49 protein-coding genes and 3 tRNA genes (2 of these 52 cut by a window edge) are annotated in these 57,671 nt (G+C 35.4%); 36 read left to right on the top strand and 16 right to left on the bottom strand.

Translation table 11 applies throughout. The features are described from left to right. On the top strand, positions 1 to 767 hold the 3' portion of the coding sequence (locus ACMHJ2_RS03590) for a helix-turn-helix domain-containing protein (RefSeq protein WP_413511589.1). It extends 109 nt beyond the left edge of the window; the window shows 767 of its 876 coding nt (coding positions 110-876); the start codon falls outside the window, past its left edge; the stop codon is at positions 765 to 767. Between the two features lie 81 nt (positions 768 to 848). On the opposite strand, the gene ACMHJ2_RS03585 is transcribed toward ACMHJ2_RS03590, so the two are convergent. The 3 genes from ACMHJ2_RS03585 to ACMHJ2_RS03575 form a co-directional block, all read right to left on the bottom strand. Further along, positions 849 to 922, bottom strand: a tRNA-Trp gene (locus tag ACMHJ2_RS03585). Between the two features lie 44 nt (positions 923 to 966). Further along, on the bottom strand, positions 967 to 1,335 hold the full coding sequence (locus tag ACMHJ2_RS03580; RefSeq protein ID WP_413511588.1) for a DUF983 domain-containing protein: 369 nt from the start codon (positions 1,333 to 1,335) through the stop codon (positions 967 to 969). A gap of 233 nt (positions 1,336 to 1,568) precedes the next feature. Beyond that, entirely contained in the window at positions 1,569 to 2,285 is a 717-nt protein-coding gene (locus ACMHJ2_RS03575) for a hypothetical protein (RefSeq protein ID WP_413511587.1), read from the bottom strand. Positions 2,286 to 2,838: 553 nt separating this feature from the next. Here ACMHJ2_RS03575 and ACMHJ2_RS03570 point away from each other — a divergent pair. From ACMHJ2_RS03570 to ACMHJ2_RS03550, 5 genes are all read left to right on the top strand, one after another. Next, positions 2,839 to 3,219: a hypothetical protein gene (locus ACMHJ2_RS03570; protein ID WP_413511586.1), complete on the top strand. Its 381-nt coding sequence runs from the start codon at positions 2,839 to 2,841 to the stop codon at positions 3,217 to 3,219. 149 nt (positions 3,220 to 3,368) lie between these two features. Further along, the gene (locus tag ACMHJ2_RS03565) at positions 3,369 to 4,142 is read left to right on the top strand and encodes a hypothetical protein (RefSeq protein WP_413511585.1); all 774 of its coding nucleotides are present in this window, start codon (positions 3,369 to 3,371) and stop codon (positions 4,140 to 4,142) included. A gap of 534 nt (positions 4,143 to 4,676) precedes the next feature. Beyond that, positions 4,677 to 5,237: a zinc-ribbon domain-containing protein gene (locus ACMHJ2_RS03560; protein WP_413511584.1), complete on the top strand. Its 561-nt coding sequence runs from the start codon at positions 4,677 to 4,679 to the stop codon at positions 5,235 to 5,237. 149 nt (positions 5,238 to 5,386) lie between these two features. Beyond that, positions 5,387 to 5,575 (top strand): hypothetical protein, encoded by a 189-nt coding sequence (locus ACMHJ2_RS03555; protein WP_413511583.1) that lies wholly within the window; start codon positions 5,387 to 5,389, stop codon positions 5,573 to 5,575. Continuing rightward, the gene (locus tag ACMHJ2_RS03550) at positions 5,545 to 5,667 is read left to right on the top strand and encodes a hypothetical protein (RefSeq protein ID WP_413511677.1); all 123 of its coding nucleotides are present in this window, start codon (positions 5,545 to 5,547) and stop codon (positions 5,665 to 5,667) included. Before ACMHJ2_RS03555 ends, ACMHJ2_RS03550 begins: the two co-directional genes overlap by 31 nt. Positions 5,668 to 6,219: 552 nt before the next feature. On the opposite strand, the gene ACMHJ2_RS03545 is transcribed toward ACMHJ2_RS03550, so the two are convergent. Together ACMHJ2_RS03545 and ACMHJ2_RS03540 are read right to left on the bottom strand one after the other, a co-directional pair. Further along, positions 6,220 to 6,293, bottom strand: a tRNA-Ile gene (locus tag ACMHJ2_RS03545). Positions 6,294 to 6,320: 27 nt separating this feature from the next. After that, positions 6,321 to 6,394 (bottom strand) — tRNA-Ile (locus tag ACMHJ2_RS03540). 336 nt (positions 6,395 to 6,730) lie between these two features. Between ACMHJ2_RS03540 and rbfA the strand changes: the two genes are divergently transcribed. From rbfA to ACMHJ2_RS03430, 22 genes are all read left to right on the top strand, one after another. After that, positions 6,731 to 7,123: a 30S ribosome-binding factor RbfA gene (gene rbfA, locus ACMHJ2_RS03535; protein ID WP_413511582.1), complete on the top strand. Its 393-nt coding sequence runs from the start codon at positions 6,731 to 6,733 to the stop codon at positions 7,121 to 7,123. 4 nt (positions 7,124 to 7,127) lie between these two features. Then, positions 7,128 to 8,333 (top strand): ABC transporter permease, encoded by a 1,206-nt coding sequence (locus ACMHJ2_RS03530; RefSeq protein ID WP_413511581.1) that lies wholly within the window; start codon positions 7,128 to 7,130, stop codon positions 8,331 to 8,333. Between the two features lie 238 nt (positions 8,334 to 8,571). Then, the gene (locus ACMHJ2_RS03525; RefSeq protein ID WP_413511580.1) at positions 8,572 to 11,085 is read left to right on the top strand and encodes a tetratricopeptide repeat protein; all 2,514 of its coding nucleotides are present in this window, start codon (positions 8,572 to 8,574) and stop codon (positions 11,083 to 11,085) included. Then, entirely contained in the window at positions 11,085 to 12,863 is a 1,779-nt protein-coding gene (locus tag ACMHJ2_RS03520) for an HSP90 family protein (protein ID WP_413511579.1), read from the top strand. The genes ACMHJ2_RS03525 and ACMHJ2_RS03520 overlap by 1 nt, the downstream gene beginning before the upstream one ends. Before the next feature lies 1 nt (position 12,864). Further along, the gene (locus ACMHJ2_RS03515; protein ID WP_413511578.1) at positions 12,865 to 13,944 is read left to right on the top strand and encodes a hypothetical protein; all 1,080 of its coding nucleotides are present in this window, start codon (positions 12,865 to 12,867) and stop codon (positions 13,942 to 13,944) included. A 12-nt stretch (positions 13,945 to 13,956) separates the two neighbouring features. Then, positions 13,957 to 15,015: a hypothetical protein gene (locus ACMHJ2_RS03510; RefSeq protein ID WP_413511577.1), complete on the top strand. Its 1,059-nt coding sequence runs from the start codon at positions 13,957 to 13,959 to the stop codon at positions 15,013 to 15,015. A 332-nt stretch (positions 15,016 to 15,347) separates the two neighbouring features. Beyond that, on the top strand, positions 15,348 to 18,914 hold the full coding sequence (locus ACMHJ2_RS03505) for a hypothetical protein (protein ID WP_413511576.1): 3,567 nt from the start codon (positions 15,348 to 15,350) through the stop codon (positions 18,912 to 18,914). Positions 18,915 to 18,993: 79 nt separating this feature from the next. Then, entirely contained in the window at positions 18,994 to 20,532 is a 1,539-nt protein-coding gene (locus tag ACMHJ2_RS03500; RefSeq protein ID WP_413511575.1) for a hypothetical protein, read from the top strand. Positions 20,533 to 20,553: 21 nt separating this feature from the next. Continuing rightward, positions 20,554 to 21,423 (top strand): hypothetical protein, encoded by an 870-nt coding sequence (locus tag ACMHJ2_RS03495; RefSeq protein ID WP_413511574.1) that lies wholly within the window; start codon positions 20,554 to 20,556, stop codon positions 21,421 to 21,423. An 87-nt stretch (positions 21,424 to 21,510) separates the two neighbouring features. Then, complete coding sequence (locus tag ACMHJ2_RS03490) at positions 21,511 to 21,699, top strand: hypothetical protein (RefSeq protein WP_413511573.1); 189 nt, start codon at positions 21,511 to 21,513, stop codon at positions 21,697 to 21,699. Positions 21,700 to 21,702: 3 nt separating this feature from the next. Continuing rightward, positions 21,703 to 22,824 carry a hypothetical protein gene (locus ACMHJ2_RS03485; RefSeq protein ID WP_413511572.1) on the top strand — a complete coding sequence of 374 codons (1,122 nt, stop codon included), beginning with the start codon at positions 21,703 to 21,705 and terminating at the stop codon, positions 22,822 to 22,824. Positions 22,825 to 23,006: 182 nt separating this feature from the next. Next, positions 23,007 to 23,306 (top strand): hypothetical protein, encoded by a 300-nt coding sequence (locus ACMHJ2_RS03480; RefSeq protein WP_413511571.1) that lies wholly within the window; start codon positions 23,007 to 23,009, stop codon positions 23,304 to 23,306. Positions 23,307 to 23,396: 90 nt separating this feature from the next. Continuing rightward, positions 23,397 to 23,696 carry a hypothetical protein gene (locus tag ACMHJ2_RS03475; RefSeq protein ID WP_413511570.1) on the top strand — a complete coding sequence of 100 codons (300 nt, stop codon included), beginning with the start codon at positions 23,397 to 23,399 and terminating at the stop codon, positions 23,694 to 23,696. Then, positions 23,693 to 24,376 (top strand): PoNe immunity protein domain-containing protein, encoded by a 684-nt coding sequence (locus ACMHJ2_RS03470; protein WP_413511569.1) that lies wholly within the window; start codon positions 23,693 to 23,695, stop codon positions 24,374 to 24,376. The genes ACMHJ2_RS03475 and ACMHJ2_RS03470 overlap by 4 nt, the downstream gene beginning before the upstream one ends. Before the next feature lie 120 nt (positions 24,377 to 24,496). Next, positions 24,497 to 24,964, top strand: coding sequence for a hypothetical protein (locus ACMHJ2_RS03465; RefSeq protein WP_413511568.1), 468 nt, complete (start codon positions 24,497 to 24,499; stop codon positions 24,962 to 24,964). An 11-nt stretch (positions 24,965 to 24,975) separates the two neighbouring features. Next, positions 24,976 to 25,215, top strand: coding sequence for an Imm74 family immunity protein (locus ACMHJ2_RS03460; protein WP_413511567.1), 240 nt, complete (start codon positions 24,976 to 24,978; stop codon positions 25,213 to 25,215). 86 nt (positions 25,216 to 25,301) lie between these two features. Further along, positions 25,302 to 26,198 carry a polymorphic toxin-type HINT domain-containing protein gene (locus ACMHJ2_RS03455; RefSeq protein ID WP_413511566.1) on the top strand — a complete coding sequence of 299 codons (897 nt, stop codon included), beginning with the start codon at positions 25,302 to 25,304 and terminating at the stop codon, positions 26,196 to 26,198. Between the two features lie 18 nt (positions 26,199 to 26,216). After that, a complete protein-coding gene (locus ACMHJ2_RS03450) occupies positions 26,217 to 26,606 on the top strand; it encodes a hypothetical protein (RefSeq protein ID WP_413511565.1) in 390 nt (129 codons plus the stop codon). Between the two features lie 242 nt (positions 26,607 to 26,848). After that, complete coding sequence (locus ACMHJ2_RS03445; RefSeq protein ID WP_413511564.1) at positions 26,849 to 27,394, top strand: EndoU domain-containing protein; 546 nt, start codon at positions 26,849 to 26,851, stop codon at positions 27,392 to 27,394. Positions 27,395 to 27,405: 11 nt separating this feature from the next. After that, positions 27,406 to 27,744 carry a hypothetical protein gene (locus tag ACMHJ2_RS03440; protein WP_413511563.1) on the top strand — a complete coding sequence of 113 codons (339 nt, stop codon included), beginning with the start codon at positions 27,406 to 27,408 and terminating at the stop codon, positions 27,742 to 27,744. A gap of 88 nt (positions 27,745 to 27,832) precedes the next feature. After that, the gene (locus ACMHJ2_RS03435; RefSeq protein WP_413511562.1) at positions 27,833 to 28,132 is read left to right on the top strand and encodes a hypothetical protein; all 300 of its coding nucleotides are present in this window, start codon (positions 27,833 to 27,835) and stop codon (positions 28,130 to 28,132) included. Further along, a complete protein-coding gene (locus tag ACMHJ2_RS03430) occupies positions 28,129 to 28,815 on the top strand; it encodes a PoNe immunity protein domain-containing protein (protein WP_413511561.1) in 687 nt (228 codons plus the stop codon). The genes ACMHJ2_RS03435 and ACMHJ2_RS03430 overlap by 4 nt, the downstream gene beginning before the upstream one ends. Positions 28,816 to 29,201: 386 nt before the next feature. Here the strand turns inward: ACMHJ2_RS03430 and ACMHJ2_RS03425 are convergent, their stop codons facing one another. Next, positions 29,202 to 30,842: an ATP-binding cassette domain-containing protein gene (locus ACMHJ2_RS03425; RefSeq protein WP_413511560.1), complete on the bottom strand. Its 1,641-nt coding sequence runs from the start codon at positions 30,840 to 30,842 to the stop codon at positions 29,202 to 29,204. A 221-nt stretch (positions 30,843 to 31,063) separates the two neighbouring features. Next, positions 31,064 to 32,335 carry a hypothetical protein gene (locus tag ACMHJ2_RS03420; RefSeq protein ID WP_413511559.1) on the bottom strand — a complete coding sequence of 424 codons (1,272 nt, stop codon included), beginning with the start codon at positions 32,333 to 32,335 and terminating at the stop codon, positions 31,064 to 31,066. A gap of 158 nt (positions 32,336 to 32,493) precedes the next feature. Here ACMHJ2_RS03420 and ACMHJ2_RS03415 point away from each other — a divergent pair, with 158 nt between their 5' ends. Beyond that, positions 32,494 to 35,250 (top strand): DEAD/DEAH box helicase family protein, encoded by a 2,757-nt coding sequence (locus ACMHJ2_RS03415; RefSeq protein WP_413511558.1) that lies wholly within the window; start codon positions 32,494 to 32,496, stop codon positions 35,248 to 35,250. Between the two features lie 303 nt (positions 35,251 to 35,553). Here ACMHJ2_RS03415 and ACMHJ2_RS03410 read toward each other — a convergent pair whose 3' ends face one another. Next, entirely contained in the window at positions 35,554 to 37,932 is a 2,379-nt protein-coding gene (locus ACMHJ2_RS03410; protein WP_413511557.1) for a TonB-dependent receptor domain-containing protein, read from the bottom strand. A gap of 216 nt (positions 37,933 to 38,148) precedes the next feature. Next, complete coding sequence (locus ACMHJ2_RS03405; protein WP_413511556.1) at positions 38,149 to 40,530, bottom strand: TonB-dependent receptor domain-containing protein; 2,382 nt, start codon at positions 40,528 to 40,530, stop codon at positions 38,149 to 38,151. Positions 40,531 to 40,879: 349 nt separating this feature from the next. Between ACMHJ2_RS03405 and ACMHJ2_RS03400 the strand changes: the two genes are divergently transcribed. After that, positions 40,880 to 41,191: a helix-turn-helix domain-containing protein gene (locus tag ACMHJ2_RS03400; protein ID WP_413511555.1), complete on the top strand. Its 312-nt coding sequence runs from the start codon at positions 40,880 to 40,882 to the stop codon at positions 41,189 to 41,191. Between the two features lie 77 nt (positions 41,192 to 41,268). Here ACMHJ2_RS03400 and ACMHJ2_RS03395 read toward each other — a convergent pair whose 3' ends face one another. From ACMHJ2_RS03395 to ACMHJ2_RS03370, 6 genes are all read right to left on the bottom strand, one after another. Beyond that, positions 41,269 to 42,261, bottom strand: coding sequence for a beta-ketoacyl-ACP synthase III (locus tag ACMHJ2_RS03395; RefSeq protein WP_413511554.1), 993 nt, complete (start codon positions 42,259 to 42,261; stop codon positions 41,269 to 41,271). A 158-nt stretch (positions 42,262 to 42,419) separates the two neighbouring features. Beyond that, on the bottom strand, positions 42,420 to 43,316 hold the full coding sequence (locus tag ACMHJ2_RS03390) for a helix-turn-helix domain-containing protein (protein WP_413511553.1): 897 nt from the start codon (positions 43,314 to 43,316) through the stop codon (positions 42,420 to 42,422). Between the two features lie 144 nt (positions 43,317 to 43,460). Continuing rightward, positions 43,461 to 46,622: an efflux RND transporter permease subunit gene (locus tag ACMHJ2_RS03385; protein ID WP_413511552.1), complete on the bottom strand. Its 3,162-nt coding sequence runs from the start codon at positions 46,620 to 46,622 to the stop codon at positions 43,461 to 43,463. 24 nt (positions 46,623 to 46,646) lie between these two features. Next, positions 46,647 to 47,708, bottom strand: a complete 1,062-nt coding sequence (locus ACMHJ2_RS03380) for an efflux RND transporter periplasmic adaptor subunit (RefSeq protein ID WP_413511551.1) — start codon at positions 47,706 to 47,708, stop codon at positions 46,647 to 46,649. Positions 47,709 to 47,733: 25 nt separating this feature from the next. Beyond that, the gene (locus tag ACMHJ2_RS03375) at positions 47,734 to 49,053 is read right to left on the bottom strand and encodes a TolC family protein (RefSeq protein WP_413511550.1); all 1,320 of its coding nucleotides are present in this window, start codon (positions 49,051 to 49,053) and stop codon (positions 47,734 to 47,736) included. Beyond that, positions 49,053 to 49,655, bottom strand: a complete 603-nt coding sequence (locus ACMHJ2_RS03370) for a TetR/AcrR family transcriptional regulator (protein ID WP_413511549.1) — start codon at positions 49,653 to 49,655, stop codon at positions 49,053 to 49,055. The genes ACMHJ2_RS03375 and ACMHJ2_RS03370 overlap by 1 nt, the downstream gene beginning before the upstream one ends. Positions 49,656 to 49,965: 310 nt before the next feature. Here ACMHJ2_RS03370 and ACMHJ2_RS03365 point away from each other — a divergent pair, with 310 nt between their 5' ends. Both ACMHJ2_RS03365 and ACMHJ2_RS03360 read left to right on the top strand, forming a co-directional pair. After that, on the top strand, positions 49,966 to 50,943 hold the full coding sequence (locus ACMHJ2_RS03365; protein WP_413511548.1) for a polyprenyl synthetase family protein: 978 nt from the start codon (positions 49,966 to 49,968) through the stop codon (positions 50,941 to 50,943). Positions 50,944 to 50,947: 4 nt separating this feature from the next. Beyond that, positions 50,948 to 51,292, top strand: a complete 345-nt coding sequence (locus ACMHJ2_RS03360; RefSeq protein WP_413511547.1) for a hypothetical protein — start codon at positions 50,948 to 50,950, stop codon at positions 51,290 to 51,292. A gap of 112 nt (positions 51,293 to 51,404) precedes the next feature. Here the strand turns inward: ACMHJ2_RS03360 and ACMHJ2_RS03355 are convergent, their stop codons facing one another. Further along, positions 51,405 to 51,983 carry a hypothetical protein gene (locus tag ACMHJ2_RS03355; RefSeq protein ID WP_413511546.1) on the bottom strand — a complete coding sequence of 193 codons (579 nt, stop codon included), beginning with the start codon at positions 51,981 to 51,983 and terminating at the stop codon, positions 51,405 to 51,407. A gap of 116 nt (positions 51,984 to 52,099) precedes the next feature. On the opposite strand from ACMHJ2_RS03355, the gene ACMHJ2_RS03350 reads away from it, so the two are divergent. From ACMHJ2_RS03350 to ACMHJ2_RS03335, 4 genes are all read left to right on the top strand, one after another. Then, positions 52,100 to 54,871: a 2-oxoglutarate dehydrogenase E1 component gene (locus ACMHJ2_RS03350; protein WP_413511545.1), complete on the top strand. Its 2,772-nt coding sequence runs from the start codon at positions 52,100 to 52,102 to the stop codon at positions 54,869 to 54,871. Positions 54,872 to 54,919: 48 nt separating this feature from the next. Next, positions 54,920 to 56,143, top strand: a complete 1,224-nt coding sequence (gene odhB, locus ACMHJ2_RS03345; protein WP_413511544.1) for a 2-oxoglutarate dehydrogenase complex dihydrolipoyllysine-residue succinyltransferase — start codon at positions 54,920 to 54,922, stop codon at positions 56,141 to 56,143. Positions 56,144 to 56,365: 222 nt separating this feature from the next. Further along, positions 56,366 to 56,590: a hypothetical protein gene (locus tag ACMHJ2_RS03340; protein ID WP_413511543.1), complete on the top strand. Its 225-nt coding sequence runs from the start codon at positions 56,366 to 56,368 to the stop codon at positions 56,588 to 56,590. Between the two features lie 216 nt (positions 56,591 to 56,806). Next, positions 56,807 to 57,671: the 5' portion of a DnaJ domain-containing protein gene (locus ACMHJ2_RS03335; protein ID WP_413511542.1), read on the top strand. Its footprint extends 59 nt past the window's final position; 865 of the gene's 924 nt are visible here — the first part of the coding sequence; the start codon lies at positions 56,807 to 56,809; its stop codon lies off the right edge, out of view.

Here is a 57,671-nt window from a genome sequence, read left to right as displayed (position 1 = left end):
TCGAACGACCTCATAAACACAATTTTTATGTAGGAGTTCTCTTTACCAAAGGCGAAGGAATTCACGAAATAGACTTTCACCGCTATGAGGTAAAACCAGGTGCGGTATTTATGCTTGCACCCGGTCAAACACATAGTTGGGAATTATCCGATGATATTGAAGGGTATATTTTTTTTCACACTCAAAATTTCTTGGATTTATATTTGTTAAAGGAATCTCTGCGCGATTATCCTGTATTTAGATCTGCCTTTTATCCAAATCGCGTTTGTCTAACTGAAGGGGATACACAAGTTTTGGCCTTTGTCTTAAATCGCATGGTGGAGGAAGTACGTCAAGAACAATGGAAACGCAATCAACAATTAGTTAGTTTGACGTTGTTGTTTTACATAGAAACAAATCGCATTTTACTGGAAGGTGAAACTTTTAAAACCATTCATAATAACTTATATGCTACCCATCTTCAGGTATTTGAAGAGTTAATAGAAAAACACTATACGGAAGAAAAATCGGCTGCGGTATATGCAACTTGGATGAATATGACCCAGAAGCATTTAAATAGGATTTGCAAAACAATGGTTAATCAAACCACTACGGATATTATTTTAGATCGCATTGTGTTAGAAGCAAAGCGAATGATGATTTATACCGACTATTCTTTAAATGAGATTGCCTCTATTTTAGGGTATGAGGATTATTCTTATTTCTCAAAATTATTTAAGAAACGTGTAGGGGAAACACCTAAAGAGTTTTTTAAACGCTATCAGTAATAGTGGTTGACGGTTTACAAGAACTGTAAACAGTTAACCGTAAACTAAAAAAAAGTCCCTACGTGAGTAAGGACTTTTTTTTGGCACGGGTGGAGGGATTCGAACCCCCATCAACGGTTTTGGAGACCGCTATTCTACCCTTGAACTACACCCGTTTTTGTTTCAAGTGGTGCAAAGATAATTAACTTTTCGAAAGAAACTATTCTTTTTTATAAAATATGTTTAACCAGATAATGCGGGATAATCGGTAGTTAAATGTCCAACATAAAATCAGTACAACCACAATGGCTATAAAGGTTTGAAGAAGAGTGATATGCACGTCAAATAATGCGTTAATGATTAATCTAAGTACCATGACAGCCATCATTTCCGCAACTGTAAGTCCATAGCTTACATACATACCTCCAAAGTAAAAACCAGTTTCTCTATGGAAATTATAATGACAGTTGGAACATTCCTTTGTCATTTTAGGCATGCGCATCGTAATAGGATTTCCTTTATCGTAGAATAAATCTACTTTGCCACAATTTGGGCATTTTCCACTTATAACTTTTGATAGGTATGACATACGATTTTTTTTTGCAAAGTAAAGTAAAAATACTGAGATCTAAGGGTTTTAAAATGCTGTATTTTGGTATAATTCAGACATTTTAGAAGATGAGCTTATTTTAAGATTCTTTGTGTTTTATTTTTTGTTTCCAAACAATGACCCAATTGTCGTTATAAAATTAACGCTAGCAAAGGACAGTAAATAAAAAAACAGCAGTAAACGAGTGCTTACTGCTGTTTGATAAAAGAACTTTATTCTTCTGTATATTCTTCAACAGGGGGTGTTTCTTCTGTACTTTCAGTCGAAGAATTTTCTCTGATATTTAAGTATTTTAAAGGATTCGCTTGTTTTTCTTCGTTGTAGTAATCGTCAAATTCTTTTACCAGATTTGCGATTTCTTCTAAAGACATTACTTCTTTTTCTCCTTCAGGGATGTTGTAGTATTGTGTTAGATTCAAGCGGTCTTTTTCGTATTTTTTACGTAAGGTATTTTTCTGAGCTGAATAGACGGCTTTGTCCATCCCATATTTTCTATAAATCTCTTTTTGGTCAACTTTATATTGGGTCTCTAACGTTTTTAAATCTGCCTTTAATCCATCATCTTTGATATTGTTGGTATCAAATTCAACTTTCATTTGTGCCCAAGTATCTATCTGATCATTGTTTAAGGTTCGTTGAATGAATAATTGGTAAGACATTTTTACTTTTTTCTCTGCTTCTTTTTTCTCAACAGGGAGCATGTCTGTACGTTCATTTAGCGCCTGTAAATCTCTTTTGATGTATTCGTTCTTAACAATAAAAGCAGCTTCTTGTTTTTTAGTTAATCCCAATTCTTCTTTTTGTTGAAGAATGTTCTCGATATCTTTATAAACAATGACATCACTGCTGTTTGGAATAACGGGCTTCTTCTGCGCATAGGCCATAGAAAAAACCACAAATAGGATGGATAATGAGATAATCTTTTTCATTTTTGTCTTTATTTCTTTTCAATTGCAAATTTAATATAAAATAATCTTTTTCCTTTCGAAGTACAAGCAAAATGAACGGAAAACGAGCTCCTTTTTTTTGCGTTTTGTACTGCATTTTACGTTTTAAAAAACACCTTTTGTATAAGCTAGGATTTTCTTGTTTTTATATCGCTGTAAGAGATTATCACCGCGTACAAAATTAAGCATATCTTTATTAAAATTAGTTAAATTTTTTTTAAAAATGAATCGTAATTCCTAGGTATGTTTGTTTTTATTTGTTTTACAGCCATCCTCTTGGGGTTAAAGCGGATGCTTTCTTGCAAATAAACGAAAATTGAACACTTTTATTTGATTATAAAATTTGATTTGGTGAAAAAATTATTAAAAATAGTAGTTTTCTATATTTTTTTGTTTTTTGTAAACAAAGTGTATTTTTATCATTTTAAGATAATTTTTATATTATTATTACATGCAATATGTATGCCGAATTCTATTTTTAAGGATTAATTGTGATTTTTTAAAGGCGATAGTACTTGGAGCTTTACTTTTAGTCATGATTAGTCCTGTGCAAGCCCAAATACCTGATACACTTAGTAAAGTATTGTATTCAGGCACAACGTTGGATTCTATTCGCGTAAGTGGGGTTGTAAAGGGGAGTCCTTTTTTGGAGGTGAAAAGCTATTTTGAAGAGTTTAGTGTCACAAAGCCTGGAAGTAGTACACAACTGTATTTAGTCAAACAAAATGCCAAGGGGAATTTGGTGGTTCGCTATGTATATGAAAATGTTTTACTCGATTTTCGCATGGAAACAACCTTGGAGTATGCCAACAATGAAATACAAGTATTAGAATTGGATCAGGGTCGTCGGGCTCCTTTGCGGGTTATCTTGCGCTTGCAGTACAACAAAGGGATGCTAAAAGTCGACTTGCTCTAAGTGACTCCCTTTCTTTATAAGGTGTTGTTTCGGAAACGTGTTTAAGTTAATTTTTCGCATTCATTGATTTTATTTTTTGTATTGGTTGGTTTTTTTTCTACTTTGCGTACTCCAAAAGGAATATTGTACAATAAAATCATAAAAACACAATGAAAAAACCAGCTATTCTTACTTTACTTTTGTTAACGATGAGTACTGGTGCATTTGCTCAAATGGCACTAGATCGCATTGATGCAAATCCTAAATGGAAGCAATACGACCATTTTTATGAAAAAGATGCGCAAAGTATCTATCCCAGTGATCGAATTGAATACGAACTTACGGATGGCAAGATTAGTAGCTATCGCTTGTATTACGGGGATGAATTGGGGAAATTAGTTGATGTTTTTTATGACGATAAAGGTCGCGTGTATCAAGAAGTCTTGATGTATGATGCCGATCGGGGTCAAGTTCGCGAAGTGGTATTTGAAAGTACATTTACCTATGATGAAAAAGGGGAGTTAATCGATGATGGCAAGCAAACCTATACTAAATTTGTAAAAGGACGACCGATGTTGGTTACGTCGCGTGAATTTTCGGAAGAGTACCAACGGGGATTTAGTACAGTAAGAGCGTATAATGAAAATGGAACCATCCGCTTGGAAAAAACAACGTTTTTTGAGGAGGGAGAAAAGAAGATTCGCACAACTACATATAAGTACGATTCGTGTGGCAATGCAATAGAAGTGAGTTCGAGAACAACAATCGCACCTAATTACACCCAAGAAAAAAGACGTAAAAAAGATAAAACACCACCTAAACGCCCAGTTATACTCAAAGAAGAATTCGCGTATGACTATGATGGAGATTGTATCTGGACCAAGAAATACAAGGTGGAAAAAGATACGAAAACACTCTTGCGCGAAAGAGAGTTAGTCAACTAGCACAAAAACCAATCAAACTATAGTATGTACGGCTCAGTGAATGTTTTATTTACTGGGCTTTTTTTGTTGGGAGAAATCGTGGGTTGGCGATTTAAGAAATCAAGCGCAAAAGTTGAGGATTGTACAAAAAAAATTTCTTTTTTTGGATTCACTTTTTCGAATCGCTTGTCACCCTGACAAAGAAGAGGTCACATAGATAAGTCGTCATCACTGATTATACGCAACAATTCTCCGTCCTTTTTAAACCTATGGTGTGAAAGGATGTTTAGTACTTAGTAAGAAAGAATTATTTTCGTTGTTTCTGCCCAATTTTATCTTGATTTGTATCGATACTAACTGAAATACGTGGGGAAAGAATGAATTTTGGCTATTTTATCTTTATGGTTTTTAACAGTTTTAAATACTTTATTTATGTAAATAATGGTATATTGTTGTGCTAATTTTTGAAAAACAGCACTTTTGTTTTTTTTGCAATGAATGGATGAAAACCGTCGTGTAATAGCCTTATTAACAGAGTGATAAAAAATAGAAAACATGAAAATTGTATGTTCAAATTGTAAAACTGAAAATGAAAAAACTTCAAAATACTGTTCAGTTTGTGGTTATAAACTTTTAGATGTTGAAATTGAATCAAAAACGGAAGATCAGCCCACTGAAGTAAAGGTTAAACCTAAAAGAAAATATAATATAACAGCGATACTAGGAATTGTTCTGGGCATGTCTATCATATATTTATTCAATTATTATTTAAATTCTTCCATAAGTATTGATAAAAGTTTAGCTAAGTTCTCTTCGGAGATGAATAAAAATTGTCCTTTAGTAGTTGATCAAGATTTAGTTCTTGAGAATACAGTTGCTCTTCCAAATAAAACGTTTCAGTATAATATTTCGATTGTAACGTATGAGAAAGCTGAAATTAATTTGGATACTGTGCAAAAATATTTTTTTAGTGGTATTCTACAGAATATTAAAACTAATCCGGATATGAAAGAATTAAGAGCGGCTAAGGTGACGTTTAATTATTCTTATAAAGACAAAAAAGGTGAATTTGTCACAAAGTATAGTGTAACACCCGAAATGTATGAAGAAAAGTAGAAAATAAGGTATAAGCTATCTTGTGAAATAAGCCCTTTATTCTTGAGAGAATGAAGGGCTTGTTTATTTATACCATTGTGATTGAACGAGAAACTAGTTATTAATAGCAGTTGAGTTTGTTTTTTTTATTTGTATACAAACACGTGTTTGTGGATTATAATTTAGAAAAAGCGGTTGACTATCATTGCGACAATTTTCCTCCAGAAAATATTAATTATTCTCTTTTCATACAGGAGTTGGTAAAAGCTACTGATGCATTAACGCGTTTTGATCAAATGCTAAAAAATTTACCTAACACTGAAATTTTATTAGCTCCTTTGCTAATTATGACGCTTTAATATCTTCAAGAATAGAAGGTACAATTAGTACTATAGATGAGATACTTCAATATCAAGCGGATTTTATTAGGATATTCAACAAAAAGACATAAAAAAATGAATCTATTTTTATTAGATGCTTGATGTAATACTGCGGTCCCACCTGGACGCGAATTGCATTCGTATTGTACATGGCTATATGTACGAAAGGGAATGAAAGTAGCGTCAATGAAGAATCGATGAACAATACGTGAACCTTTCTTCAAGAAAAGGGCCTTTTTACCTCGTATTCTCAAGGAATTGTTGAAGGATTGTTGAAGGAAGGCGGAAGAATATCAGAATGAATTACTTTTAAAAACTCAATTTTAGTTAAGAATCAGGTATCTAAATTTGTGTGTTTGCTAGGACCTTCAAGAAGGTAGGATATCTAGAAGCTTTAAAAAAAGGGTTCCAGAGATACATTTTTTCTGTTGTTTACTTTGCGCTATAAGAGGGTATTATGTGAATTACATATGTGATGTTTCACTGCGTTCCGCCTAACATACGGGGCGTTTAGTATTCTCTTTAAATATTGGCTGAGGAAGGCGTATATCTTACGCAAGTGTGTCAATGAAATAAAAGAGCATAAAAAAAGCACCTATTTTTCAATAGATGCTCGTAGTATGTGGTCCCACCTGGGCTCGAACCAGGGACTTGCTGATTATGAGTCAGCTACTCTAACCAGCTGAGTTATAGGACCGGCCTATTTGACAGTAACATTTACTTGTGGTCCCACCTGGGCTCGAACCAGGGACTTGCTGATTATGAGTCAGCTACTCTAACCAGCTGAGTTATAGGACCGGTCAAATCGACGTTTAACGGTTGCAATATTACAGCGGATTATTGGTTTTTGCAAGAAATAGAAGTAAAAATTATTTATTTTACCCAGAGGAATTTCGTTTTAAATCGAGTCGTTTTGGGTTAACTAATTTGTTTTCAGCTTTTTTTTGAAGTAGATAGGGCTGTGTTTGGGCAGTAATTCATTGTTATAAAATAAGGCAGACACAAGAAAGAGGCGCACTCTTTTCCTTTCTTTTTCTGCTTCTTAGCCATGTAACGGGATAAAAATTGTGTGCTTGAGGTATAGAACGAACGAAATATAAAACTTTCCTATCCAAAAAATTGTATTTTTGCACCATGGAGACAAATAGACAAAAGAAGATGGGAGCGCTTCTACAAAGTGACCTAGTAGATATATTACAAGGGCAAGTGCGCAAGAACGGAATAAGCAATTTGATTATTTCGGTTTCTAAAGTAAATGTGACTACCGATTTATCAATCGCGAAAGTTTTTTTAAGTGTTTTTCCGGCTGAACGCGCGGCAGAATTATTAAAGAGTATTCAATCGAATGCACCACTAATCAAACACGATTTAGCGCAACGCGTAAAAAATCAGTTGAGAAAAGTACCTAATTTAGTATTCTACGTAGATGATAGCTTAGAGTATATCGATCAAATTGATAAAGCCTTAAAAGGAGACGAGAATCCAATTGCCAATCCAGATCTTTTAGTAAAAAGAAAGAAAAAGTAGATTCTTGAAGATTTCATTTTACATAGCCAAACGCTACGCTTTTAGTAAAAGTAAAAGCAAAGCAATTAATGTGATTACTGCTATTGCCTCCATTGGTATTGTGGTGAGTGCAATGGCTATGTTAATTGTATTAGCTGTGTTTAGTGGACTTCGATCCTTCAGCCTATCTTTTACCAATGATTTAGACCCCGAATTAAAAGCGTTTAGCGCACAAGGGAAGAATTTTGTAATAGAAGACGCAGAATACGAAAAATTGAGTCAATCTCCTTTATTTGCAGGCGTGGCTCGTGTGGTAGAGGACCGTTTGCTTTTTACCTTTAATGAAAAGCAAACCGTTGCGATACTAAAAGGGGTAGATGCCGATTATCCGAAAGTAAGCCAATTTCCCGATAAAGTAGAATTAGGAGGATGGATTAATCCCGATTCAGAAGAGGTGGTTGTTGGGTTGGGTATGGCCTATTTACTATCCATGGGCTTATTTGATGTGGAGCACAGCCTACAAGCGCTTTCCATTAAACCAGGAACCGGCGTTGTTACCAATCCCGAAGATGCTTTTTTGCGTACTTACCTGCAACCTGTAGGTATTTATTCGTTGCGCAATGAAGAACTGGATAGTAAATATGTGTTTTGTAGTATGGAATTGGCGCAACACTTATTGAGCCTTTCCGATAAAGAATATACCAACCTTGAATTTGCCTTGAATAAAGGGGTTACTGAAAAGCAAGCCACGGCCTTTATTCACGAAGTATTAGGGGATAAGGTAGTGCTTAAAAATCGCATTCAATTGAATGATAGCTTATATCGCATGTTGAATACCGAAAATGCGGTGGTGTATTTTATCTTTTTATTGGTGGTGATTATCGCCTTATTTAATTTGGTGGGTGCACTGCTGATGATTATTTTAGAGAAAAAAGTAAACATCAAAACACTCAATGACCTTGGGGTTTCTTTGCAACAACTCAAGCGCATCTTTTTGCTACAAGGTATGATTATCAGTGTTGGTGGAGGATTATTGGGTATTTCATTGGGAATACTAGGTGTGCTCATTCAAGAACACTTTGGATTAATTTTGATCCGACCAGGGTTTGCCTATCCCGTTGAGTTTAATATTAGCGATGTTTTTGTTGTGTTTTTCTCTATTTCTATTTTGGGTTTTATCGCTTCTTACATTGCGTCCTCCCGCGTAAATCAAAAATATTTACGCACTTAGTTTGATTCGCTTTTTCTAAATCTTTTATTTTTAACGCAGTATTATCGCCTGTTGTCTTTCAGAAACAGCACCTTAGGGCTATGCCTATACTTTTCCCTACAAATGGGGATTTTTCTTTTTGTAGTTAACACTTTTTAATAATTAACAAATTATGTCGTCCGTGTTTCATAAATTTGTTTTGAATTGAATAAATCCCAATTCAAGGGAAAAAATTGTTTTATTAGAAAAAGAAAAAATTATGGGCGAGTTTAATGTAAAATACTTAAGCTATATCAGTGAGGTTGCCAATGGGCAAGAGAGTTTAAGCAGTGCTGCAACAACGTATTTCCAAGCGAATGATTATGCGGATCCTATTCGATGGTTTAAAGCACATGCACTTTGTATGTTGGCCCTACAAACGGGGAAAGAAGGCGAAATGTTCCAACACGTATACGAACAACTGAACGAAGACTCCAACCGCGAACGCAGTAGTTTTTATTTGAATGATAAAGATTATGCCCTTTGGTTTGATGATGTTGTTTTATTGAATCAGTTGTTTATCGACAAAGGGTATACCAAAGCTTATGCGTTTATGCATGAATTATACATGAATGCACGCTATGGGTTCAAAAATGAAGAGACAGCAACTACTTACTTGAAAAAGGGATACGAAGCAGGAGACAAAACCGCTCAAGCCTTTGTTGGCTATAACACTTACTATGGAAATCTGGAATTTGAACAAGATAAAGAGCAAGGATTTGCTTTGATCGAATCGTCTTATGCCCCAGAGAACAAAGTTGGAAAGTTATTTGCTTTAAATATTGAATTCCACGCTTGTGGATCTGAAGAAGAAGCCAAAGCAGTTTTAGAAAAATACCACGATTTATTACACGTTGAAAAACGCGGCTTATACGTTTTAGCCGATTACTATTTGCGTGAAGGGCAAGATGAAAAAGCATTAGAGACCTATTTAGAGGGAATCAAATACAACAGCGGTTACTGCAATTATATGCTAGGTATGCTGATTAGCAATACGCGTTTTGCTCCTTTTGGATATGAAATTGAACAAGGAGCACCTTATTTGCAAGTGGGATTTGAACATGGAATTGCGTATGCTGGTTTTGTTTTAGGGTATTATTATTTATACCCAGCAGATCAAAGTGAACCTCAATTTGAAAAAGCCATACAAGCCTTAGAAAAAGCAGCTTTATATAGTTCGAATGAGGCCTTATTAGAATTGGCAACGCTGTATTTATACCACAGTGAATATAAAAATATCGAGCAAGCGATGGTGTATTTAGACCGCGCAATAGCGGGAAAATCGACCCGTGCAATGAATGAAAAAGCAGTCGCTTTATTAGAACACCAAGAAATTGAACGTCAGGTGGAGGAAGCACAAGCGCTTTTGACCCAAGCTATGGATTTAGGCGATGATTATGCGCCTTATCGCCTAGGATATGGATATCAAGCCAGAGAGTTTGGTACAGAAGATGAATTTGATACATGCATTGAATACTATGAAATTGCTGCAGAAAGAAACAATGGTTTGGGTATTGAATACGCCGGAAGATATTACCGTTACCACGAAAACCCAGATTTAGCTAAGGCCATTGCCTTTTATGAAAAAGGAGTGGAAATGCACAATTCCAACTATTGTAAAGTGGAATTGGGGATGTTGTTAGAACGCGGCTATGGTCTAGAAGCGAATCCTACACAAGCCGAACAGTATTACCAAGAAGCTTTAGCGAATAATTATCCTTTTGCGGCCATCCGCTTAGGTTATTTATACGAAGATGGTTTACTAGGCGAAGTGGATGCAGAAAAAGCAAGAGCACACTTTGAAATTGGCGCTGATGCAGATTTAGCGGAAGGGATTTATCAATTGGCGCGTTGCAATCGCTATGGAATTGGTGCAGAAGAAGATCGAAAAAAAGCGTTTGAATTATTTGAAAAAGCACTGGAATATGGGTATAATGATGCCAATGTAGATTTGGCATTAGCCTATGAAGAAGGAGCAGGTGGCGTAGAAGAAAGCCCTGAAAAAGCGGTAGAATACATGACCGCTGCTGCTGAAATAGGATTTGGTTATGCCCAATATAAACTAGGTTGTTATTACCTCTATGCTTATGGTTTAGAGAAAGATGTAGAGCTAGCAAAATACTGGTTAGAAAAAGCCAATGAAAATGGATCTGCTTTAGCGATGTTAACCTTAGGTGATTACTATTTATATGGGTATGAAGAAGAGCAACCCTATGAGTTAGCATTCCCTTATTACCAAAAAGCCGAAGAATTGGGCTATGTATCCGAAGGATTGGGAATCTGTTATCAATTTGCGATTGGCGTTGAACGCGACGAACAAAAAGCGTTTCAATTTTATAAAATAGCCGTAGAAAGAGGGTATGATGCCGCTTATTTCCGCTTGGGCTTGTGCTATTACTACGGTATCGGTACAGAAAAAGACTATGTAGAAGCGGTGTACTATTTGAGAGAAGTAGCGGATCGCGGTAATTTGGAAGCGGCTTCTTATGTGGGAATGATGTTGGTAAAAGGAGAAGGCGTTGCCCAAGAATTAACCGAAGGGGTTGTGTATTTAGAAAATGCAGCCAATGGCGGTTTTGAAATGGCACAATATGAATTGGGTAATTGTTATTTAAAAGGAGAAGGTGTAGAGCAAAACGATGAATTAGCGATGCATTGGTACCAACAAGCAGCTGAAAATGGAAATGAAGATGCGCAAAAAATTGTTGGAGGCCCGAGAAAAAGAAGAAGATAATGGACAATAAAAAGGAGTATCAGTTCCAAGTGAATATGAAGGGAATGATTGAACTGTTGAGCGAGCATATTTATAGTTCGCCAACGGTTTTTATTCGCGAATTATTGCAAAACGGCGTCGATGCCGTTACGGTTAGAAAGGGAATTGATGAGGGGTTTCAAGGGAAGATAACCTTGTTTTTTCAGGACAATCAACTGATCTTTCAAGATAATGGGGTAGGCTTATCTTTAGAGGATATGCACCAATTTTTATCGGTAATCGGACAAAGTTCTAAACGCGGTGAATTAGCCGAGAAAGATTTAATCGGTCGCTTTGGCATTGGTTTGCTTTCTTGTTTGGTGGTGTCCGAAGAAATTGTGGTAGAATCGCGCTCTTTGTTTAAGGAAGAATCGGTTCGCTGGATTGGAAAAGCAGACGGGACCTATGATGTAGAAAGTATTGACTTACTTCCTGAGGTGGGAACCCGGGTGATTTTGCGTGCAAAAAAGAATTGGCGCTCCCTCTTTAAAAAAGAAGAAGTAAAGCAAAATGTCCTATTTTATGGCAGTGCTTTGCCTATTGAAATCAAATTAGTAGAAAACGGACAAGAGGAAATCGCATTGGATGGAAACCCCATCTGGCTAAATCCAAAGGCATCGAAAGAAGATTTATTGGCCTATGGAAAAGAAGTCTTTAAAACCAAATTCTTGGATGTATTTCCCATTTCATCAGAAGCAGGAGATATTCAAGGGGTTGCTTTTGTAATTCCCAATAAAGTAAATGCCTCTACGTCTAAAGAACACAAGATTTTCGTAAAGCGCATGTATTTATGTGACCAGGCAACCAACTTATTGCCGGAATGGACTTCTTTTGTGCGTTGTATTATCAATTCCAATGGCTTACAGCCTACGGCTTCTCGGGAATCACTGATGAACAATGCCGTGTTGGTTGAGGCAAAAAAAGAATTGACTACCTGTTTTAAGGATTATTTAAAACTACTCTCTGTTTCGGATTTAAACAAATTAGAACACCTTATTTCCGTCCACCATTTGTTTATCAAATCACTAGCGGCTTCGGATAATGAGATTTTAAAATTGTTTGAAGACTATTTGCCTTTTGAAACCAATCAAGGGATGTTGTTGTTTCGCGATATTCGCGTGAATTACAACCCTATTTTCTATACCCCCTCTTTGGATGATTTTAGACAAATTCGCCGTATTGCAGGTTCACAAAAGAAATTGGTCATCAATGCAGCCTATAGTTATGAGGCCGATTTAATTCAAAAAATAAAGGCAAGTAATCCGACCTTGACGATTGAATTAATCAAGCCCAACGATGTGCTCAATAGTTTTGAAGAAGCTACCATTACCGATGATAGTATTCTTACTTTTTTGGCTAAAGCCAATAAAATACTAAAACAACACTATTGCAAAGCAGAAGTAAAGCGATTTGAACCGCTGGATACTACGGCAATCTATATTGCAAATGAAGAAGCTTTGAACAGCAAGAGCATGCAAAACTTGGCGCAAAGTGCCAATCCATTTGCTGCAGCTTTAGGGCATTTTAAAAAGCAAGAGGAAGTATTGCCTACGTTGTGTTTTAACCAACAAAACGACTTGGTAGCTAAACTGTTGGTAATTAAAGACCCAGAGCTTTTTGAAGCGTTGATTAATGTGCTGTATGTACAAGCGTTGATGTTAGGAGGATATACGATAAACAAACAAGAGATGGATATTTTTAACCATGCGTTGTATCAGTTTGTCATTTTGGGAATGACTAATTTTTTACCAGAATTCTAGGATGCTATACCGTTTAGAAATTCAACGCATATTGTTGCAAATTCAAGAATATGTCACCGATCCAAAGCATTGTATTGCTTTGCTAAAACAAGGGATTTATATAGCAGATAAACACGAGGATTTAGATTGGAGTGTGGATTTGCGCTTGATGCTCATTCGCGAAGAACGCAGTTCTTCTTCCTGTATCGACAGTCCTTTGGCTTTTGCTTGGCTTTTGGAACAATGTCGCTTGCATCCGGAACAACTCTCTGAAGCAGAGTTTTTGGAAGAATACGAATGGATGATCTGTTCGGCCTATAGCAATGTGGCGATTCCCTTGGATCAAGTGTATGCCATAGCTGCAGATTTGGAACAAAAATTAGATCACTTTAAATTATCGAAACGCAGTTATTATTATACCATGGCGGGCTTTGCTCAACATTTAGGTGATTATCAATTGGGGTCTTTGTATGTAGATAAAGCAAAAAACGAAGCTTTGGATGACATTTGCAGTGAAGCTATGGCGTATGACAATGAAATCGAAAATGCCTCGCGTTTAGGGCAATTTGATGCTGCCATTGATTTAATGCTCCAAATGGAATACAAAAAGATACGCGACTTTTCGCTGCCTTTTGAAACCTATATCTCCCTGGGGTATTTTATGGCGCGTTATGGCGATCCCAGAGCAGGTATTTATCTAGATAAAGCCAAAGAGGAGTTTACTAAATTGTCTGAAGTCAACAGCTCTTTGCTCTATGGTTTAACGCGTTTGATTTACGCCTTGCATTTGCTAGAGGATGAGGATCTGTGGGGCTATTACGAAATCATTGCTGATTGGGATAGAGAGGCAGAAGATGACTTAAAACACATGTTGAGCCGCCACCTGATGTTTGTATTGGATCGAGCGGAAAGCAAACAGCTAAGTTTACCGCCTTCGGTTTCTTTTTATCGAGAAGATGGAAAGTATGAGGTGAAAGCGTTGGCAGAGGCTTATCGAAAAGAGGCCTATGCTTGGGCAGAGCGATTTGACCAACGCAATGGCAATGCGTTTGCTTTGGCGGAATTGAACAAAATGGAACTAGAAAATAAAAAAAGAAAATAGAAAAAAATAGCTATGAATTATAATTTAGAAATACAGAAGATTCTTTTAAAAGTAGAGAATCTGAAGAGTTTAGAGGATAAAATAGTTGCTTTAAAAGAAGCGATCCAATTAGCCGATCAACACAACGATATCGATTGGGGGTTTGATTTGCGTTTAGATCTAATTCGCCAAGAGCGAAATACGTCCCGTTGTAAGGAGAGTTTTCCCGCTTTTGCGTGGATTCTACATACCAGTGACGCCAATGCCGATTATTTTGATGAATCTGAATTTTTATGGGAATACAAATGGATGTTTTGTTCCGCCTATAGAAGTGCATTGATTCCCTTAGAAGAAATTGAAAAAATTGGAGAAGACCTAAAAAGGCGCTTGGTTAAAAACGGGTTTAGTACCCGCGCTTACAACAATGTGATGACGGGATTGGCTTTTCATTTGCGCGACTATGCTTCAGCAAAAAAATACATCGATGCTGCCAATAGTGAATTGGTGGATGACATGACCAACTGCCCCGCTTGTGAATTGGATACGGAAGTTGAATTGCTTTTATTCCAAGGGAAATTAGAAGATGCAATTGTCAAAGCACAAGATTTAATTCACAAAAAGCTAACCTGTTATTCCATGCCTTTTCAAACGTTTTGTAGCTTGGCGTATTATTCATGGCAGGCTGGGGATAGTGAAGGCGCAGAGAAGTATTTCAACAAGGCGATTGAAGAATATGAAGCCCATGATCAATACGATAGTTCTGTGGGGTATTCGATGGGGTTATTGATGGCGTATATGCATGATATCAATCACCCAGAAACCTGGACGTTCTTTGAGCGTATTGCCGCTTGGGACATTGAGGCAGAAGATATTCACCGCTATAATTTTGCGCGTTATATGTTGCCTATTATGAAACAAGGAGGAACAAGAGAATTGCAACTCTCACCCCAATTGCCCTACTATAAAGAAAAAGGATTCTACGATTTGAGTGATTTATATACCTACTTCAAACAGCAAGCCCAAGAATTAGCAACGCGTTTTGATGCCCGAAATAAGAATTCAAATTACACCGCAGAAATTGCAACATTATAAAACCCAAGGGTAGCTGAAAAAGCTACCCTTTTTTTAGGGTTTCACTTCGCGTTTAGCGATTTTTTAAATAGAGCTCTAAGTAGATACGAGGCGTATTTCGTTGATTTGTATTCTTTTTATTGAGCTAGAACCCCGTATTTTTTTGGAATATTTTGTACTTATTTTAGTCTATCTGTTTTTTTATTTTATTTAATTCCACGTTTAGTTAGTTGAAGTGTAGTAAAAATGAAAATAATTAAATTTGGTTAAAATATTTGTTTTTTGTAATTAATAAAGAAAAATTGTTTTATAATAATTTATATATTGGGTAAATAAACCAATGATGTAAAATTATGAATGATTCTATTTCCAACACTTTATTTCGATTTGTAAGCCTTCGAAGTGTACAAATCCCCGAAGCATCTGCTCTGGTTAATCGGTTTGTTCAAATTCCAGGGACGATTGCTGGACAAGGTGTTTTCTATGAAGCGATGCAAAAACGCCCAGTTGATGCAACTAAATACGAAACCATGCTCAAAGCAACGGCAAGTTTTAAAGAAGTGATCCCCACTGCTGCGGCTTTGCAACAGGAGTTTGCAACAATTCAACCTTTTTCAACCTGGCTAGCCCAAAACAAAACAACAGCTACGTCTGATGAAATTACTAAAAAAGCAACGGGAATTAAAGCAGTTGATGCTAAGCTTCAAGGTAAACTGTGGAACAATGTTTTTTATCAAGCAACCTTACAAGACAATCTAGTCCTGAAAGATCAAATGGTGGAAATCTTAAAAGCAAATGCGCTAATTGAACAAATTCAACTCAAACCAAGTGCTGTGGTAGTCCAAGAAAAAGCAACGGCTCATTTTGTTTTACCTGCTGACCTCTTCAATGAAGAAGTTGCGAATCACGACAAGGAAGACCCCAAGGTGCCCACTACGCCTAAAGCAATTTTACCCGATCGATTGATGATTCAAAAGCAAAAGGTTTCCAAAGCGCAACTACAGGCCGAACAAATAACGGTGTTGCAACAGGATTTATCTATTTTGGCCGATGAATACCAAAAGGAATATCAGCAGGCCTATACTTTAGCCCAAGCGGCTTATGACAAAACAGTTGCGCCTATCTATACCAAATATTATAAAGAACTAGAAGAGGCGCGAAAAAGCTTTTGTAGTACAGTTCCCATAGACAAGCGAGAATACAATCCTCATGATCCTTGTCAACAAGTGCCTAGCATACCCATGCCAGAGGTTCCAAAATTTGATTTTAAATTCAAAACAGAACTCTCAGCCAAAGAGTTGCAAGAAAAACTGGATCCGATTAGCTACCAAACGCTATTGCAAAGTATAGACTATCAAGAATCCAAAGCGAATGCTGTCGTAAAAAGAGGGTTAAGGGCAGAAACGGCTAGTCCACAAAGACTCCTTACTTCGATTGGTACCTATGGTAACCTTGCTACTTATGTGCGAGCCAATGGGCAAACAACCCAAGCGTTATTAACGGGAAATATTGAAGCCTATAAACCCATTAAAAGTGTAGGGGGTGTTCTTTTTCCAATCAATACGGAGATCAATACAAGGGTATTTGAATATGGAATTTGTGGGAATATGATCAATTTACAGCGTACGGCAACGCTATTTATAAAAGTTCCCGATTCATCTTGGCAGATTTCAACGATTAATGTATCTATCGCTAAAGATAAATTGGCGAGTACCTATTTGTTGACTAATCCCACAATAGAACGCAGTGGCAATCAGCTTACGTTGCACAACATAGAGGGGTATCCTGCAGAGGATGTAACGGATCGTGTCAAATCAACGGTGGCTTTAGAAATTCTATTTACCAATGGATGTGTGAAGCGAATGCCTGCAACAGATATTGCGGCGGAAATGTGCTGGGTTGGCACGTTAACAGGGGATTGTAATACAAGTACAACAACTCCTGCTCCCTATTATCCAAAGAAATTTGGTGTTCGTTTATTGGGAATTGCGGATTATAAAAAAGTAGAACAAACCGTGCATTGCTATATTGAAGGAGAAGTCTCCAATATTGAAAATGTGATGGCAAGGGAATACCGCGAAAAATCAACCCGTCGCTTGAGAAGAACCGAAGAGACAACTACCCAAACGACAGAACAAGAAATAGAGGCATTTACGGATACCATTACAACGGGTCGTTTTGAAATGCAAAGTGAGATTGATTCAATCTTACAAAAAAACAAGAGTACCAATGCCTATGTCAATACAGGGTATTCAGGTAGTGGTTTTCGTATTGATGGAGGCGTTGCCCAAGCGAGTAATACCTCTCAAGAGGATAGTATTCGCCGTTCCGTAACTGAAGCGAAAGAATTGACCTATCAAGCCCAAGATAGAGTTGTCAATCGCATGAAGACGGAGCGCATGCAAAAAATGGTTGAAGAATTTGAAGAGAACAATAAGCATGGTTTTGATAATCGCAAAGGTGATAAACACGTAGTCGGAGTATATCGTTGGGTGGATAAGTTGTATAAAAATCAGGTGTATAACTATGGCAAGCGCATGATGTTTGAATTCATGATTCCTGAGCCTGCGCGTTTACATGTTTTAGCCATGAAGGATGAACAAGAATCAACAACACTTACAATTAAAGAACCAATTGATCCTAGAACGCATAGTAATAATGCTATAGCAACTGCGGATCAAATTAATGAAGCGAAGGCATTGTATTGGGCAGCTCAGTATAATGCGGATATTCCTATTAAAAAAGAGAATGAGATTACACTAACTGCTGCTTTTGCAGATCATGGTAATAGTGGAAATTATATACAAAATGCTGATTTTGTAGGGGCTAAAAGTTTTTCTTTTGAATTGCCAGAGGATTATCAAGCAGATAACATCTCAGGGCGTTTACATTACATTTTAATTCCAGTAAATATTAAAATTTTCTCACATGGAACTTTTTCTATTGGCAATGAAAAAATAGAAGTTAATTATGAGAATAACAATAATAGACAATATAGAGATGCAGTATTTAGTCAGATAAGTTGTTCTGGTATATCAGAAAAGTTAGAATTTACATTATCCGGTGCAGATGTAGGTGCGATTTCTATCAGTCTTCAGATAACATGTAAATTAAAAGAAGAAGCAAAGAAAAAATGGCAGCAAGAATGTTTTCAAGCGATTATGGAAGCGTATCATTTAGAAGTGAAAGCGTACAATGAAATACTTGCAGGGGAACAAAATAAAGCGGCGGAGATCAAGCGAACCAATCCTGGTTTTTACCGTCAAATTGAAAATACCATCTTGCGCAAAAACTGTATTGCCTATTTAACACGCTTTAATGACCTGGGTAAAAATTTTACCAGTGGAGATAAAATTGCAACTTTTGCCGTTCAACAAAACAAGCAATTGGATGAATATGCGAGTTTGGTAAAATTTATGGAACAAGCCTTTGAATGGGAATTGATTTCCTATAATTTTTATCCTTTTTATTGGGGAGATAAAGGGCATTGGAGTGATTTATATACCTATGACGAAAGCGATGATCCTATTTTTAGAAGCTTTATGCAATCGGGTATGGCACGGGTTGTCGCTACGGTTCGCCCAGGATTTGAAGAAGCCGTACAACTTTATATGAGTACAGGTAAAATATGGAGTGGCGGAGAAATACCCGTTATTGGCGATGCCTTATACCTTTCTTTGATTGATGAGGTACGTCAGGTAGAAACAGTAAAAGAAGGCAAAGCGTGGATTACGCGTGTTCCAACGGCATTGACCATTTTACAAGCCAAAAGTGTAGGTCTAGAAGTAGAAAAAGCACTGCCATGCAATTGTGAAGATACCGCAGATTTTGAAGATCCTTCTCAAGTACCTTGTAGTGATAGTTTTGTACTCAATAATAATTTGATTGGAGGGGATACGGGGCCTGAACCTGAGTTATAATTGAATTTTTAAAAGTTTTCACTAATTGTTCAATATAGCATTTAGTGAAAACTGTTTTCGAACAAAAAATAGAAGAAAAATGACAGAAGAAAAATTTCAAGAAATAACCAATAGTTGCCAACCCCAAAAGGGATTTAATTTAAATTGGAGTACATACTATCCACTAGATTTTTCAGATACATTTTTGCCTAAAATTATAGGATATAGATTTACAGCATTAGATTTCTTTGATGGTGCAGATTTATTGACAAATATTAGTAAAATTCGAAGAGAATCGTATAATATAACGAATGAAAAAGAAACATTTTCATTGATTAGTTATACTTATCCAAAAGGTGTTGAAGCAGGAGATAAAAAAAGTAGAGTTGAAGTACAATCTAATGAAATTTGCACTTTTATAGAAGTAACTAAAAATAATGATATAAGTGTCTTTTTTAGATTTGGAAATAAATTTAAAAATAAATTAATAGAGAGGCAATTTGATTTAGAAATAGTTAAAAGTAAGGGTTTTAAAACAACAATTAGTGCTTTTCAATCTTTTTTTAAAGACGGACTCTCTCATCAGAATATGATGTATTTTATATTAAAAACTATAGGAATGGAAGACTATAACGAACAAGAGATAAAGGATCAACAAATAGGAACAAATATTGTAAAGGTAAATGAAGATGGGACTACATTAATGCAAGTTAGACATGAACTTATTAATGTAGGAGAAAGAATTGCACAAACTAAGTATAATACAGCTGCCACCGTTACGAATAGAGGAACCGTAATTGTTACTCAGTTTAAACAAGAAGTTGCTTCGAGAGATAAAGAAGTCTTTTATTTTAAGAATGCTTTGGGTACCTTTGAAGGTACACTATCTGAAGCAAGAGAAGCTTTTCCAGATGTTGATTTCTCAGAATTAATTGTTCCTACTGCTTTTCAAAGGAATGATCTAGAATTAGGAACTAAAGCAATTTGGGCTACGTCAAAACCTCTAGAATGGGAAACTGTAAATGAATACGATGCAGAACAGCATGGAGGTAAACCTATAGATTGGGAAAAATGGGCAGATGCCACGCAAACGGCACTAGATATCATTGGGTTAATTCCAGTAGTAGGCGAAGTAGCAGATTGTTTAAATGGTATTATCTCTTTGGCAAGGGGAGATTATGCCGATGCAGCATTAAGTTTTGCATCAATGATACCTGTTTTGGGAGGTATTGCTACAGGGGTAAAACGCGCTAGAAAAGCTACAAAAAAGACAGCAGGGGTTTATGATTTAATGGTTAAAAATTTAGATGAGATCAATGGATACGTTGGCCAATCAAAAAGTGTATTTAAGCGAATATCTAATCATTTTAAACCTAAAGGAAAATTAAAATACACGATTTTAGAAAATCCTCCTATCACATATAAAATGCCTAATTCCACCAAATTTGAACGCGAAATTTATGAACAATTTGTGATTATTGAAAAGTATGGTAAGGATTGGAAGAATCAAGAATATCTATTAAATAAAGTGAATCCTGTTGGAGGAAAATATAATCTAAATTCTGAAAAAGAAATGAGTTTATTTATGGAAAAAGCAAAAGAGGTAGCGAAAAAGTATAATTTGCCAACTAAGTTTTAATAATAATAAAACAAGTAAATAATGGAACTAATTTATTCACCGAGAGGAGAGATTTATGTAAGAATACAGGCGGATTCTGATCTTACATTTGTAGATGAAAAATATAAAAATGAAAATTATACGATACAAATTTCTGATACACTTAGTAGTGAGCAACTTCAGTTATTTGTACAAGAGTTTAAAGAAGTAAGAAAGTTAAGCCTTATTAATACACAAGAAGGAGAATTAGATTTTCTATATGAGCTTAAGAATTTAAATACTCTTAATATTCATTTTTATTCGGATATAGTAGCCTTTGTTGATTTTAAAAGAATTGCCTTATTGGATTCATTATCGATGAATTGGTATCCTACATATTTTAAAAATATTGAATATCAGAGTAATTCTTTAAAACATTTGAATATTTCTGATTTACTTGTTGCAGATTTAACAATATTAGAGCCTTTAGTTCATTTAGAGACATTTAGAACAGTAGGAGGAAAACTTCGATGTTTGAATGGGATTGAAAGATGGAGTAAACTTAAGAAATTAGAAATTAGTGCACATAGAAGTTTGTCAAATATTGATAGTTTAATTAATCTTCAAAAGTTGAAATTTTTAGAAATTAATACTTGTTGGAAATTGCAAGATTTTAGTCCTATTGGTCAATTAAGTGAACTTGAGGTCTTAAAAATAATAGATTGCAAAAATTTAGCTTCTATTCAGTTCGTCAAAAATATGCCTCAACTGCGACAATTATATACATTAGGAACTACCCTAATTAATGATTATGACACCACTCCTGCAGAACATATTCCCATCTTTTTTGGTAGTTTAGATAAGAAATACACGAAAATGTATCCAGAAAAAGAAATTCGAGAAGAACAAAGAACGTGGTCTTCGTATAGTTGATTGTGTTGTTTTAAGTCTTTATCCTTGAAATGATCAATAGTAAAAGTACACCTTACAGTCACCGAATTTAAAGTAAAGGCTGTAGAATTGAGAAAAAACCTTAAAAAGGCTGATGGTAGCCCGATTGATGAGCTGAATAATATTTCTCTTGAAAAAGTAAAAATAATAGTTGGAGAAATTTTTGATGATATAGATGAAGCTAATAAAATAGAAAGATTGCTAGAAGGGTTAAATAATCCTGTTATATTTAATAAAATATTTGAAATTGTAGATTAACTTATGTATATTTTTTTAGAAAAAATAGAAGATGTTTATTCAAAATATTTTGATTTAGGCGGTAGTCTTATTGCAAATATTGGTAATGGAACTGAAGCTCATATCACTTTTTTTGATGCAAATTTTAACCCAACCTGCCAAATAACAGAAAGTTCATATACATTTCTTGTAACCCACGATAAGTTAATTTTTACCACTCAAGTAATGAGTATTAATGAAGAGAAGATAATACAATCATATTATTATTGTCTTCATTCTAAGGCGTTAAAAAAATTAGATTATACATTAAGTTTAGATGGTCTGATTTACCAAAATAAATTATTATGTAGAGCTGTTACAGGTGATCTTAGTTCTAACAGTCAAAAAAAATGGTTCGAAATTGATTTAAATACTTTAGAAGTATTAAATCAATGGCCTAATCAATTGGGATTTCTGAATAGTTATGGGAATTACACAGGTTGTCAATTTTATTTTGGAAAAGCGTTTATTTCATCTGCAAAATCTGAAGGTAAAATAGGATTGTTTGATTTTAATGATGAGGCTTTTTGGCAATATGACTTTACTGAAGAATGTCGATTTATCAATTACGATAAAATTGACAGAGATGAGAATGAGCACTTACCAGGACAAATACAATTTATCATACCATATGGAGAGGATAAAATTCTTGTTAGTTGTAAATACAGCAAAACATTTTGTATTGAGTTAAGTTCTGGAAGAATCCTTTGGAAAAACTCTTTTACAGGAAATCGGGGGTATATTATTGTCGGAGATATTGGTTTTGTTTACAGTAATGGAGGAAGCATTCATAAAATAGATTTAATAACTGGGGAATCTTTGCATAAAGACAAGCATTTTTATCTTCTGCCTGAAATGCCTTATTATAAGGATTTGCATATCAGTACAGCTACCGATACTATAGTATATCATGATGGTTTACTTTGGGGGCTGATTTATTCCAACGGTTATTCTTTTGTTGTTGCTATTCATCCTGATACCTATCAATATGAATGGATTCATCGGGTAGAAACGTATAATAAAGTGATGGATATACGATTTTATAATAATCGAATGTATTTACATACTAGTAGTTCGGAATTGTATATTTATGAGAAGGAGAATTAAATTTATTTTTTGTTATTAGATGCTTATACTAGTAATGTCTGGTTTTATAGGGATACAATGTGGATAATTAGCGGGAGGTTTAGATGACTTTGAAAACATTTTAAATGCTTATCCAAATCTTTAAAATTTAGCTATTATGAAATACAAGTTTAAAAAAAGTAAAGTTTCTAATTCAATCTTCTATGATATATATATATATCATAGAAGATGAATTTTGGTATCCAATTGAATTACTAAGTAATACTTTTTGGACTCCAAAAGAAGTTCAAAAATTAATTGATGGTATTCTCTCTACTAAAGATTCTGATAAAGATTATAAATATCAAACAGAAGGTGATGGTCTGTATATTTATAGTAATAGCTATGCGGTTCAATTTTTTAGCAGGGACAGTAAAAAAAAGGAATCAGATTTAGACTTATTACATTATGAATTTGTTGCTTTTCTAGAAGATTATAAAGCTTTTATTGAAGCGAATAGCTAAATAAAGGATAAATAAAAGCCACGAACAGTGGCTTTTTGTATTAAATTAGATATATAGGATGTTTTAACGTGTTTTGACCAAAGCGTATTTGTGTTACCTGAAAATTCACCTCCCAAATACATCATAGCAGAAGTAAAGATGAATACGAAGGGGAATCCCAATTGGAAACCCAAAGTAGATATGAAAATTACTTCTTGTGGAGGAAGTCAAATGACGGATGTGTGGATTTCATCTAATTTGGATTTAGAATTAGGATATTTAAAATCAAGAGAAATTCAAAAATTAGGTTACGAAAGTATAGTCATTGGGGTTTCTCAGAACAAACCTACGATAATACAAACATTGAATAAAAATGGGAAAATTATTAAAAATAATATACAGCTACTATGAACCAAATATTAACTTTTATAAGAGAAAGTAATGAGGTAATACCATTGCTTAAAGAAGACGTGAAAGAAAACCTTCCCAATGAAACGATTATTAGGCTAAAACGTATGCTATTTGCTGTTCAATTACAAAGAACAATCGCCTTATATTCTTCCGATGCGAATAAAGAGCTTGTAACGGCTAGCTTACTCGATGGTATTACCGCCTTTGAAGACGGCTTTCATTGGGAGGGCTTTGCTAAAAGTTATGCGATGTACGACCAGATGGTTTGGATGTTGAGTTTGGGTCTTTTGTGTGAGGTGGATGAGGTTGATTTTAAGCGTATCGTAACAGTGATTCATAAAGGAGAAGCCCAAGATGAATTGCTTAAAACGCTGGTCAATTACCGTTTACCTAATGCGATGAGCGGCTCTGCGTATATTCAAAAAAGTCCGTATGCCCATTTAGATGCATTAGTGACAGGGAAGGATAAAAGTATTTCTTTTATAAAGGCGTATTTGGATAAGAAGTGGTATCAAGGGCATAAAGATGCTCCTTGGTATGACAGCCATAAACGCACCAAGGTCAATACGTATTTTGGGTATTGGGCTTGGGAAGTAGCAGCCTTAGTGAAGATATATGCTATCGATGATGCGCTGCTGAAAGATCAACTTTACTATCCGTATCGCGCTGTGCATTGGTAGGGTAAAATGACCTTTTTTGAAGATCATTTTTTGTATATTTAGGTGGCATGTTTTTGAAAATAGGTTAGATACTAAGGCGAAGTTATCGCTAGTGGAGAAGCTAAAGCGGTTCGCAAGCGTTTGGATGAGGTTTGGAATGTGAAAGGGGTGGATCTAGAAAATGCTTTAGATGAATTATACGATATTATATTTTTTGTTAAACAAATTACACCTAAATTAAAAACAGTTCCAAATGAAGCTTTCTTTTGGTCTGGAAAAACTGATGGGATTGGAGGTGAACTAGTAGCTTTGGACATTTCTAAATCTAAAAAAGGAATAACACTTGAAGGATTAATAAAAAGAAATAATATAGCAATCCCTATGTGGGACTTAACTAATGCTAAAACTATTAAAATTTGGGAGTTAGTTTCAAAGGAGTATGCAAGAGAAGTATCAGGAGAAATAAGAGCTGTAGTAGGGAGACAATTAAGAAAAAATAATATTTGGGAGAGTTTTGAATTTCCAGCATTGAAAGAAAAACTCAATGTAACAAAAATTAGTATCATTGATCCAAAAACAAAAATTGAAAGAATAATTTTTATACGCTAAATTAAAGTAATATGAATATAAAGAATATTAAAGGAACTAGAAATTCAATAGAAGTTGAAATAGATAATAAAGTAATTATTATAACTGGTGAACTAACAGCAACTCCAATATTCTATGCTGATATTGATTCTATCATAAAATGGGAGTCGCCTCATGAACAAAAAATTATTACAGAAAATGAGAAAAAAGAAATTAGTAATGCAATAGAAAGCGAATCAAAAAATAAAAAAGTCCCTGTTGTTTTTGATTAATTTTTATACTGATGTCGTCTTGACTTTTGGAAAACAAAGAAGAGGTGTAGACCTTTGCGTCGCTGAACAAACAAAACCCTAACCCTTTGTACGAAGTACTTGACAAAGACAGTAAGAATTTAAAACAAATACAAAAGATGTGGGATGATTTTAGATATAAAGATTTATTAGAAGTACCACCTACTAAAAAGCCTTGTTTTTTGGCTGGTACTTTAGTGAAAACAGCAACTGGAAAAGTAGCAATAGAGGATGTTGTACCAGGTCAACAGGTGTATGCCTATAACTTTGCTTTAGATAAACTAGAAGTAAGAAGCGTAACCGAAATTTATAGAAATCGCACGGAGGTTTATATTTGCATACAGACCAAAAACGGAAAGATAGAAGCCACAGGGAAGCATCTATTTTGGAATCCCGTAGAAAAAAAATGGACTATGGCTAATAGCTTAGAGGTCGGGATGAACTTATTAGATTCCAAAGGGCAGTATATTGTTATACAATCCCTTGAAATTACAGAATGTATCGTACCAACTTATGACTTGGAAATAGAAGAACTTCACAACTACTATGTTGGAGAAGATGAGGTGCTAACCCACAATAAAAATAGAACTTCTACTTTTGCGAGTACAGAATTAATTAATGTTGAATTTTATGAAATTTTAGGGGAAAAGAAAGAAAGTATATACGTAGGACAGACGATTCAGAAGGTTGGTGCACGATATGACCAACACCGAAGAGATCCTAAAAAAGCATTTTGGAGAAAGAAAATGAAAGGGGTATTTGAACTGAGTATCAATGGTGAAAGTGGTCCCTTTAAAATGACCCCTTATGAGGCTGCAGTTGTAGAGATGTATGAAATAAATACAAGAGGGGGTATTCGAAAAAACAACCAAGGGCTTTACAATAAACAGCGTCCAATCGGCAAAAAGAAATTTGAGTTGTTTAAAAAACTAGGAACTTTTAATCCATGTAAATTTTATGTATAATTTAAATAAAGAACAGGAATGGACTATCCAAAATTTATATTAAAAGACATATACTGGTCTTTTTCAGAGGGTCGTATTGACAGCATTGAACTTTTTACAGAGGAAGTGGAGCAGTATTATAGAAGCATCTCTGGTAAAAAATTTCCTTTAAAATGGGATGATATTATTTTTAATTTCCCAGCAATTGAATTACAATATGTCAAGTATATTGATGATGAACCGGAAGAACCTTATGAGCTAGTTCGAGCAGATAATGGCATCAATTTTACAGTTAGAGAATTATTTTATAAAACCCATAAAGTGGGTATTAATTTAGAAGATGATGATAATTGTTATTTTGAAGGGTTGATGCATTCAGGTGATGAAAATGAGGGAGTACCTATTTATTTTCTCATCACAGGGAGTTGATTGTTTTAGGGGTCTCTTATAAGATCAATTTGTATTGTACAAGAGTCCATGGAGCTCTTGCTATCAATGATGAACTGTTACTAAATCAATCGTGTTATCCTTATTGGGCAGCACATGGGTAGATAGAAATGACCTTTTTTATAGGTCATTTTTTGTATATTTAGGTTGCATATTGCTGAACATAGGTTAGACCCCAAGGCGAAGTTATCGCTAGTGGAGAAGCCAAAGCGGTTCGCAAGCGTTTGGATGAGGTTTGGAATGCAAAGGGAACAGTGCTTAATCATAATTTAGAAAATATTTACTTGCGTGTAAATGCTTTGAGAAGATTGGCAGATAAGTTTGATAAGACGTTTTTTAATCATATAAATGGAGAGTTTAATACTAGAATGTTTAAAATTTCTCCAAGATTTAAAACAGAAGCGTTAATTTCAGAAGGAGGACATAGCTCAGAATCAATAGGTAAGACCTTGAGAATTAAAGGTAATCCAATACCCAATCCACCAAGGAATAATCAGCCCTATAGAGCTAAAATCTATGTAAAATATAGAGATGGCTGGTTAGAAAAAGAAGCGGTAAGTTCTATGTTCCCAAAGAACTGGGATCTAGAACGGATTCAACAAGAAGTAGCATTTGTGTATGAAAATACTGTAGCAAAGGACCTGGGAGAAATTCCTAGAAAGCTTGGAGGACGATTGAAGCAATATGCTGGTAAATCAACTAATGGATTTAATATATTAATAGAAATAGATGACTTTGGAAATATTTTAAATGCTTATCCAAATATGTAAAATTAAATAGTATGAAATATAAATTTTCTAAACTTATAATCTCTGATATGATTCTATATGATATAGATTTTGATGAGAGTAAATTTTTCCCTATTACCTTGTTAAGATTTAACAATTGGACTCCAAACGAAGTTCAAAAATTAATTGAAGGCATTCTCTCTACTAAAGATTCCGATAAAGATTATAAATATCAAACAGAAGGTGATGGTCTGTATATTTATAGTAATAGTTATGCGGTACAATTTTTTAGTAGGTACAGTAAAAAAAAGGAATCAGATTTGAAGTTATCGCATGATGAATTTGTTGTTTTTCTAGAAGATTATAAGGCTTTTATTGAAGCGAATAGCTAAATAAGAGTAAATAAAAGCCACGAACAGTGGCTTTTTGTATTAAATTCGGTATAGGATGTTTGAACGTGTTTAAACCAAAAGCATATTTGTGTTACCTGAAAATTTACCTCCCAAATACATCCTTACAGAAGTAAAGATGAATACGAAGGGGAATCCCAATTGGAAACCCAAAGTAGATATGAAAATTACTTCTTGTGGAGGAAGTCAAATGACGGATGTGTGGATTAGAGCGAATCTTGAAAGTGAGTATAGTATTTCAAAGGCATTGTCCATTTACAAAGATTATCAAGGTATTTTGATTGGAGTTTTACAAAAAAATGAGATGATTATTGAAACGTTAAACAAGTCGGCAATAGTAGTAAAGAACATTATAAAAATTGGACAATGAATAATATTCAAAAATTTATAGAAGAGGTTGAAGAAACATTACCTATTTTAAAAAAAGACTTACAAGATAAATCTTTGGATAGAATAACCTATAATGGATTAAGAGCAATGTATTTTTCTTATCAGTTAAAAAGAACAATCGCCTTATATTCTTCCGATGCGAATAAAGAGCTTGTAACGGCTAGCTTACTCGATGGTATTACCGCCTTTGAAGACGGCTTTCATTGGGAGGGCTTTGCTAAAAGTTATGCGATGTACGACCAGATGGTTTGGATGTTGAGTTTGGGTATTTTGTGTGAGGTGGATGAGGTTGATTTTAAGCGTATCGTAACGGTGATTCATAAAGGAGGAGCTCAAGATGAATTGCTTAAAACGTTGGTTAATTATCGCTTACCTCATATGATGAGCGGCTCTTCGTATATTCAAAAAAGTCCATATGCCCATTTAGATGCGTTAGTAACAGGGAAGGATAAAAGTACTTCGTTTATAAAAGCATATTTGGATAAGAAGTGGTATCAAGGGCATAAAGATGCTCCTTGGTATGACAGCCATAAACGCACCAAAGTCAATACGTATTTTGGGTATTGGGCCTGGGAAGTAGCAGCCTTAGTGAAGATATATGCTATCGATGATGCGCTGCTGAAAGATCAACTCTACTATCCCTATCGCGCTGTGCATTGGTAGGGTAAAATGACCTTTTATAACGGTCATTTTTTGTATAGTTACGTTGTATCTCTTTGAACATAAAGAAATTTCAATTCCTGTTATTTTGAATGAAATGAAGGGTAAAGGTTGAGGGCTATACATTCGTTGAGTTTAATGGTAAAAGGGAGTAACTGATGCAATACTTCCTTCATCAGGATGACATCCGGTGTGGGTGTTTAGGGTGAATAGTTGAAGTGGATGTTTAGCGTGGATGCTTGTGTTTTGTTTCCGGTCTGTATGTTCCTGAAAATAAAAAAGTTTATCAAAAAAGCAAAGGTTCATGCTCTGGAAATGGAACAAAACCTTTGCTTATTGATTGACTTGAGTGAATAATGTAAGGCCGTTTGGCGCTACTGACTAGGGCATTATAACTGAAACACACGTGTAGGTTGAATCGCTTCGCGTAAATTCATATCATGAGAAATAAACACAATCGTACCTTGGTATTCTTTTAAGGCTTGGTATAGGCTTTCTAAGCCAAAAATATCGAGATTATTACTTGGTTCATCCAAAACTAATACATCCATGGAGGTTAGCGAAAGATTCAAACAACAGATGGCTAAGCGCAAACATTCACCCCCACTCAATTGACTCACGGGTTTGATCCAAGCCGCGGGTTGAAAGCCATAGTGAAACAACGTGTTTTTTAGAGCAGCTTCCTCAAGCAATTTGTGATTGAATGCTTGTGCTTGTTCAAGCACGGTTTGGTTTGTATTTAAAAGGGTATAAAACTGATCCAGGTAAACCACATAGGGTGTTAAGCGTTCGATATGTCCTTCAGTAGGTTGTAAATGACCCACCAACAAATGCAGTAAAGTTGTTTTACCAGAACCGTTAATCCCTTCAATTAAAAGGCGTTCTCCACTTCGGATTTCTAAACTTTTTGGCGTTGACCAAATGCAAGCTGAAGTTGGTTCATAGCGGTAATTGACCTCTTTCATTCGAAAGACTACTTTATTCGCATGAAGTTCAGCGTTATTAAACGCCAAGTGAAACGGTTTTATCTGTTCCAATTGATCTTTTAAATCCCAAAGTTCTTCTTGTAGTTTGCTGTGTTTGGCTGCTTGTATTTCCGTGTTTTTTGCACTGCTGTTTTCAGCTGCATTTTTTAAGGTATTGATGACGATTTTGGGTAAACCTCCCTTTTGTTCGGCTCTCTTATGTTGTCCAACTGCTTTTTGTTGCTTTTGTACCAATTTTTGTTTTTCCGTTTTTACCTGACGTAAATCTTTGTTCAAATGGTCTATTTTATGTTGAAGGGACTCTAATTCTTCTTGTTTCTGAGTCTTGTAAAAAGCGTAATTTCCCTTATAGGCTTGAATGCTATTTGGACTAATTTCAAAGGTTAGTACTTGTTTGTTGAGGAGCTCCATATCGTGACTTACCAAGAGTACGGTACCTTTGTATTGCGCTAAAAAATTAAAAAAAAGCGCTCTTGTCCCTTGATCAATGTGATTAGTTGGTTCATCTAGTAAGAGAATATCGGGTTGGTGAATGTTGATATACGCAAAGTAAACCCGCATTAGCTGACCTCCACTCAACTGATTCAGGGAAAGCGTCAATGCTTTGTCTTCCAATTGCCAGTACTGTAACGCTTGTGCTATTTTGTCCTCTATTTGCCAATCGTCATTCAAATCAATATAATCTTGTTCGTTGACTGAACCTTGTAAAATGCGATGCAAGGCCTGTACTTTTTTGTCGATCTGCAAAGCTTCTTGAATCGTGGAAGTAGCAATAGCTTGGGAATTAATTTGAGGTAAATAATACGGCAAACCTTCCAGCTGAATAGCAGGCAGTTGATTCGCGGCAATTAACTTTAAAAGTGTGCTTTTCCCCGTACCATTGGCGCCAATTAAATTGGCTTTCACTCCAGCGTTGAGCGTTAAATTAACTTGGTGAAATAAAGGCGTTTTATCCAGATGTTCGTAGGATAAGTTTTTAATAACGATAGACATAATAATCAAATTAAATAGGATGAGTATAATAAACTGTGGCCCGTATACCACTACTCACGGTTTTTAGCGTGAAAATCACATAAATAAATAAGTATAGTGGAATCTCTTTGGATGAGACGCCATTAAAAATTGTTTGCTCCTACACGTTGGGGTCAACGGGTACTACGAAAACGAAATACTTATTTAAATATCCATTTGATTGTTTATTCGTTATTACTACCACAAAGGTAATAAAAAAAAGCTATTCGGTGAGGAATAGCTTGTGTATGTAATTAAAAAAGACTGATTTGCCCTTGTTGGCTTTGGTCTTTGGCGGGTTTCTTTTTTTCTCTTTTTACTTCTTTTTCAACCTTTTCATCTAAAGTTTTGGAAGTTAATTCTTCCGTTTCAAAAAGGTGTAAAGTCTCTTCTTCTACAACTTCGGTAGCTGTATCTCCTAGAGGTTCCACGGTTTCTTGTTCGATACAGATTGATGTTTTTGTTACAATTCCATCAAAAACAGGAGGTGTCAACGGTTGAGTCCAAGTAGGTACAGTGGATTCCTCTTCTATTTGTTCTTGTATGCTTTCTTGTGCTTCCGCAACAGTTTGAAGTTCGGCTTCTTCTTGGCTATATACTTCCTCTACTTGTTGGATTTCTATAGGTTTAGGAGCATTTGTTTCTTGCGTAGTTGCTTCATGTTCCGTAACCTTTTTCTCTTCGCTAGGCGTTTGCTCTGCGTGTGGGGCTTCTACAAATGCTTCAGTTTCTTCGTTTTCTTTTTCTTGTCCTTCCACTTGGGGTACTTCGATAGAATTTTCAACAGCATCTTCTACAGGTAGTTCCACAACTAAAGTTTCTTCCGTTGAGAGGTCCATAGGTTCGTCTTGGGGGTCTTCTATTGCCTCTAGTTGCTCACTAACTTCTACCTCAAGGGCTAAACTCTTGGTTTCATCAATGGCGGATTCTCTACTACTATCTTCTTCTAAAATATCAAAAATAGAATAGTTTTTTACGAGAATTTCATTGATATCTACTGTCGGGTCTAAGATTGGGTTGTTGTCATCCTCATTTTCTTCCGCCGATAACTTCTCTTCACTTTCCCCTTCTAAAATAGTAGCTTCTTCAATAATGATTTCATTAACGCCTAAACGAGGAAAATTCAAAGGAGTAGCAGTTTCTGTTTCCATTGTATTTCCTTGCTTATTTTCAGTGGTAAAACTCTCTACTTTGTTTTCTAAATCAAGTAAAAGACGCTTGATTTTTTTTATATGTGGATGATCAGCAAAGGTTTCTTTTTCGAAAATTAACTCCAAAAGCTTGTACATGGTATACGCTTCATGGTACTTTAAAACGATAGCATGCTTTTTAGTATGGTCTAAGATAGAGACTTGTTTCTGAATAGTCTTGGCTTTGTCTTCCAGTTTAGCAAGTAAATCCTCTTTGATACTCACCAATAAAGCGTCTTTTATGGATAGTACAACATAGTCATCGGTTTTTTCAACCATCTGAATAACAGTAAGTAGGATATCATTACTTAATTTAAATTGAATTTTTGTCGTCATTGTGCGTATTGGAAAGCCAGTTTAATCGTTTCAAAATCTTGATAGTTCTACAAAATAATGAAAAAAATATGACTTTACACTACCTAAGTAAAAACATTTAAAAGGCTTTGTAAGCTAAAAAAGCTTGCTTACTTTTAAGGGAGAAATAAAATTAGCTAGTGAAAAATTTTCCAACCCCCATAGCGTTCAAATATCCATGGCGCATCTATCAAAAAAATGTATTAGATCAATTAACCGCACATTTAAAAGACGACAAGTTACACTTGGTTGCACCACCAGGGTCTGGGAAAACGGTTTTAGGGTTAGAGGTTATCTTGCGCTTGAATAAGCCCACGTTGATTTTAGCACCCACTTTGACTGTTAAGAATCAGTGGATTGATCGTTTTTGTAGTTTATTTTTGCAAGTAGAAGAGATACCTGATTGGATTTCAACGCAATTGACAGATCCTAAATTCCTTACCGTATCCACCTATCAAGGGTTGCATGCGGCTTTTAATTACTTAAAAGAAGAAGAGGGAGAAGAAGAAGAAAATATAAGTGAAGAAAGTACAGTTTATACTAATATTCACGCCAAGGAAGTCATTAAAAAATTAAAAGCGGTTGGTATTCAAACGCTTTTGGTAGATGAGGTACATCATTTGAGAAAAGAGTGGTGGAAAGCACTAGATCTACTAGATAATGAACTAAAAGCAACTGTCGTGGGCTTAACTGCTACACCTCCGTATGGAGCAAGTAACCTTGAATGGCAACGGTATATGGCTTTAGCAGGTCCTGTGGATGAAGAAATTGCCGTTCCTACTTTATTGGAAGTTGGCGATTTGTGTCCACATCAGGACTTTATTTATTACAGTAAGCCTTTGGCAGATGAAAGGGAAAAAATACTATATCACAAGGCGCATGTTTTTGAGGTGTATCAGACATGGAAGTCTCACGCTACTCTGGCTCAGACATTAAAGCAATTGCCTGCAATTCAACAACCTTTGAATCACTTGGATTGGATTTATGAAAATCTGACTCCCTATGTTGCTTGTTTGGTGTATCTAAAAGAATTTTATAGGGAATTAGATAAAATTCATTTGAAAGTACTCGGCTTAAATCAAGATGAGATTCCGCCCTTGGATTTAGTTTGGTTTGAAAAAATGCTCAATTTCTATTGTTTTCAAGGACAAGATTTTTTTACAACGGTGGACGGTTATCTACAGTGCAAAGAAGAACTCAAAGAAGATTTGAAAAAGAAAGGGTTAATTGCGTATCGTCAAGTGCAGTTAGTGCAAGACAATAAAGCGGATGATTTGTTGCTTTCTAGTTTGAGTAAATTGCAAAGTATTGTGGAGATCTTAGATTTTGAATCTACTGTGTTAGGAGATAATTTACATATGGCTATTCTAACCGATTATATCCGAAAAGAATATTACAGTACCACGATGATGCCTCCTCAAGTTTTGTCAAAATTAGGGGTGATGTCTATTTTTGAAACGCTGCGACGACAAAATAAAAACAAGCTTCATTTGGCCGTATTAACGGGATCGATAGTTATTATTCCAACGGCTAGTTTACCCACATTGTTTGAGCTAATAGGGGAGAAAGAAAGCGAATTACTGTCCTATCAGCCCCTTGCCTATGACGAGGATTACGTGGCTTTGCAATTGACGATGAAACAAAAAGCACAGGGTGTACATTGGATTACTCACTTATTTCAAGAAGGGAAAATACAAGTATTGATAGGCACAAAAGCCTTACTCGGAGAGGGATGGGATGCACCTGTGATTAATTCCTTGGTTATGGCAAGTTCAATAGGAGCCTATATTACGTCGAATCAAGTACGTGGACGTGCTTTCCGAATTAATTCCAAAGACCCAGAAAAAACGGCGCATATTTGGCATTTAGCTTGTATAGATACGCATTCAACAGACGGCGGAAAGGATTGGGATATTATTCATCGGCGTTTTCAAACTTTTGTGGGAATATCTAACAATGAAAACCAAGATGAAACAAGTATCTCCAATGGACTTGAACGATTAAATGAAGTAAAAAAGAAAAAGGAGGTGGACCAAGATTATGTGGAACGACAGAATCAAAATACACTTCACTTTGCTAAGCAAAGAAGAGAGTTAAAGGACAAATGGCTAACGGCTATTCAAAAGGGGAGTCATTTAGCAGAAGGGGTTAAAGTTCAATTTACATCTCCTAAAGCACAAAGAAATATAGCTCAAGCTAAACGCTTTTATACCAATAAAACTCTTCTATCTGCTTTGTTTACGCTGGTCTGTTCTGCCATATTTTTTATCGTTTATCAAGTTATTGGCTTGAGTAGTGGGGTCTTATTGCATGGTTTGAGTTTGTGGTCTTTGGGCTATTGGGCCTTTCAAACGTTTGTAGTAGGCTTGGTATTTCGCTTTGGTTGGAAAGGATGGAAGTATTATCGCATGTATCAAAAATTTGGTGATATGCGCAAAGAGGTTCAGCATATAGGGGAAGCATTGGAGCATACTTTATGTCAATTTGATTTAATTAGTACCTCAAGAGATTCGATACGAGTTGTTACTGAATTGGAATTTGGTGGGGGCGTATTTTGTACGTTAGAAGGAGCAACTTTAAGAGAGAGTCACCTCTTTGCTTCTTGTATGAAAGAAATCTTCTCGCCTATTGAAAATCCACGGTATATTCTAGAGCGAAAAACACTTTTGCCCATTCAGGATAGTGAAGCTGATTTTCATGCAGTTCCCGAGTGTTTGGGGGTGAATAGAGAACGAGTGAACTATTTTGCACAACAATGGTCTAAAAAGGTAGGAAAGAACCGCATTATCTATACGCGAACCCCAGAAGGACGAAAAGAAATCTTACACGCGAGAACTTTTGCACTTGTCAATCAATTACAAGAACCTCGTGTGCTACAAGAACACCTCTGGTTATAATCAGAACGTCCCTTGTATGAAAATACAAAGGACGCTCAACTAACTAATCAATTTAAATGGATCATCACTCCACTTATATAAAAGTGTTTAACTTTCGGTTCTCCAGTTAAGAAGAAATTCTAGTAAACAGACTTTCCAAAGAATTAAATTTATTTTTAGCAAAAGGACCTCGTCTTATTTGCTGTTTTGGTGTATTGGTAGCGGTTTGCTACTGTTTGTTACAAAAAAAAATATTCTTTTTTGTTAAATTTATCGTGGACTGAAAAAAGGCTATCTCATCTGCTTTTTTAGACCTACTTTCATTTATTTACTACTTCGGCTTTTGTCTTCAAAATTAGCTTCTTTTACTTGCTTTTTATTGGAGTTATCTCCAAAAGTATAAGTAGCTCCGACGCTTAAACGTCGGCTGTTCCAAGTATTACTAGTGGTTTGTGTATTGTTGTTAAAATAACTGGTCGCTCTATAATCTCCCGTATTGAATACATCGTATAGCGTTAGGTTTAAATTGAGTTTTTTATTCCATACGTTCGCTTTAATTCCCGTTGTTAAAGCTTTATAACCTTCGTATTTTGAATTATCTTCTTTATAAGGGATTTGTTGATACCAGTTTAAAAAGAGATGAAGGGTTTTCGCCGAATTCAAGGTGAATGTATTTTGCGTATAATAACTGAATACAATTCCTTTTTGTGGAATCTGATTGGCTATTTTACTTCTGTAATAAACATTTGCATAATACGCGTCTACGCCTGTGCTCGTTTGCCACCAACCTGTTATTTTTTCACTATAAGAAATACTTAACCCATAGTTGTCACTGTTGAGCATATTGTAATACGTACTCGATACAATATTGTTCTGAACCTCTGTAAACTCATTAAAGTGATCGGTTATGTGGTAATAATTTAAACTAAAAGAAAGCGCTCCTTTATAGAGGTAGTTTAATTCGAAATTATCCGTAAATGAGGGGTCTAACTCTGGATTTCCACTGGTATAGGAATAGCTATTCGTATAATAGCGAAAAGGATTTAATATGTCTGAATAAGGGCGATTGATTCTTTTGGAATAATTGATATTAAACGAGTTATTCTCATTGGGGTTATACGATAAATAAGCGGTCGGAAACCATTTGCCATACGATTTTTTGAAGGTTTCATTGGTCTCTAATAAATGGCCTTTGACTTCTGTTTTTTCATAGCGCATACCCGCTTTTACATTCCAATACTCATTTATTTTTTTGTTTAAACTGATATAACCCGCATAATTATCCTCTTTGTAATTGAAGCGATTACTGCGTGCGTCATCAAAAATGAACTGATTGTCCATTCGGTTGTAATAAAAAACTTTTGATCTATTGTCGTAGTTGGAGTATTTACCGCCCAATTCTAAATCAACCCAAGGGAGTTTATACGATAAGTCAGCCGTTCCACTCCAAACTTGATAATTCAAATCATTGGTAAAAAAAGTAGCATTTCGCATTGCATTTTGGGCATTGTAATCTTGAAGATTTGTAGAGCCTTCGGGTATATTTGAAAAATAGTTTACCCCCAAGGCTAATTTGCTCCCCAATGAGTCTAAATCATAATCATAGAACGCATTGACTGTATGGTAAATATTGTCATTTTTACTTTGGGTTAGCGCATTGATAATAGAATCTGTGTTAGATTGAGGTCGTGTAATATACTTGGATTTATTATTGCTGTCCAAAGTGTTTTTATAGCGAGAAAGATTATACGTCAAGCCAATTAAACTTTTATCTGTCATTTGATAGTTGGTGGTTAGGTTTAAACCCAAAGAATTCCAATTTCCCTTATGATCCGAATGTGAATCAATTATATTTTGGTCTCCCGTATACTTAAAATTACCTTCACTGCCAAATCGAGCGTCATTCGCATTGGCTTTTAGCATTAAACTCCATTTTTTATTTTGGTAGTTTAAACTCCCATTGCCCGATAGCGTATTGTAGTTGTTGTAGGCATATGAACTACCGACAGAACCATACAGCCCTAAAGATTTGTTTTTCTTTAGTACGATATTAATCAAGCCGCTATTTCCACTTGCTTCATATTTTGCAGGCGGATTGGTAATGACCTCAATTTTCTCGATATCATCGGAGCGAAGTGTTTTCAAATAGTTGGTTAAGGCTTCGGCTTGTAGATTGAGGATTTTATCATTAATCATAATCGTAACACTGCTTTTTCCTACAAGGCTAATCTTGTCATTTTGGACTTTGACTAACGGGGTATTGGTAAGGGCTTCTACAGCATCCATTCCTTGTGAAGCAATACTATTAGCGGTGTTGAATACCAGGCGATCTGCTTTGCGTTCAACGAGTTTTTTTTCTGCTTGTACTACAATTTCTTCTAGGGCTGTTGAGGCTTCAGCAACCAAATCCTGTAAGTTGATGTCTTGATTGATGACTAGGTTTTGGGTATATAACAATTGCCCTAAATAATGAATGTTTAATTTGTAGCGTTCGGGGGGAATATTAGTCAGACTAAAATTACCTGTTTCATTGGAAAAACCTTGTTGGACTAATTTCTCACCGTCTTCTTTGAGCAGGTGAATTTCAGCAAAATCAACGGGCTGGTTCTCCGAGTTAAGTATTCTACCTTTTACATTATGCTGTGCATATACCATAGTAATACCACAAAAAAATAGCAGAAACAGCGTAATTTTTTTTCTCATAGTCTTTCTTTTAATCAAGTTATTAACAAGGTTGATAACTTTGTTAACAAAGTAGTTTATTTTGGTTGATAAATAGTCGTTGAGGTATAAGTAGCTCGTTTACTTCATTTGTTACGAACTATTTACTAGTGTTGATAACTTTTATTTTTTAGATTGATTTAACCGTTGTAAACCAGTCCAATGCAATAGTTATAAACAAAGTTGTAAACATTAATTTTAATTTCTGTTGATTACATCCTTATTACTTCCTTGGCGTTCTTGTACTTTAATTTTTGAATTGCCGAAGCTATAGCTTAAGCCTAAGGTAAAGTATCGGTTGTCTTGGTACATATTGTATTTTTGTTTTACACCATCAGAAATGGCTTGGGCGCGTAGATTAGAAGTTCTGAATATGTCATTCACATAGGCAGATAGATTCAGTTTTTTGTCTAGCATAGCATATTTGAAACCTAAGTTCAGTCCATACATGGATTTTAATTTCCAATTTCCATTATTTAATTTTGATTGATACCAGAAGTCTACTTGAGCTTGGAAGGTCTTATCAGCATTCAGATGGAGGGTATTATTCGAACTAAAGTAATACCCCATTCCATTGTTTACAGTCAAATCAATCGCTTGAATCAATTGGGAAGAATTGTAGAAAACATTGAATGAGTTTTGTGAATTTAACCAATGCCAAGTATCAAAAATATGGGTAATACCCAGGCTGTAGTTCTCTGTGTCAAAAATATTACCTTGATTCAGTACTTGCATATTCGTGTTGACATCAATAGTGGAGTATTGAGAAGCTAAATCAGTGAGTTTCGAATACGAAGCATTGAAGAATAGCTTGTTTTTAAGCGTATAATTTAAAGTTATGGCATTGACAAACGTGGGTTTTAGATCTGGATTTCCCGTTACGTAATTGTACTCATTCACGTACCATCTAAAAGGATTTAATTGCCAAAAAGTAGGTCTGCTAATGCGTCGGTTTGCACTAAGCGATAGGTTGTTGTCCTCATTTATTTTATAGCTTACATATAGGGTTGGAAATAGTTTGGTATAGTTTGTTTTTTCTGTTGAAGCGTTGGCCAAGGACTCTCCTGTTGTTTGAGTGCTTTCTAAACGCAAGCCAAGTTGTGCTTCCCATTTTTCAGCAAATGATTTCGTAGCACTGACATAAGCAGCTTGTGTATTTTCTTTGTAAATGAAATGATCCGCTTGTCTGATTTCCGAGGCCTGTGTCAAAGCATCGAAATTAGAAGAGTTGGCATTGTTCGTTGTTTTTACGAAACTCACTTTTGCGCCATACGATAAACTAGCAAAAGATAAAGGTTGTTCCATGTCAATTTTGGCACTGTAATTATCAATATTTTGGTCTCCTGTTGTTTGGGAAATTTCAGGGTTGTTAACAAGGTTATCAACAGGGGTCTTTTTTGTGTTGAAAACGCGCGATTTATCTGCGTTGTAAGTAAAGTAATCGACATCTAAATTTAATTTATTCCCCAGGGTATCAAACTTATGCACTAAATTTAAATTGATCGCGTGATTGTTGGTAACTGGATTCGAAAAACCGTTTGTTTCGATGTTTTTAGTCAAGTTATTAACAAGGTTATAAACATCAATTTGACCTTTATCCTTCGTCTTTTGGTTATTTGCACTTCCTCTATATTGAAGGCCGATTTCCGTTTTTGGTGTTGCTTGGTAATTGAACTGAAAACTACCAGAAAAATTGTTGTTTTTGCTTGTTTCTCTATTTATCGTTTTCCATGTTTCAGTTGGATAAAATTGATCCATTTTACCTATTTCTTGATTGTAACCTGTACTCGCATTGAAAGAAGCAGCAAGCGTTATTTTATTTTTACTATAGTTGAATACATCGCTAATTTTCCAGGTTGCTTTATCAGCCGCATCAAAACCAGTAGTAATTTGATTATTCCAAGCGTCGTGTCGGGCTTGTTTCAAAACAATATTAATTAAACCACTGTTTCCACTGGCCTCATATTTAGCGGGTGGCGTACTGATAATTTCAATTTTTTGTATGGTTTCAGAAGGGATTGTATTTAGATACGCAATTAATTCTTCGCCTGATAAGGGAAGCATCTTGTCGTTAATCATGACTTGCATACTACTTTTGCCAATCAGAGAAATCTGGTCTTTATCTACCTTTAATCCAGGCGTGAGTTTCAATAAATCTTTGGCGTTGCTGTTGTTTGCATGAATGGATTGATCGATGTTAAAAACAGTGCGGTCTACTTTGCGCTCAAATAATTTAGGTTTTGTAGAAACCACAATTTCATCTAACACTTTATCCGATTGAATCACAAAAGGAGCTAAGGTGATATCTTGTTCGATAGTCAAATTTGTTTCGTATTGTTTGATTCCTAAATTAGTTACTTGAAGTGAGTACGTCTGGTTGGCAATATTTTGTAGCGAATAATTTCCTTTTTCATCTGTATAGGTGTGTTGAACTAATTCCTCTTTTTGATTTAATAACAAGATTTCTGCAAAGTCAATAGGCTGTTGGTTGGAATCTACAACTGATCCAGAAATTTTAGATTGAGCTAAGCTCAAAAGTGAAAAAGTAAAGCAAAGGATGGTGATTAGTTTTGTTTTCATCTGTAGTTTTATTTGCTAGATAAAAGACGAAAGTTGTGCCAAGAAATTTAAACAATAGTAATGGATTGAATTAGAGGACTTTGTTTTTGTTCTTTTTGTTTAGGCTGTTCGATAATGAACACTAAAAAAACAAAAGTGAACATAAAAAAAACTGCTTTGGGGAAAGCAGTTTTTCGTTAAGCAGATATGAATTTTTGAATTTCAGTTTTCAGTATATTCATTTTAAGCTCGACATTGATTTTGTTGTTTATGTTATCCAAATGTACGATAAAGTTTAATAAAATAGAACTAAAATATAATAAAGTGTTACCTTTGTGTGAGATAATTTATTAAACTACGAGTTTTTATTATGCAAACAACAACACACAAATGTAAAAGTGAATCGGAAAAAATGCGTACCAGAAGAAAAGAATTAGGATTTTCTCAAGAGTATGTCGCAATGAAGTTGAATATTTCTCAAAAGGCTTATTCAGATATCGAAAGCGGGAAAACGAAATTAAAAAATGATGTGCTCAATGAGATCGCGATTATTTTAGAGATTTCACCCTTTAATATCTGTCCAATTGCTTGTGATTGTACTTCAGATTTGCAAACGAAACACGGACAACTTATTGAATATCTAAAGGATAAAGGGGTTGAATTTCCTGAGGATTTAATTTAAGGAATAGCCATTTTTAGGAAAATTAAGATTTAATTCTTTAGCCTAAAAAAAGAGATCTCTTAGTGAGACCTCTTCGTTTATATGTTCCATTTCAATAAGCTTGCACCCCATGAAAAACCTGCTCCAAAGGCAGTTAATAGTAGTAAATCACCTTTTTTGATTTGGTGTTTAAAATCCCAAATACAAAGGGGGATAGTAGCAGCTATTGTATTACCTGAATAGGTAATGTTATTTAAAGCTTTCTCTTCTTCAATACCTAACTCTTTACCTACAGCATCTATAATTCGCTTATTGGCCTGATGAGCCACAAGCCAAGTAACATCATCAACCGTAAGGTTGTTTCTATCCAACAGGGTTTGACAGGTCGAACTCATAGCATTTACGGCATGTTTAAAAACCACTTTGCCATCTTGCTGTAAATAGCGATGATTGGGATTCCAATCTTCAGCATCCGAAGGATATAAGGTACCTCCACCTTTGATGTTTAGATATTCAATTCCCTTGCCGTCACTGACTAATAATGCATCTTGAATTCCTCCTTCTTGAGTGGGTTCAAGCCAAACGACACCAGCACCATCTCCAAATAAAATATTAGTTGATCGATCTTTGCTATCTACGTATGTACTGATTTTATCTGCTCCTACAACAACGACATTTTTATATCGTCCAGTTTCAATTAAGGCAGCACCCATATCTAAGGCGTATAAAAAACCAGAACAGGCCGCATTCATATCAAAAGCCCATACACGAGTTAAGTTCAATTTGTCGCAAACGATATTAGCTGTAGCAGGCATCGGCATATCAGGGGATGAGGTCGCAATAAGGATGACATCAATGTCTTTCATATCCTTTTGATAAGAAGAACACATCTCTTTGATTGCTTCAACCGCCATATCAGAAGTCGCTAGACCTTCTTCTAAAATTCTACGCTCTTTAATTCCCGTTCGCTTCATAATCCATTCGTCAGAAGTATCTGACAAAAGTTCTAAATCAGCATTGGTTCGCTTGTTTGTAGGCAGATAACCCCCAATGGCTGTGATTTGAGCATATTGTTGTTTGTTGTTCAGCATTTTTGTGAGTTTTGCGTCTTATATGCAAATGGTGATTCATTCTGTTTTAAGACAATTCAATCTGAGTAATGGACTCAAATCTCGCTATTTTTAAAGGAATAGCAGTGGTTAAATAAACGGAACAAGTTGTCAAAAAGACGCATTAACTTATTTAAGAATTAATTTGCTAATTTAAATTCACGTGGTGATACGTTTGTATTGTTTTTGAAGAATTTACTAAATAAAGCGACGTCTTGAAAATTAAGCTCAGTCGAGACTTGCGTAATTGTAGTATTGGGATTTTTTAATAAGATTTTCGCCTCTAAAATAATGGTTTCTACAATAATATCTTTCGGTGCTTTGCCAAAAACATCCGTTATAATTTTAGTTAAATGCTTTCGACTAATAAACATATGATCGGCATAAAACTGTACACTTCTTTCTTTTTTGAAATGAGTAGAAACTAACAAAAGAAAGTTTTTTGTTAATTCTTCTTTTCGAAGGGTCTTATTCTCTGTTTTAGCTAAAACATTTTTGTTGTAAAAATGACCTAACTCATACATTAAAATCGAAAAGTGATGTAAAATCAATTGAGCGGAAAATAGATTGTCTTTCGCAAAAACAAGTTTATTTAATCGCTTGAGATGATAATTGATTTCTCTAATTATAAAAGTATTTAAAGTTAATATCTTAGGGTATTGAGAAGAGAAAAACTGAATCAAATTATTTGATTTAAGATGAAATCCCGCATCTAAAAATAATTCCCCACTAGCAAAAAAGGCTTGAACGCTAAAATCATTTGTGTATTGAATAATCTCAAAAAACTGTTGCGGTAAAACAACTAGAATATCATTTTTTTTTACTTTTGTTGGCTCGAGATTGATTTTAATTTCACATTCACCTGCCGTGATGAGAATCAAACCAAAGGAAGCGAACTTATAAGGTTTTCCAATAACGAAATATTGACTGTGTTTAGGGCCAATTTCTACTACTGCTAATCGTTTATCAACAATAATTTTTTCATATCTGCTTAAGATATCTGCGATAGAGTACGATTGTATATAATTATTTTTCACAAGGAGACGACATAGTTAATGGGTATAAAAATAAGAAGTCTAAAAGATAAAAAAGTTGTTTTAGATTAAGAAAAAAAAATAGAGTAGAAATTTTCGTTCTACTCTATGGTCTTTTGTTTTTATTTACTTCAAAAAAGAATCCTGTTAAGGATGATCCACAAAATTTTCATTGGGTTGATAATCCGCTTGCATTTCCGCTTGATAATCTACCTTTTCTTTTTTGCCAAATCGCTGTCCAATTTTGTCAAAAATAGAATAGATGATGGGTACAATAACCAAGGTTAATAGTAAGGAAGACAATAAACCGCCTATAATAACTACAGCTAACCCGTTGTTCATTTCTGCGCCAGCACCATTTGCTAAGGCGATGGGTACCATTCCGATTACCATGGCAATTGTAGTCATTAAAATAGGGCGTAAACGCGCATGATTGGCTGCAATAAGTGCATCGTGGACACTATCACCTGCTTGAACTCTATGGTTGGCAAAGTCCACCAATAAAATAGCATTTTTACACACCAAACCGATCAACATAATAATACCGAGGATTGTAAAGATATTCAAAGAAATATTGGCAATGGCCAAGGCTAATAGAGCTCCAATAAACGATAAGGGTACAGAGAAAATAACGATAAAAGGTTTAGAAAAACTGTCATATAAGGCTACCATTACCAAATAAACCAAGATAATAGCGGCTAATAAGGCAATTCCCAAGGTACCAAAACCTTCTTCTTGATCTTCCATGGTACCTGTCCATTGGTATTTAACGCCTGGTTTTAGTGTTAATTGATTAAATTTAGGAATCCAATCTTCTGCAATAGCACCTGGTGAACGACCAATTGTTTGGGATTTAATCGTAACGGACGGACTCTTATCTCTGCGTTCTAATATCGAAGGACCAGAACTGTAGTTGACAGCTGCGAATTGCTCCAATTTGATGTCTTTCCCTTGTGCGTTTTTAAAGCTTATTTGCTTCACATCCTCAAGGGAGGTTCTCGCATATTCTTGAAAGCGTATATTGATGTCGTATTCATATTCACCCGCTCTATATTTTCCATCGGTATTTCCGTTAAAAGCCGTTTGCATCGTCATCCCTACCGTGTACATATCCAAGCCCAAGGCAGCCATTTTATCGCGGTCAACTTGAACATTAATCTCTGGACTCCCCGTTTCTGTTGTTAACTTAGTTTCCATTGTACCTGGAATTTGATCTAAGAGGGCTTTGGCCTGAATAGCAAAATCCATGGCATCATCTAAATTAGACCCTGTGATGGTTAAGGCTAAAGGGGCTTCTTCTGCACCAATTAAACCTACAGGAACCGTTTTTATTTTAGCTTCTACCAGTAGAGGAGCTAATTCATTTTTTAATTTAGCCGCGTAAACAAACGAACTTTCTTTGCGTTGTTTTTTGTCAGTAAGTATAACGTGAATTTCCGATTTATACTTGGTAGCCTGACTTCCTCCGTATCCTTCCGACGACTGTCCAACGGTTGTAATCATATCTACAATCTCTGGCTTAGTACGCAAAAAGGCTTCTACTTTTTGAGTAACTAGGTTGGTTTGTTGTACCGATGCATCTTTGTCTAATTCTAATTGAACTAAAAATTCTCCTTTATCCGTCTTTGGGAAAAATTCCCCGCCCACATAACCAAAAATTGGAAGGGCAAGAGAGCCCGCAAAAGATAAAGCTACGATAACTAATACAATGACTGTGTTTCTAGTAGAATTTAAAGCCCATACTAATAAACCCGAGATACTATGTGTAAAAGAAGTTAATCCTTTTTCAAATCCATGTAATATCTTTCCAAAGAAGGAATGGGGTTTAATAACTTCAATCTTGCCGTATCTTGAGAATAACCAAGGTACAATAGTGAAAGATACAAGTAACGAAAGCAAAGTTGCAATAATTACAGTCACACAGAATTGTTTAATAATATTGGGAACCAAGCCTGAAGACATCGCAATGGGTAAGAATACCACTACAATCACTAACGTAATAGCAGTTACGGTAAACCCAATTTCTTTGGCTCCATCATAGGAGGCACGTACTTTGTTTTTACCCATTTCCATATGGCGGTGTATATTCTCAATTACAACAATGGCGTCATCCACTAAAATACCAACAACGAGGGACAAGGCTAGTAAACTCAATAAATTTAGAGAATATCCCAGTAAGTAAATACCAATAAAGGTTGCAACTAAGGATAGGGGAATAGCCACCATTACAATAACTGCATTTCTTAAACTGTGTAAGAAAAAGAGCATAACAAAAGCTACTAAAACAATAGCTAAGAACAAGTCAAACATTACAGCATTAGCCGCTTCCAGGGTGAATTCAGAAGAGTCATTCGCTGTATTTATTTGTAAATCGATATCCGCATAGTTTTTTTCAACTTCAGCAATGGATTTTTGCGTTAATTCACTTACCGATACCGCATTGGCATCCGACTGTTTAATTACCTGCATTAAAATCGTGGATTGTTGATTTAAACGCGCAATTTTTTCAACTTCTTTAATGCCATCCTGCACATCTGCAATATCACTTAAGCGAATATCAATACCCTCTTGAGAAGCGATTACTAGGTTTCTCATCTCCTCAATATCCTTATATTTTCCAGCTAAGCGAATCAGGGTTTGTTTGGCTTCCGATTTTACACTACCGGTTGGGAAATCTAGATTGGAGCTTAAAATAGCTTGTTGAACCATAGGAACACTTAGTCCATAGGCTTCAATTTTTTTAGGATCCAATAAAACCTGAATTTCTCTTTCTTCTCCTCCAATTAAATCCACCTTAGCAACACCCGCTACCCGAGAGAAGATAGGTTGAATCTTTTTGTCTAATAAATCGTACAACTCCTTTTCGGTTAATTTACTAGTCACACTCAAGGTCATAATAGGTAAATCACTCAAGGAATATTTTTGTAAAGAGGGGGGATCTACATCTTTAGGTAAATCTTTTAAGATGGCATTGATTTTTCGTTGCGCATCATTTAAGGATAAGTCGACATTCGCCTCTGAGGTCAAGTAAATCATAACGGTTGATAAACTCTCAAAAGACAGCGCTTCTACTTTTTTTACATTTTCTAGAGAAGCTACAGCATCTTCTATCTTTTTAGTCACCGTGTTTTCAATCTCTGAAGGGGATGCTCCAGGATATACAGTGGCAACTGTGATAACATTAACTTCAAACTTTGGAATAAGTTCATAGTTAAGGTTCTTATAACTAAATATACCTCCAAGTACTAACGCTATAAATAAAACGATAATTATACTTGGACGTTTGATTGATATTTCGGCTATTTTCATACGTCAATCCCTTATTTTAGGAGGTTATTTACTAATGGATACTGGAGCTTGGTCTGTGAGGTTGATTTGTCCAGAAGTGATAACTACATCACCTTCTTTTAATCCTTCTAGGATTTCAACAAAATCACCTAAGTTTCTACCTGCTACAACTGGAGTGGCAACGGCTTTATTATCGATAATTCGATATACTAAATTAGAACTAACACTTCCCACAAAAGCATTGCGGGACACAATTAAAAGAGGAATATCTTGATTTTTATCTGCCTTAAAATAAACAGAACCGTACATACCAGCACGCAACTTATTGTCTTTGTTATTGGTAAGTAATAAATCTACAGGATAGTTTAGTGCGGCGTCCGCTTTGGGAGCAATAAAAGTTACTTTACCTTCAAAGGTATCGTTTGGAAATACACTGGCTTGAATGTTGAGGATATCCCCTTCTTTTAAGTTGGCTACATGGCTTTCATCGATATTTACTCTCAATTTTAGCTGGTTGACATTGACCAAGTCGAAAATAGGCGCTCCAGGGGCTACAAAACTTCCTTGTTCCACGTGTTTTTTGTTGATGATTCCGTCAATAGGCGCTTTTATATGTGCATCTCCAGCGGTAATTTGTGCAGATTTTAGATTTGCTTCTGCATTTTGTACCATCAATTTAACTTGATCGAGTTGTTGTTTAGTTACTCCTCCTGTAGTAAAAGCACTCTCAAAACGAGCAGCATCCGCTTTTGCAGTTGCATAAGCCGCTTCTGCGTTGCGAACCTGTACATTGATTTGATCACTATTAACCAAAGCTAAAATTTGACCTTTTCGTACTTTTGCTCCTTCATCTACCATTAATTTTGCCACGCGACCCGCAGTTTCTGCAGCAATTGTCACCTCTTGATAAGGTACAAAGTTTCCATTGGCTTTGTAACTCGTATCCACTACTTCTACCTTCGCTTGTTCTGCACGTACGGAGATCGTTGCACTTTGTTCGGCTACAATAGCTGTTTCTTCTTCGTTTTTACTTTTGTTTTTATTTAGTATGTAGATAGTCCCTCCTAGTAATACAACAAAGACTAAGGCTGTAATTATTTTTTTCATAATGAGTTTGGATTAGATACGAAAATTAATCGAGTAAGGTTTTTAATTCTCCTTGGGATTTGATGATTTGTATTTCAGCTAGTTTGAAATCTAACATTGAAGTTGTATAGTTATTTTCAGCCTCCGTATACGCGTTTTCAGCATTTAATAAATCAGTCAAAGAAGCTAAACCATGTTTGTAATTGTTTTGCATATTGGTCAATATACTTTTAGCTAAATCGACATTTTCTTTCTGTATGTTGATGGTAATTAAGGCATTTTCAATGGATTTTTGGGCATTGGTAAAGTCTAAATGCAAGGCTTGTTTAGTATCTGTAATCTGAACGTCAAGTTTCTTTAAATCTACTTTTGCTTGTCTTACCTTCGCTTTGGTTTCGAATCCATTAAAGATTGGCACTTTTAAGGAGATGCCAACAGCAGAAGCACTCGTCCAAAATACCCCTTCACTGGGTTTACCACCCCACGGTAATTTATCGCCCATTCCTTGATAGCCAAATGTACCAAATGCCGCAAGCGACGGGTAGTAATCCGCTTGAATCGATTTGAGTTTATAGGCTAACAGTTCTTTTTGCTTTTCTAATAAGTGAATTTCTGTTCGAGCATCAACCTTATTATCTACCAAAAGAACACTTTCATCAATAGCAAAAGTATTGTCAGGTAAAAGGATAGGGGTATTGAGATCCATTCCCATGAAAAACTTTAAAGCATTTTCTTGTAAGTCAATCGCATTGACAACCTGCTGTCTATTTGCTTTTAAATTGCTTACGCTTACTTTAGTTCGGTCTAGATCAATTTGAGTTGCCAATCCATTAGCGTGTAAATCTTCAATGATTTTTTTTATGCGAGTGGTGCTGTTAATGGTTGTTTCCAAAGTCAGTAACATCGCTTTCGCTTGAAATACTTGGTAATACGTAGAGGCTACTTTTTCAATAATTTGCTCATCCGTTAACTCTTTGTTGATGACATAGAATGCTTTAGCTGAACGCGCCGCTTTCAGTCCCATAAAAACCGCTTGGTTAAATAAAACCTGGGAAGCGGTGGCCGTTACCTGAGAGTTCCATTTTAGATTAAAAGGAATCATTTGTGTATGTCCTTCCAAAGTAAGAGGCATCTCTTGGATCTTTATATTATTTGCTAGATTAGCCTCAATATTAAGATGAGGGAGAGCATTTGATTTCACTTCTTGAATTTGATACTCGCTATTTTCAATATCTAATGCGGCTTGTTTAGCTTCGGCTTTGTGTTCAAGTGCATAAGTAAGCGCATCTTTTAGTGTTAGAGGCGCTTGAGCGAACAGGCTTGTGGAAAGTAAAAGACTGCTGAGGGTTACTAAAATCCTATTCATTATTTGCTTTTCTCTTTTAATTCTAAAAATTGTTTGAGCCCTTTTTCGGTGGCAATGCTTCGTATCTGATGATCTAGATGCAAATCGTGTAGTTGATAATGGGTATATTCTTCGGGTTCAAAGTAGTCTTGATCATCAATAAGTATGATTGACGCAATGTGCAAACGCGCGGTAAATTCCACATCTAAGTTTGGGCGATAAACCCCTTCTTTAATTCCTTTTTCAAGATTGCGTTCTAGAATCCCAACAAATTTTTTCTTGTGAAAAATTTTCTGCTTTTGAGATATTTTAGGATAATACTTGTTGAGCTGATACAAACATACCGATGACTCAATGTCAAAAACTTCGTTCATGTTGTTGTGTGCTTGAATAATTTCCGCTAAGGCTGGTTTATTTTGAGCAATGACAGCTTCTATGGATTTTAGGAACTTCTCGTTGATATAGAGTAAGCATTTCTCAATAAGCTCGGGTTTAGAACTATAATGTTGATAAATTGTTTTTTTGGATATAGACAGTTCTGCGGCTATATCGTCCATTGTTATGCTTTTAAATCCTTGAGATAAAAACAAATGAGCTGCTTTTTCTAATATTAAAGTTTCCATGTATCTCCTTTTTGATGCGCAAATATAACAAGGGAACTTATTTAGTTTTAAAGTTTCTGTTTAATTATGAAAACTTTAACTCGATTAAAAGTTTCCTTAAAATTAGTTGGATATCCTACAATTTGTGAATATTTGAGCATTCGCTTGCTTTGAAGTGGAAGGAATAAGAGAAATGGCGCTGTGTTTTTCAAGAAAACGAATGGATAACTGATCTATTTTTAAGATATTTGTGTAGTTAAAAGGTAGAAGTATACAGAGAAACGAAAAATCCTTAAAAAACGCGTATTTTTACCAAAATATTTTTCTGAGCATGCAATCAATAGCAAAATACAAAGAACAGATAGCTGCCTATCTTGGTTCAATTATGTTAGACGGTCAACCGAAAGAACTTTACGATCCAGTAGCGTATATTCTCTCTTTAGGAGGAAAGCAAATTAGGCCGGTTTTAACGTTAATGGCAGCTGATATTTTCAATGAAGATCCCAAAAAAGCAATCTACGCTGCAACAGCTATTGAATTGTTTCACAATTTTTCTTTGATGCATGATGATATTATGGATGATGCGCCATTGCGTAGAGGACATCAAACGGTTCACGAAAAGTGGGATATTAATACAGCTATTCTTTCGGGTGATGCTATGTTGATTTTAGCCTATCAGTATTTTGAAAATTACGAACCTATTATTTTCAGAGATTTGGCGAAGTTGTTTAGTAAAACAGCGATTCAAGTTTGTGAAGGACAGCAATACGATATTTGTTTTGAACAACGTTCCGATGTGAAAATTGAGGAATATGTCAAAATGATTGAGTATAAAACGGCAGTTTTAGTAGCGGCAGCTTTAAAAATGGGTGCTATCGTTGCGCAAACAACAGAAGAAAATGCCAACCAGATTTACAATTTTGGATTAAATCTAGGCATTGCGTTTCAATTGTTAGATGATCATCTAGATGCTTTCGGAGACGAAGCTACTTTTGGAAAGCGAATTGGTGGAGATATCTTAGAAAATAAAAAGACTTTTTTATACCTCAATGCATTAGAAAAAGCAAATCCACTGCAAAAGGAGGAATTGCAAGCTTTTTATGCTACGGTACTTTGTGCCGATGAAGTGCATAAAATAGAACGCGTGAAACAATTATTTATCGAAACAGGTTCGCAACTCGCTTCATTGCAATTAATTGAAAAATATACAGAAGAAGCCTTGGCAATCGTAGCTGTGTTAGCCATAGGTGAAGATAAAAAAGAACTTCTTCGCATTTTTAGTAAAGAATTAATGAATAGACAAATGTAATACGATGGAAACAGCAGTAACTTACCTTGAAGATCAATTAAAAGAACAACAAAACTTGTTTGAACTATTGGTACAACAAGTAGAGCGAGATTTTAGGTTAAGTGTAGATGAGGCTATTGCATTTGATGCTTCAACTCCACTCGAAATTGTTCAACAAATTCAAGGGATATTGGAGCGAATAGCAACGATTAGTCCAGCTAAATTATCTACCTTATTATACCGCATTGATGTGGCAGAAAAGGATATTCGCGCTTTAGAAGAAGGCGATGTCTTTACTTACTTTCAGCAATTGACGTACCTTATAGTTAAACGAGAGTTTCAAAAAGTGTATTTTAGAAGTACACTATAAAGACAGGTCGAAATAAAAAGAGAACTTTTAAATAGTGAAATAAAAGCAAAAAAAGAGCCGATTTGTGTAATCGGCTCTTTTTTTGTACCTTATGAGGTAGCAACTATCTTTTTTAAAAGTATATACGAATAAACGGCATAAAAGCACTGCCATACACCATATCTTTTTCTTTGTAAAGCACATTGTAGCGAATTCCAACCGTAGCAGGTCCGCTACTGTAACCCACTCCTAAAAATAGAGCCGTATTCCAGAAATTAGCATCTAGTTTTTGTAAATTCTCTTTATAGGTATAGGTATTGTTTACGCGCAATTGCTCTAATTCGGCAGAAAGTTGCAACTGAGGAATAGGATTGGAGAGTACGATTAGGCTTCCGCCATAAATCCAAGACTGATATTCTTTGACACTACTATAGTAAAAAGAGCGATTTTTACTGTTGATATAACTCCCTTGAAGCCCAACACCAACATTAAGATATTGATTTACTTCATATAAGGCACTTGGAGCTAGCATAACGTCCGTATAACCGCTGCCAAAGCCCAATCCAAAGCCCCCTCCGAAGCGCCATTTTTTGACAGAATCGTAATTTTTGAGGCTATTTTGGTTTTGTTGTGCAAAAAGTGAAAAATTGGACACTAAAAAAAACGAAAAAATGAATAAAATGCTCATTTCTTTGACATAAAATCTTCTCATGGCTGTTTTGTGAAATTGTTGTGAGATAAAAATAAGAAAAAGTTTATACTTTTGTAATCAAAGAGTTGTATTTTTGTATATATAATATTTAATCAATAGGTCTTTAGACGAAAATTATGGATAGATTTTCCTTTTTAAACGCGGCACACACTGCATTTTTTGCAGATTTGTATGATCAATATTTAGAAAATCCAGATAGCGTAGAACCAAGTTGGAGAGCCTTTTTTCAAGGTTTCGATTTTGCAAATAAATATCATGATAGTTCAGCACAGCAAATTACTTATTCCCCTTCATCAACAAGTAGCTCAAATACTAATAATTCGGTAGATACAAGCCAGATTTCAAAAGAATTAGCTGTACTTAAATTAATTGATGGATATAGAACCTATGGACATTTATTGACTAAAACCAATCCGCTTAGAGAAAGAAGAGTTGTTCATCCAGATTTAAGTATAGAAAAATTCGGTTTATCCGCTGCAGATTTAACTACAAAGTTTGAGGCAGCAAAAACAATTCAATTACCTACTTCGTCTTTAGCACAAATTATTGCGCAATTAGAAAAAATATACTGTGCAACTTTAGGAATTGAATTCAAATATATTACAGACGAAAAAGAAGTGAATTGGATCCAAGATCACTTCGAAATCCCAGAAGCAAAATTCGATTCAGAAGAGAAAAAAGAAATCTTACACAAGTTAATTGAGGCCGTTTCTTTTGAAAACTTTTTGAATACAAAATATGTAGGTCAAAAGCGTTTCTCTTTAGAAGGATTAGAAGCTGCTATTCCTGCGATGGAATTCTTAATTGAATCTGCAGCCGCAAAAGGCGTTGAGGAAATTGTAGTTGGTATGTCACACCGTGGACGTTTGAATGTTTTAGCAAACGTATTCAAAAAACCAACCCAAGAAATTTTCTCCGAATTTGATGGAAAAGATTACGATACAGTAGAAGGATTCGATGGAGATGTAAAATATCACTTAGGATTGAGTTCTATGCGTAAAACGCGCTCAGGAAAAGATATCCATGTAAACTTAGCACCCAACCCTTCTCACTTAGAAACAGTTGGTGCCGTGATTGAAGGTATCGCCAGAGCAAAACAAGATACGGTATTTACAAATAACCCTTCTAAAGTATTGCCGATTGCTTTACACGGAGATGCAGCTATTTCAGGACAAGGAATTGTGTATGAAATCGTACAGATGGCCCAGTTAAGAGGGTATAAAACGGAAGGTACAATCCACGTGGTATTAAACAACCAAGTTGGATTTACAACAAACTTTACCGATGGACGTTCATCTACTTATTCAACGGATATTGCGAAGGTTACAGCATCACCTGTATTGCATGTTAATGCAGATGATACCGAAGCAGCAGTTAGAGCTTTCTTATTCGCTTTAGAATACCGTATGACTTTCGGAAGAGATGTATTTATTGATTTGGTAGGATACCGTAAATATGGACATAATGAAGGGGATGAACCAAAATTCACCCAACCTCTTTTATATAAATTAATTGCAAAGCATCCAAATGCTAGAAATATCTATAATGCAAGATTATTAGATGATAAAATTGTCGATGAAAGTTTTGTAAAAGACTTAGAACAACAATATAAAGATGTATTAGAACAAGATTTACAAATTTCACGTGAAAATGAATTTGCTAAAATCAGAACGTTCATGCAAGAAAACTGGAAAAATTTCAAAACAGTAGATGAACAGGCTATGGTTGTTGACTATGATACTAAAGTATCTAAGCAAGTATTGACTGATATTGCCGAAGTCATCACGCAACTTCCAGAAGATAAAAAATTTATTAGCAAAGTAAAAAGACTTATCGGAGACCGCAAAACCATGTATTTCGAAAGTGATAAGTTGGATTGGGCTATGGGAGAACTATTAGCCTACGGATCTTTACTTTCAGAAGGCTATGATGTTCGTATGTCTGGACAAGATGTTGAACGCGGTACGTTTTCTCACCGTCATGCTGTTGTTAAAACAGAAGATACGGAAGAGTCAATCATCCTATTAAATCAATTGAAAAATCAAAAAGGACAAATGAGAATATTTAATTCTCACTTGTCAGAATATGCCGTGTTAGGCTTTGAGTATGGCTATGCCTTGACGAACCCAAACACCTTGACGATTTGGGAAGCACAGTTTGGAGATTTCTCTAATGGAGCTCAAATCATGATGGATCAATATATCTCTGCGGCAGAAGATAAATGGAACAGCCAAAATGGGTTAGTTATGCTATTGCCTCATGGCTATGAAAACCAAGGAGCAGAGCACTCTTCCGCTCGTTTAGAACGCTATTTACAACTGTGTTCAGAACACAATATGTTTGTAGCAAACTGTACAACACCTGCCAATTTCTTCCATTTAATGCGAAGACAAATGGTAACGGATTTCCGTAAACCATTAATTGTAATGTCGCCGAAGAGTTTGTTGAGACATCCTTTAGCTACTTCTACAATCAGCGATTTAACAGAAGGTAAATTCCAATATGTAATTGACGATGCAAACGTAGACAAGGCAAAAGTGAAATCATTGGTATTTGTTTCTGGTAAATTCTACTACGATTTGATTGCTAAAAGAGAAGAATTAGGTAGAGAGGATATCGCTTTTGTGCGTTTAGAGCAATTGTTTCCTTTGCCAGTAGAACAAATTAAAGCAGTAATCGCTTCTTATCCAAATGCAGAGGATTACGTTTGGGCACAAGAAGAGCCTAAAAACATGGGCGCTTATAGCTATATGTTGATGAACTTTGAAGAAAAACCATTGCGTTATGCTGGAAATAAAGCGTATAGCGCACCAGCTTCTGGAAGTTCAACGCGTTCTAAAAAGCGTTTTGCCTATGCAGTTGATAAAGTTTTTAATAAGAACTTATAATAAAAAAAGAGTATTTTTACATAACAATATTTAATTAAAGAATATACGATGAGCATCTTAGAAATGAAAGTTCCTTCTCCAGGTGAATCAATTACAGAGGTTGAAATTGCTACTTGGTTGGTAAAAGATGGAGACTATGTTGAAAAAGACCAAGCAATTGCTGAGGTTGATTCAGATAAAGCAACATTAGAATTGCCTGCAGAAGCAAGTGGAATTATTACTTTAAAAGCTGAAGAGGGTGACGCAGTGGCTGTAGGTCAAGTAGTTTGTCTAATCGACACAAGTGCTGCAAAACCAGCAGGAGGTTCTTCTACAGAAGCGAAACCAGCAGCTGAGGCTCCAAAAACAGAAGCACCAAAAGCAGAACCAGTACAAGCACCTGCAAAGACTACGTATGCAACAGGTACAGCTTCTCCAGCAGCTAAGAAGATACTTGATGAGAAAAATATTGATGCTGCTACCGTTTCTGGAACAGGAAAAGAAGGCAGAATCACGAAAGAAGATGCTTTAAACGCGAAACATTCAATGGGTACTCCTTCTGGAGGATCAAGAGGAGAAGAACGCAAAAAAATGTCTATGTTACGTCGTAAAGTAGCAGAACGTTTGGTAGAAGCTAAAAATACAACCGCCATGTTAACGACGTTCAACGAAGTAAACTTGACGAATGTAAACAAATTGAGAAGTGAATATAAAGATGCATTCAAGGCAAAACACGGCGTTGGTTTAGGTTTTATGTCTTTCTTTACAAAAGCAGTTACAAGAGCTTTAGAATTGTATCCAGATGTTAACTCAATGATTGATGGACAAGAGCAAATTCAATATGACTTCTGTGATGTTTCTATTGCCGTATCGGGACCAAAAGGACTAATGGTACCGGTTGTTCGCAGCGCTGAATTATTATCGTTCCGTGGAGTTGAAGCTGAAATTAAACGCTTGGCTACAAGAGCACGTGATGGACAAATTACAGTGGATGAGATGACAGGAGGAACTTTTACAATCACCAATGGTGGTGTATTTGGATCGATGTTATCAACACCAATTATCAATCCTCCGCAATCTGGAATTTTAGGAATGCACAATATCATTGAGCGCCCAATTGCAGTAAATGGAAAAGTTGAAATTCACCCAATGATGTACGTGGCTTTGTCTTATGACCACCGTATTATCGATGGACGTGAATCAGTAGGATTCTTAGTCGCAGTAAAAGAGGCTTTAGAAAATCCAACCGAATTATTGATGGACAATAATCCTAAAAAAGCGTTAGAACTTTAGTAGGGGGTCCCTTTAAATATACAAACGACAACTATAATTAGTTGTCGTTTTTTTTTGGAATAACCAAAATGTACAAGAATATGCAAGAAGGAATTGCTAGATATTGGGGCTGCAATAAACCTTGTTTTTGAACGCTAAGATTAATTGTCTTTTAGTTTTTAGAAGAAGAGATAGGAAGCGTGATTTTATTGTATCTTTGTACGTTACAAATAAGAATATACGATGTCGAAAGAAACGAAAAAAGGAATATTTAAAGGGATAATTGAGAAAGATGAACAAGGAAATTATTTTTGCGGTCCATATTTACTCGATTATCAATATACAGAAGCTCAATTTAAATTGGGTGATCTAATTAGTATTAAAACGATAATTGCCAATCCAAGTGGAAAGAGCAATGTTGCTTATCCAATGAAATCAATGAAATTTTTCTTAGCTGGAGAAGAATAGGTTGCATTAAGCAATACGATATTTATAAAGGTATGATGTATATAGTCATACCTTTTTTTATGGAATAAGTAGAAAGAGAAACGGATAAAAAAGAAGGAGGGGGATTTTTTTGTCATTGTACTTATTTGAGTAAATTGCCTTTTTCTTGAAATAGAACTTAGTGAATATTTGAGTTTGTAACAAGAAGAAAGGTTTGTATTTAATTCGCAAGTGTGTATGCGCAGCTATTATGTTATTTTAGAAATCGATAAAACCGCTACTTCTAGCGAAATCAAACAAGCTTTTAGACGGTTGTCTAAGCGCTATCATCCCGATATGAATCAGGGAGATACGACACATCAAAATAAGCTTTTTGAAGTGATTAAAGCCTATGAAATTCTAGGAGATGAAAAGGGGAGAAAAGCCTATGATTTAACTTTATTTCAGTCTACATCTTCTTCTAGTTATACCACTTCCAGTGAAACAAAAACAGCACAGCAAAAACAAGCGGAAGCAACCTATTATAACCCTATTGTTGTGAGTTTTTCATGTAATCAAACCTATTTTTTTGTTGGGGATATCATCGAAATTACATGGGAATGTGAGAATGCGGATGTTATTCGGATTCACCCGCTGGGTTATATGGATGAGTTAAAGGGAAAAATTGTTTATCGCGTAAAAGAGATGCGCGCGGCTCATCTTTTTTTTGAATTAACGGCAACCAATAACTATAGTTCCTATCAAGTAAAGAAAACCATTAAGCTCGATAATGGTGTCAATAAAAAATTTACCGAAGTTAATTTAAAAGATAAAGCGAATTATGCTAGCCCACAGGCATGGCTTGCTGGTTTTTTGGCACCCATTGGCAGAAGCTCGAGAAAGGATTATGCAATTCGACTGGCGATTTTGGGATTTGTATTTTTATGTGCCTATCTCTATCAGCCGCATTTTGAGCTTGAGGGAAATTACTCTTTTATCTGTACCGCACTTATTTATGTAGCTATTATTGCTTCTGCCCGACGATTACACGATGTAAATTGGCATGGACTGTTTTCGCTACTTTTATTGATTCCTATTTTGAATTTGGCGCTGGTAGTGATAC

Source organism: Myroides odoratus, assembly GCF_965118575.1.
GTDB lineage: Bacteria > Bacteroidota > Bacteroidia > Flavobacteriales > Flavobacteriaceae > Flavobacterium > Flavobacterium odoratum_B.
This window is presented reverse-complemented; position numbering and strand designations above follow the sequence as displayed.

Excerpts from the sequence above, each read along its gene's own strand:
- ACMHJ2_RS03580 (WP_413511588.1), bottom strand. The coding sequence starts at position 1,335 with ATGTCATACCTATCAAAAGTTATAAGTGGAAAATGCCCAAATTGTGGC.
- ACMHJ2_RS03575 (WP_413511587.1), bottom strand. The coding sequence starts at position 2,285 with ATGAAAAAGATTATCTCATTATCCATCCTATTTGTGGTTTTTTCTATG.
- ACMHJ2_RS03570 (WP_413511586.1), top strand. The coding sequence starts at position 2,839 with ATGATTAGTCCTGTGCAAGCCCAAATACCTGATACACTTAGTAAAGTA.
- ACMHJ2_RS03565 (WP_413511585.1), top strand. The coding sequence starts at position 3,369 with ATGAAAAAACCAGCTATTCTTACTTTACTTTTGTTAACGATGAGTACT.
- ACMHJ2_RS03560 (WP_413511584.1), top strand. The coding sequence starts at position 4,677 with ATGAAAATTGTATGTTCAAATTGTAAAACTGAAAATGAAAAAACTTCA.
- rbfA (WP_413511582.1), top strand. The coding sequence starts at position 6,731 with ATGGAGACAAATAGACAAAAGAAGATGGGAGCGCTTCTACAAAGTGAC.
- ACMHJ2_RS03525 (WP_413511580.1), top strand. The coding sequence starts at position 8,572 with ATGGGCGAGTTTAATGTAAAATACTTAAGCTATATCAGTGAGGTTGCC.
- ACMHJ2_RS03520 (WP_413511579.1), top strand. The coding sequence starts at position 11,085 with ATGGACAATAAAAAGGAGTATCAGTTCCAAGTGAATATGAAGGGAATG.
- ACMHJ2_RS03515 (WP_413511578.1), top strand. The coding sequence starts at position 12,865 with ATGCTATACCGTTTAGAAATTCAACGCATATTGTTGCAAATTCAAGAA.
- ACMHJ2_RS03510 (WP_413511577.1), top strand. The coding sequence starts at position 13,957 with ATGAATTATAATTTAGAAATACAGAAGATTCTTTTAAAAGTAGAGAAT.
- ACMHJ2_RS03505 (WP_413511576.1), top strand. The coding sequence starts at position 15,348 with ATGAATGATTCTATTTCCAACACTTTATTTCGATTTGTAAGCCTTCGA.
- ACMHJ2_RS03500 (WP_413511575.1), top strand. The coding sequence starts at position 18,994 with ATGACAGAAGAAAAATTTCAAGAAATAACCAATAGTTGCCAACCCCAA.
- ACMHJ2_RS03495 (WP_413511574.1), top strand. The coding sequence starts at position 20,554 with ATGGAACTAATTTATTCACCGAGAGGAGAGATTTATGTAAGAATACAG.
- ACMHJ2_RS03485 (WP_413511572.1), top strand. The coding sequence starts at position 21,703 with ATGTATATTTTTTTAGAAAAAATAGAAGATGTTTATTCAAAATATTTT.
- ACMHJ2_RS03480 (WP_413511571.1), top strand. The coding sequence starts at position 23,007 with ATGATATATATATATATCATAGAAGATGAATTTTGGTATCCAATTGAA.
- ACMHJ2_RS03470 (WP_413511569.1), top strand. The coding sequence starts at position 23,693 with ATGAACCAAATATTAACTTTTATAAGAGAAAGTAATGAGGTAATACCA.
- ACMHJ2_RS03460 (WP_413511567.1), top strand. The coding sequence starts at position 24,976 with ATGAATATAAAGAATATTAAAGGAACTAGAAATTCAATAGAAGTTGAA.
- ACMHJ2_RS03450 (WP_413511565.1), top strand. The coding sequence starts at position 26,217 with ATGGACTATCCAAAATTTATATTAAAAGACATATACTGGTCTTTTTCA.
- ACMHJ2_RS03440 (WP_413511563.1), top strand. The coding sequence starts at position 27,406 with ATGAAATATAAATTTTCTAAACTTATAATCTCTGATATGATTCTATAT.
- ACMHJ2_RS03430 (WP_413511561.1), top strand. The coding sequence starts at position 28,129 with ATGAATAATATTCAAAAATTTATAGAAGAGGTTGAAGAAACATTACCT.
- ACMHJ2_RS03420 (WP_413511559.1), bottom strand. The coding sequence starts at position 32,335 with ATGACGACAAAAATTCAATTTAAATTAAGTAATGATATCCTACTTACT.
- ACMHJ2_RS03410 (WP_413511557.1), bottom strand. The coding sequence starts at position 37,932 with ATGAGAAAAAAAATTACGCTGTTTCTGCTATTTTTTTGTGGTATTACT.
- ACMHJ2_RS03405 (WP_413511556.1), bottom strand. The coding sequence starts at position 40,530 with ATGAAAACAAAACTAATCACCATCCTTTGCTTTACTTTTTCACTTTTG.
- ACMHJ2_RS03400 (WP_413511555.1), top strand. The coding sequence starts at position 40,880 with ATGCAAACAACAACACACAAATGTAAAAGTGAATCGGAAAAAATGCGT.
- ACMHJ2_RS03395 (WP_413511554.1), bottom strand. The coding sequence starts at position 42,261 with ATGCTGAACAACAAACAACAATATGCTCAAATCACAGCCATTGGGGGT.
- ACMHJ2_RS03385 (WP_413511552.1), bottom strand. The coding sequence starts at position 46,622 with ATGAAAATAGCCGAAATATCAATCAAACGTCCAAGTATAATTATCGTT.
- ACMHJ2_RS03380 (WP_413511551.1), bottom strand. The coding sequence starts at position 47,708 with ATGAAAAAAATAATTACAGCCTTAGTCTTTGTTGTATTACTAGGAGGG.
- ACMHJ2_RS03375 (WP_413511550.1), bottom strand. The coding sequence starts at position 49,053 with ATGAATAGGATTTTAGTAACCCTCAGCAGTCTTTTACTTTCCACAAGC.
- ACMHJ2_RS03370 (WP_413511549.1), bottom strand. The coding sequence starts at position 49,655 with ATGGAAACTTTAATATTAGAAAAAGCAGCTCATTTGTTTTTATCTCAA.
- ACMHJ2_RS03365 (WP_413511548.1), top strand. The coding sequence starts at position 49,966 with ATGCAATCAATAGCAAAATACAAAGAACAGATAGCTGCCTATCTTGGT.
- ACMHJ2_RS03360 (WP_413511547.1), top strand. The coding sequence starts at position 50,948 with ATGGAAACAGCAGTAACTTACCTTGAAGATCAATTAAAAGAACAACAA.
- ACMHJ2_RS03355 (WP_413511546.1), bottom strand. The coding sequence starts at position 51,983 with ATGAGAAGATTTTATGTCAAAGAAATGAGCATTTTATTCATTTTTTCG.
- ACMHJ2_RS03350 (WP_413511545.1), top strand. The coding sequence starts at position 52,100 with ATGGATAGATTTTCCTTTTTAAACGCGGCACACACTGCATTTTTTGCA.
- odhB (WP_413511544.1), top strand. The coding sequence starts at position 54,920 with ATGAGCATCTTAGAAATGAAAGTTCCTTCTCCAGGTGAATCAATTACA.
- ACMHJ2_RS03340 (WP_413511543.1), top strand. The coding sequence starts at position 56,366 with ATGTCGAAAGAAACGAAAAAAGGAATATTTAAAGGGATAATTGAGAAA.